At 66.0% G+C, this 55033-nt stretch carries 58 protein-coding genes (2 of these 58 running past the window's edge); 24 read left to right on the top strand and 34 right to left on the bottom strand.

Features of this window, described 5'->3' with window-relative positions:
• On the top strand, positions 1 to 343 hold the 3' portion of the coding sequence (locus tag VGT77_RS06485) for a glutathione S-transferase family protein (RefSeq protein ID WP_327460740.1). 323 nt of this gene lie to the left of the window's left edge; the window shows 343 of its 666 coding nt (coding positions 324-666); its start codon lies off the left edge, out of view; its stop codon occupies positions 341 to 343.
• Here the strand turns inward: VGT77_RS06485 and VGT77_RS06480 are convergent.
• Positions 340 to 2289, bottom strand: a complete 1950-nt coding sequence (locus VGT77_RS06480) for a potassium transporter Kup (protein ID WP_327460738.1) — start codon at positions 2287 to 2289, stop codon at positions 340 to 342. The genes VGT77_RS06485 and VGT77_RS06480 overlap by 4 nt on opposite strands.
• A 115-nt stretch (positions 2290 to 2404) precedes the next feature.
• Positions 2405 to 2869: an Lrp/AsnC family transcriptional regulator gene (locus VGT77_RS06475; RefSeq protein ID WP_327460736.1), complete on the bottom strand. Its 465-nt coding sequence runs from the start codon at positions 2867 to 2869 to the stop codon at positions 2405 to 2407.
• A 107-nt stretch (positions 2870 to 2976) separates the two neighbouring features.
• On the opposite strand from VGT77_RS06475, the gene ald reads away from it, so the two are divergent.
• Together ald and VGT77_RS06465 are read left to right on the top strand one after the other, a co-directional pair.
• On the top strand, positions 2977 to 4080 hold the full coding sequence (gene ald / locus VGT77_RS06470; protein WP_327460734.1) for an alanine dehydrogenase: 1104 nt from the start codon (positions 2977 to 2979) through the stop codon (positions 4078 to 4080).
• A 145-nt stretch (positions 4081 to 4225) separates the two neighbouring features.
• Complete coding sequence (locus VGT77_RS06465) at positions 4226 to 4444, top strand: DUF3072 domain-containing protein (protein WP_327460732.1); 219 nt, start codon at positions 4226 to 4228, stop codon at positions 4442 to 4444.
• A gap of 31 nt (positions 4445 to 4475) precedes the next feature.
• On the opposite strand, the gene VGT77_RS06460 is transcribed toward VGT77_RS06465, so the two are convergent.
• From VGT77_RS06460 to VGT77_RS06425, 8 genes are all read right to left on the bottom strand, one after another.
• Positions 4476 to 5159, bottom strand: a complete 684-nt coding sequence (locus VGT77_RS06460; protein WP_327460919.1) for an N-acetylmuramoyl-L-alanine amidase — start codon at positions 5157 to 5159, stop codon at positions 4476 to 4478.
• A gap of 5 nt (positions 5160 to 5164) precedes the next feature.
• Entirely contained in the window at positions 5165 to 6052 is an 888-nt protein-coding gene (locus VGT77_RS06455; protein ID WP_327460730.1) for a DMT family transporter, read from the bottom strand.
• Between the two features lie 44 nt (positions 6053 to 6096).
• Positions 6097 to 6930, bottom strand: a complete 834-nt coding sequence (locus VGT77_RS06450) for a CheR family methyltransferase (RefSeq protein ID WP_327460728.1) — start codon at positions 6928 to 6930, stop codon at positions 6097 to 6099.
• Positions 6927 to 8021: a chemotaxis-specific protein-glutamate methyltransferase CheB gene (gene cheB, locus VGT77_RS06445; RefSeq protein WP_327460726.1), complete on the bottom strand. Its 1095-nt coding sequence runs from the start codon at positions 8019 to 8021 to the stop codon at positions 6927 to 6929. Before cheB ends, VGT77_RS06450 begins: the two co-directional genes overlap by 4 nt.
• Positions 8022 to 8031: 10 nt before the next feature.
• Positions 8032 to 8397, bottom strand: coding sequence for a response regulator (locus VGT77_RS06440; RefSeq protein WP_327460724.1), 366 nt, complete (start codon positions 8395 to 8397; stop codon positions 8032 to 8034).
• An 85-nt stretch (positions 8398 to 8482) separates the two neighbouring features.
• Positions 8483 to 8917, bottom strand: a complete 435-nt coding sequence (locus VGT77_RS06435; protein WP_327460722.1) for a chemotaxis protein CheW — start codon at positions 8915 to 8917, stop codon at positions 8483 to 8485.
• Positions 8917 to 11265: a chemotaxis protein CheA gene (locus VGT77_RS06430; RefSeq protein ID WP_327460720.1), complete on the bottom strand. Its 2349-nt coding sequence runs from the start codon at positions 11263 to 11265 to the stop codon at positions 8917 to 8919. The genes VGT77_RS06435 and VGT77_RS06430 overlap by 1 nt, the downstream gene beginning before the upstream one ends.
• 55 nt (positions 11266 to 11320) lie before the next feature.
• Positions 11321 to 11965, bottom strand: coding sequence for a histidine phosphotransferase family protein (locus tag VGT77_RS06425; RefSeq protein ID WP_327460718.1), 645 nt, complete (start codon positions 11963 to 11965; stop codon positions 11321 to 11323).
• A gap of 126 nt (positions 11966 to 12091) precedes the next feature.
• Between VGT77_RS06425 and VGT77_RS06420 the strand changes: the two genes are divergently transcribed.
• Entirely contained in the window at positions 12092 to 12433 is a 342-nt protein-coding gene (locus VGT77_RS06420) for an SWIB/MDM2 domain-containing protein (RefSeq protein WP_414713359.1), read from the top strand.
• A 105-nt stretch (positions 12434 to 12538) separates the two neighbouring features.
• Here the strand turns inward: VGT77_RS06420 and VGT77_RS06415 are convergent, their stop codons facing one another.
• Entirely contained in the window at positions 12539 to 12970 is a 432-nt protein-coding gene (locus tag VGT77_RS06415) for a M67 family metallopeptidase (RefSeq protein WP_327460716.1), read from the bottom strand.
• Between VGT77_RS06415 and VGT77_RS06410 the strand changes: the two genes are divergently transcribed.
• From VGT77_RS06410 to lexA, 5 genes are all read left to right on the top strand, one after another.
• On the top strand, positions 12951 to 13907 hold the full coding sequence (locus tag VGT77_RS06410) for an RluA family pseudouridine synthase (RefSeq protein WP_327460714.1): 957 nt from the start codon (positions 12951 to 12953) through the stop codon (positions 13905 to 13907). The genes VGT77_RS06415 and VGT77_RS06410 overlap by 20 nt on opposite strands.
• A gap of 63 nt (positions 13908 to 13970) precedes the next feature.
• Complete coding sequence (gene rpoH / locus VGT77_RS06405) at positions 13971 to 14876, top strand: RNA polymerase sigma factor RpoH (protein WP_327460712.1); 906 nt, start codon at positions 13971 to 13973, stop codon at positions 14874 to 14876.
• A 141-nt stretch (positions 14877 to 15017) separates the two neighbouring features.
• Positions 15018 to 15746, top strand: coding sequence for a monofunctional biosynthetic peptidoglycan transglycosylase (gene mtgA / locus VGT77_RS06400; protein ID WP_327460710.1), 729 nt, complete (start codon positions 15018 to 15020; stop codon positions 15744 to 15746).
• A gap of 98 nt (positions 15747 to 15844) precedes the next feature.
• Positions 15845 to 16063, top strand: coding sequence for a hypothetical protein (locus VGT77_RS06395; protein WP_327460708.1), 219 nt, complete (start codon positions 15845 to 15847; stop codon positions 16061 to 16063).
• A gap of 91 nt (positions 16064 to 16154) precedes the next feature.
• On the top strand, positions 16155 to 16814 hold the full coding sequence (gene lexA / locus VGT77_RS06390; RefSeq protein WP_327460706.1) for a transcriptional repressor LexA: 660 nt from the start codon (positions 16155 to 16157) through the stop codon (positions 16812 to 16814).
• Between the two features lie 143 nt (positions 16815 to 16957).
• On the opposite strand, the gene VGT77_RS06385 is transcribed toward lexA, so the two are convergent.
• The 4 genes from VGT77_RS06385 to VGT77_RS06370 all read right to left on the bottom strand — a co-directional run bounded on the left by VGT77_RS06385 (position 16958) and on the right by VGT77_RS06370 (position 19619).
• A complete protein-coding gene (locus tag VGT77_RS06385; protein WP_327460704.1) occupies positions 16958 to 18139 on the bottom strand; it encodes a hypothetical protein in 1182 nt (393 codons plus the stop codon).
• Positions 18140 to 18223: 84 nt separating this feature from the next.
• A complete protein-coding gene (locus tag VGT77_RS06380; RefSeq protein WP_327460702.1) occupies positions 18224 to 18718 on the bottom strand; it encodes a GNAT family N-acetyltransferase in 495 nt (164 codons plus the stop codon).
• Positions 18715 to 18984 (bottom strand): YdeI/OmpD-associated family protein, encoded by a 270-nt coding sequence (locus VGT77_RS06375; protein ID WP_327460700.1) that lies wholly within the window; start codon positions 18982 to 18984, stop codon positions 18715 to 18717. The genes VGT77_RS06380 and VGT77_RS06375 overlap by 4 nt, the downstream gene beginning before the upstream one ends.
• Positions 18985 to 19298: 314 nt before the next feature.
• Positions 19299 to 19619 carry a hypothetical protein gene (locus tag VGT77_RS06370; RefSeq protein WP_327460699.1) on the bottom strand — a complete coding sequence of 107 codons (321 nt, stop codon included), beginning with the start codon at positions 19617 to 19619 and terminating at the stop codon, positions 19299 to 19301.
• Positions 19620 to 19624: 5 nt separating this feature from the next.
• On the opposite strand from VGT77_RS06370, the gene VGT77_RS06365 reads away from it, so the two are divergent.
• A complete protein-coding gene (locus tag VGT77_RS06365) occupies positions 19625 to 20164 on the top strand; it encodes a HEAT repeat domain-containing protein (RefSeq protein ID WP_327460697.1) in 540 nt (179 codons plus the stop codon).
• A gap of 30 nt (positions 20165 to 20194) precedes the next feature.
• Here the strand turns inward: VGT77_RS06365 and VGT77_RS06360 are convergent, their stop codons facing one another.
• Together VGT77_RS06360 and VGT77_RS06355 are read right to left on the bottom strand one after the other, a co-directional pair.
• Positions 20195 to 20734, bottom strand: a complete 540-nt coding sequence (locus VGT77_RS06360) for a hypothetical protein (RefSeq protein ID WP_327460695.1) — start codon at positions 20732 to 20734, stop codon at positions 20195 to 20197.
• 27 nt (positions 20735 to 20761) lie between these two features.
• Complete coding sequence (locus tag VGT77_RS06355) at positions 20762 to 22357, bottom strand: ComEC/Rec2 family competence protein (protein ID WP_327460693.1); 1596 nt, start codon at positions 22355 to 22357, stop codon at positions 20762 to 20764.
• A gap of 20 nt (positions 22358 to 22377) precedes the next feature.
• On the opposite strand from VGT77_RS06355, the gene gltX reads away from it, so the two are divergent.
• From gltX to VGT77_RS06340, 3 genes are read left to right on the top strand one after another with little or no spacing between them, the layout of a single operon-like run.
• The gene (gene gltX / locus VGT77_RS06350; protein ID WP_327460691.1) at positions 22378 to 23814 is read left to right on the top strand and encodes a glutamate--tRNA ligase; all 1437 of its coding nucleotides are present in this window, start codon (positions 22378 to 22380) and stop codon (positions 23812 to 23814) included.
• A gap of 2 nt (positions 23815 to 23816) precedes the next feature.
• Positions 23817 to 25100 (top strand): citrate synthase, encoded by a 1284-nt coding sequence (locus tag VGT77_RS06345; RefSeq protein ID WP_327460689.1) that lies wholly within the window; start codon positions 23817 to 23819, stop codon positions 25098 to 25100.
• A complete protein-coding gene (locus tag VGT77_RS06340) occupies positions 25078 to 25584 on the top strand; it encodes a DUF3833 family protein (protein WP_327460687.1) in 507 nt (168 codons plus the stop codon). The genes VGT77_RS06345 and VGT77_RS06340 overlap by 23 nt, the downstream gene beginning before the upstream one ends.
• Here the strand turns inward: VGT77_RS06340 and VGT77_RS06335 are convergent.
• A complete protein-coding gene (locus VGT77_RS06335) occupies positions 25581 to 26891 on the bottom strand; it encodes a HAMP domain-containing sensor histidine kinase (RefSeq protein WP_327460685.1) in 1311 nt (436 codons plus the stop codon). The two genes, VGT77_RS06340 and VGT77_RS06335, sit on opposite strands and share 4 nt — an antisense overlap.
• Positions 26888 to 27976 (bottom strand): DUF2336 domain-containing protein, encoded by a 1089-nt coding sequence (locus VGT77_RS06330; RefSeq protein ID WP_327460683.1) that lies wholly within the window; start codon positions 27974 to 27976, stop codon positions 26888 to 26890. Before VGT77_RS06330 ends, VGT77_RS06335 begins: the two co-directional genes overlap by 4 nt.
• Positions 27977 to 28068: 92 nt before the next feature.
• Here VGT77_RS06330 and VGT77_RS06325 point away from each other — a divergent pair, with 92 nt between their 5' ends.
• Complete coding sequence (locus VGT77_RS06325; protein WP_327460681.1) at positions 28069 to 29526, top strand: ABC transporter substrate-binding protein; 1458 nt, start codon at positions 28069 to 28071, stop codon at positions 29524 to 29526.
• Positions 29527 to 29572: 46 nt separating this feature from the next.
• Complete coding sequence (locus tag VGT77_RS06320; protein WP_327460679.1) at positions 29573 to 30013, top strand: DUF4112 domain-containing protein; 441 nt, start codon at positions 29573 to 29575, stop codon at positions 30011 to 30013.
• 123 nt (positions 30014 to 30136) lie between these two features.
• Here the strand turns inward: VGT77_RS06320 and VGT77_RS06315 are convergent, their stop codons facing one another.
• From VGT77_RS06315 to VGT77_RS06265, 11 genes are all read right to left on the bottom strand, one after another.
• On the bottom strand, positions 30137 to 30439 hold the full coding sequence (locus VGT77_RS06315) for an I78 family peptidase inhibitor (RefSeq protein ID WP_327460677.1): 303 nt from the start codon (positions 30437 to 30439) through the stop codon (positions 30137 to 30139).
• Positions 30436 to 31284, bottom strand: a complete 849-nt coding sequence (nadC, locus tag VGT77_RS06310) for a carboxylating nicotinate-nucleotide diphosphorylase (protein ID WP_327460675.1) — start codon at positions 31282 to 31284, stop codon at positions 30436 to 30438. The genes VGT77_RS06315 and nadC overlap by 4 nt, the downstream gene beginning before the upstream one ends.
• Positions 31277 to 32287, bottom strand: coding sequence for a quinolinate synthase NadA (nadA, locus tag VGT77_RS06305; RefSeq protein WP_327460673.1), 1011 nt, complete (start codon positions 32285 to 32287; stop codon positions 31277 to 31279). The genes nadC and nadA overlap by 8 nt, the downstream gene beginning before the upstream one ends.
• Before the next feature lie 52 nt (positions 32288 to 32339).
• The gene (locus VGT77_RS06300; RefSeq protein ID WP_327460671.1) at positions 32340 to 33017 is read right to left on the bottom strand and encodes a DUF4230 domain-containing protein; all 678 of its coding nucleotides are present in this window, start codon (positions 33015 to 33017) and stop codon (positions 32340 to 32342) included.
• Positions 33014 to 33868, bottom strand: coding sequence for an MBL fold metallo-hydrolase (locus VGT77_RS06295; RefSeq protein WP_327460669.1), 855 nt, complete (start codon positions 33866 to 33868; stop codon positions 33014 to 33016). Before VGT77_RS06295 ends, VGT77_RS06300 begins: the two co-directional genes overlap by 4 nt.
• 41 nt (positions 33869 to 33909) lie before the next feature.
• The gene (locus VGT77_RS06290; protein ID WP_327460667.1) at positions 33910 to 35541 is read right to left on the bottom strand and encodes a M56 family metallopeptidase; all 1632 of its coding nucleotides are present in this window, start codon (positions 35539 to 35541) and stop codon (positions 33910 to 33912) included.
• On the bottom strand, positions 35538 to 35906 hold the full coding sequence (locus VGT77_RS06285; RefSeq protein ID WP_327460665.1) for a BlaI/MecI/CopY family transcriptional regulator: 369 nt from the start codon (positions 35904 to 35906) through the stop codon (positions 35538 to 35540). The genes VGT77_RS06290 and VGT77_RS06285 overlap by 4 nt, the downstream gene beginning before the upstream one ends.
• Positions 35907 to 35980: 74 nt before the next feature.
• Positions 35981 to 37405 carry an FAD-binding oxidoreductase gene (locus VGT77_RS06280; protein WP_327460663.1) on the bottom strand — a complete coding sequence of 475 codons (1425 nt, stop codon included), beginning with the start codon at positions 37403 to 37405 and terminating at the stop codon, positions 35981 to 35983.
• 47 nt (positions 37406 to 37452) lie between these two features.
• The gene (locus VGT77_RS06275) at positions 37453 to 39129 is read right to left on the bottom strand and encodes a DEAD/DEAH box helicase (protein WP_327460661.1); all 1677 of its coding nucleotides are present in this window, start codon (positions 39127 to 39129) and stop codon (positions 37453 to 37455) included.
• 145 nt (positions 39130 to 39274) lie between these two features.
• Positions 39275 to 40681: an NAD(P)H-dependent flavin oxidoreductase gene (locus VGT77_RS06270; RefSeq protein ID WP_327460915.1), complete on the bottom strand. Its 1407-nt coding sequence runs from the start codon at positions 40679 to 40681 to the stop codon at positions 39275 to 39277.
• Positions 40682 to 40918: 237 nt separating this feature from the next.
• Entirely contained in the window at positions 40919 to 41788 is an 870-nt protein-coding gene (locus VGT77_RS06265; protein ID WP_327460659.1) for an alpha/beta hydrolase, read from the bottom strand.
• A gap of 190 nt (positions 41789 to 41978) precedes the next feature.
• Here VGT77_RS06265 and VGT77_RS06260 point away from each other — a divergent pair, with 190 nt between their 5' ends.
• From VGT77_RS06260 to VGT77_RS06230, 7 genes are all read left to right on the top strand, one after another.
• Positions 41979 to 43325 (top strand): protein adenylyltransferase SelO family protein, encoded by a 1347-nt coding sequence (locus tag VGT77_RS06260; RefSeq protein ID WP_327460657.1) that lies wholly within the window; start codon positions 41979 to 41981, stop codon positions 43323 to 43325.
• 93 nt (positions 43326 to 43418) lie between these two features.
• Positions 43419 to 44810, top strand: a complete 1392-nt coding sequence (astD, locus tag VGT77_RS06255; protein WP_327460655.1) for a succinylglutamate-semialdehyde dehydrogenase — start codon at positions 43419 to 43421, stop codon at positions 44808 to 44810.
• Positions 44811 to 44972: 162 nt separating this feature from the next.
• Entirely contained in the window at positions 44973 to 45734 is a 762-nt protein-coding gene (gene cobA, locus VGT77_RS06250) for a uroporphyrinogen-III C-methyltransferase (protein ID WP_327460653.1), read from the top strand.
• Entirely contained in the window at positions 45731 to 46027 is a 297-nt protein-coding gene (locus tag VGT77_RS06245; protein WP_327460651.1) for a DUF2849 domain-containing protein, read from the top strand. Before cobA ends, VGT77_RS06245 begins: the two co-directional genes overlap by 4 nt.
• Before the next feature lie 114 nt (positions 46028 to 46141).
• Positions 46142 to 47773: a nitrite/sulfite reductase gene (locus VGT77_RS06240; protein WP_327460649.1), complete on the top strand. Its 1632-nt coding sequence runs from the start codon at positions 46142 to 46144 to the stop codon at positions 47771 to 47773.
• Between the two features lie 98 nt (positions 47774 to 47871).
• Entirely contained in the window at positions 47872 to 48288 is a 417-nt protein-coding gene (locus tag VGT77_RS06235; RefSeq protein WP_327460647.1) for a DUF934 domain-containing protein, read from the top strand.
• The gene (locus VGT77_RS06230) at positions 48281 to 49030 is read left to right on the top strand and encodes a phosphoadenylyl-sulfate reductase (RefSeq protein ID WP_327460645.1); all 750 of its coding nucleotides are present in this window, start codon (positions 48281 to 48283) and stop codon (positions 49028 to 49030) included. The genes VGT77_RS06235 and VGT77_RS06230 overlap by 8 nt, the downstream gene beginning before the upstream one ends.
• A gap of 55 nt (positions 49031 to 49085) precedes the next feature.
• Here VGT77_RS06230 and VGT77_RS06225 read toward each other — a convergent pair whose 3' ends face one another.
• The 4 genes from VGT77_RS06225 to VGT77_RS06210 all read right to left on the bottom strand — a co-directional run bounded on the left by VGT77_RS06225 (position 49086) and on the right by VGT77_RS06210 (position 52663).
• Entirely contained in the window at positions 49086 to 49934 is an 849-nt protein-coding gene (locus tag VGT77_RS06225) for a PEPxxWA-CTERM sorting domain-containing protein (RefSeq protein WP_327460643.1), read from the bottom strand.
• A 118-nt stretch (positions 49935 to 50052) separates the two neighbouring features.
• Positions 50053 to 51111, bottom strand: a complete 1059-nt coding sequence (locus VGT77_RS06220) for an MBL fold metallo-hydrolase (RefSeq protein WP_327460641.1) — start codon at positions 51109 to 51111, stop codon at positions 50053 to 50055.
• A 153-nt stretch (positions 51112 to 51264) separates the two neighbouring features.
• A complete protein-coding gene (locus VGT77_RS06215; RefSeq protein ID WP_327460913.1) occupies positions 51265 to 51933 on the bottom strand; it encodes a DUF1013 domain-containing protein in 669 nt (222 codons plus the stop codon).
• 148 nt (positions 51934 to 52081) lie between these two features.
• Positions 52082 to 52663 carry a PadR family transcriptional regulator gene (locus VGT77_RS06210; RefSeq protein WP_327460639.1) on the bottom strand — a complete coding sequence of 194 codons (582 nt, stop codon included), beginning with the start codon at positions 52661 to 52663 and terminating at the stop codon, positions 52082 to 52084.
• Positions 52664 to 52984: 321 nt separating this feature from the next.
• On the opposite strand from VGT77_RS06210, the gene VGT77_RS06205 reads away from it, so the two are divergent.
• A complete protein-coding gene (locus VGT77_RS06205; protein ID WP_327460637.1) occupies positions 52985 to 54280 on the top strand; it encodes a replication-associated recombination protein A in 1296 nt (431 codons plus the stop codon).
• A 202-nt stretch (positions 54281 to 54482) separates the two neighbouring features.
• On the top strand, positions 54483 to 55033 hold the 5' portion of the coding sequence (locus VGT77_RS06200; protein ID WP_327460636.1) for a serine hydrolase. The gene runs 673 nt beyond the window's last position; only the first 551 of its 1224 coding nucleotides appear in the window; the start codon lies at positions 54483 to 54485; its stop codon lies beyond the right edge, outside the window.

Below are 55033 nucleotides of genomic sequence, written 5' to 3'. Positions count from 1 at the left end.
GAACGTGTTCAAGCGCTATTTTCCCGAGCATATCCCGGCCGCCATCGAGCGCTATGAACGGGAGAGCTATCGGCTCTTCGGGGTGATGGACGGGCGGCTGGCGGACGCGCCTTGGCTTGGTGGCGAGCAATATAGCATTGCCGACATCGCCTGCTGGCCCTGGGTGCGAGCCTATGAATGGCCGGGACTTACTCTCGACAACCATCCGCACCTGAAAGCCTGGGCCGAAAGGATCGGCGAACGGGAAGCGGTCAAGCGCGGCGTGCAGGTGCCGCCCCGGCCGGAGATGACGGAAGAGGCGAAGAAGGCGTTCGTCGAGAGGGCGCGGACGATCCTGGCCTAAATCTCAACCTGGCTGCCCAGTTCGACGACGCGGTTGGTCGGCAGCTTGAAGAACTCCATGGCCGACTCCGCGTTGCGGAGCATCCAGGCGAAGAGCTTCTCGCGCCAGATCGCCATGCCCGGCCGCGCCGATGGCAGCAAAGTCTGGCGCGCGAGGAAGAAGCTCGTGTCCATCATCTTGAACTCTGGACCGCAGCCGGTCAGCCGCAGCAACGCTTCGGGCACATCGGGCTCCTGCATGAAGCCGTATTTGATCACCAGTCTGTGGAAGCCATGGCCGAGCGGCTCAAGCTGGCACTGAGTCTCCTGCTCGACATACGGCACATCGGCGATCTTCACCGTCAGTAGGATCACGCGTTCGTGCAGCACCTTGTTGTGCTTAAGGTTGTGGAGCAGCGCGTGCGGCACACCATCGGGCGTCGAGGTCATGAACACGGCCGTGCCGGGAACCCTCGTCGCCGAGGTGGCGGCGGATTCGATGAAGATCGAGATCGGCATCGCCGCTTCGCGCAGCCGCTCGATCATCAGCTTGCGGCCCTTCGCCCAGGTGGTCAGCAGCGTGAAGGCGACGACGCCGACCAGCAGCGGGAACCAGCCGCCGTCGGGCACCTTGGTCAGGTTTGAGGCGAGATAGAGCAGGTCGACGGTGAAGAAGAGCGCCAGCAGTCCAATCGCGATCGCGCGGTTCCAGTTCCACAGGGAGAAGAGCACGACGGCGATCAGGCAAGCGTCGATCGTCATGGCGCCGGTCACCGCGATGCCATAGGCGGCCGCGAGGTTCGAGGAAGACTGGAAGAACAGCACCAGCAGGATCACCATCACCATCAACGCCCAGTTGATAACGGGGATGTAGATCTGGCCCGCCGTGCTGGCGCTGGTGTGGGTGATGCGCAGGCGCGGGATGAAGCCGAGCTGTATCGCCTGCTGCGTGACCGAAAAAGCGCCCGAGATCACCGCCTGGCTGGCGATGATCGTGGCGAGTGTCGCAAGGATCACCAGCGGCAGCCGGAAGGCTTCGGGCGCGAGGTAGAAGAACGGGTTCTTGATCGTCTCGGCGGCTTCGGCTGGGGAGAGCGACAGCACCATAGCCCCCTGCCCCAGATAATTGAGCATCAGCGCCGGCAACACGAAGAACATCCAGGAGACGCGGATCGGGTTGCGGCCGAAATGGCCCATATCGGCGTAGAGGGCCTCCGCGCCCGTCACGGCCAGCACCACCGAGCCGAGCGCCAGAAACGCTTTCCACTGGTCGACGATGAAGAACTGAAGCGCATACCAGGGGTTCAGCGCGGCAAGGATGCCGGGGGCTTGGACGAGATACATAATCCCGAGCGCCGCGATCGTGACGAAATAGGTCAGCATGATCGGGCCGAACAGCCGCCCCACCGCTGCCGTGCCGCGCGACTGGATCATGAACAGGAAGACGAGAATGCCAACCGCGATCGGCACGACGAACGGCGCAAAGCTGTTCTCGACCACCGTCAGCCCCTCGACCGCGGAGAGCACCGACATCGCCGGGGTGATCATCGAATCGCCATAGAAGAGCGCGGTCGCGAACACCCCCAGCAGGATGATTGGCGCGCTCCAACGCTTTCCCGGTGTCGAGCGATTGATCAGCGCGAGCAGCGCCAGGCTACCGCCCTCACCCTTATTGTCGGCCCGCATGATGACGCTGACATATTTGAGCGTCACCATCAGCATCATCGACCAGAAGACCAGGCTCAGCACGCCATAGATGTGCAGCTGGTCCGGCGCGAGCGGGTGATGGCCGGCAAAGGTTTCGCGAAACGCGTAGATCGGACTAGTGCCGATGTCGCCGAAAACGATGCCGATCGCGCCGACCGCGAGCTTCAGCAGGCCCTGATTGCCATGGCCGTGCGGATCGACCTGGGCATGCGGCTCCAACGCCCCGGAGATGGTCGCCGGGTCTGCAACCGGAGCGGTCATGCTCGCGGCAATCGAAGATGAAGCATCATCATGCGCATAACAATCGAAAGCGGTTCAAGGCCCCCAGCGAACCGCGGCGCGCGCGCCTAGCACCTCTCTGCAAGGCACGCAATCGTCAGGCTCCGAACAGCGCATCTGCCTCGGTGCGCGTCGGCACACTGCGCAGCACGAAGCTCGAACTGATCGTCGTCACGCCCGGCAAGCGGCCAAGATGCTCGCGGTGCAGGCGTTCATAATCGTCCAGGTCCTTCGCCACGATCTTCAGGCGATAATCATGAGCGCCGGAGATCAGCGCACATTCGACCACGCCGTCGATCTCCGCCACGGCGCGTTCGAACCGGGCCAGATCCTCTTCGACCTGAGTCGACAAGGTAATGTCGACCAGTGCGGTGACGTGGAAGCCGAGCTTCTTGTGCCCCAGCCGCGCGCCATAGCCGGCGATGCGGCCGGACGCTTCGAGGCTCTGGATGCGCCGGGTGCAGGCCGATTGTGACAGGCCGGCAGCTTCTGCGATGCGGTTGACGGGTGCGCGGGCGTCCTGCGCCAGAGTCTTCAGAATTGTTCGGTCGATCCGGTCCATGGCCCCATTTCTATGCGCAATGCCATGGCTACACCACTGCTCTTTGCAAGGATTTGCCTGGCCACTTCGCGCTATGAGGCGTTAGCCAAATCTCCAGGAGAGCGAAGATGCGCGTTGGCGTGCCCAAGGAAATCAAGAACCATGAATATCGCGTGGGCCTCACCCCTCCCTCCGTCGCCGAGCTGGTCGCAGCCGGGCATGAGGTGGTCGTGGAGACCAAGGCGGGCAGCGGCATCGACTTCGACGACTCCGACTATGTCGAAGCGGGCGCGCGCATCGTCGGCACGGCGGCGGAGGTCTTTGCTCAGTCCGACATGATCGTGAAGGTCAAGGAGCCGCAGGCTCAGGAGATCGCGCTGCTCGAGCCGCGCCACCTGCTCTTTACCTATCTCCACCTCGCGCCTGACCCCGACCAGGCGCATGGCCTGATCAAGTCCGGCGCGACCTGCATCGCCTATGAGACGGTGACCGCCCGCGACGGTTCCTTGCCGCTCTTGAAGCCGATGTCAGAGGTGGCCGGCCGCATGTCCGTGCAGGTCGGCGCCCACTATCTGGAAAAGGAACAGGGCGGCCGCGGCGTGCTGCTGGGCGGCGTGCCGGGCGTGTCGCCTGCCAAAGTCGCGATCCTGGGGGGCGGGGTCTCCGGCGTGAACGCGGCGCAGATGGCGGTCGGCATGCGCGCCGACGTCACCATCTATGACATCTCCAACACGCGCCTCGCCGAACTCGACATGTTCTTCGGCTCGCAGATCAAGACGGTCTATGCGTCGAAGGCGGCGATCGCCTCGGCGGTGCAGAGCGCGGCGCTGGTGATCGGCGCGGTGCTGGTGCCGGGTGCCGCGGCGCCCAAGCTCGTCACCCGCGACATGCTGAAGACGATGAAGCGCGGATCGGTGCTGGTGGACATCGCCATCGACCAGGGCGGCTGTTTCGAGACGTCGCACCCGACCACGCACGAAGACCCGGTCTATGAAGTCGACGGGGTCATCCATTATTGCGTCGCGAACATGCCGGGTGCGGTGGCGCGGACCTCCGCCTTTGCATTGAACAACGCGACCCTGCCCTTCGCGGTCAAGCTGGCGAACATGGGCGCGGAAGCGGCAATGCGCGCCGACCAGCACCTCGCCAACGGCCTCAACGTCATGGGCGGCAAGATCAAGCACCAGGCCGTCGCCGAGGCGCTGGGGCTGGAATATTCGCCCTTCGCATGAACCTGCGCGCTGCTATCTCGCTCGTCCCGAGCGAAGTCGAGGGGCGCGGCTCAGAGCCAACGCCCTTCGACGACGCGCTCCGCACTCCGCTCAGGACGAGCGAGGATGTGCGGAACAAGACCAGAACATGGCGCGTTCTCAGCGCATGACCGACCAGCACGATCCCAAGGAACAGCCCATTGGCAACGCCGACAAGGACCCGGACGATTGGGTCACCGGCGACGAGCCGATGACCGGCGCCCAAGCCTCTTATCTCAAGACGCTTTCGGAAGAGGCGCATGAGGATTTCGACGGCGGCCTTAGCAAGGCCGAGGCGTCAAAGAAGATCGATGCGCTGCAGGAGAAAACCGGGCGGGGCCAGTAAGGCATAGAAGCGCCGTCAGTGCGAGGCTTCCCTACTCATCCCCCTGCGGCTTCGGGAGCAGCAGCGCCAGCAGGATAGCGCGGCATTCGCCGTCGATGGTGCCGTCGATCAGTTCGGGGCGGAAGCGGCGCTGAAAGGCGACGGTTGCGGCGAGCGGGTCCGTCACTTCATAGCCGAAGCGTTCGAGCGCGAGCAGGAAGCCGGCGTCGCTCCAGCCCGGGTCCATCAGGTTCTTGGTCGGACGGGGCAATGCCAAGCGCAGCTTGGCCAGTCGGGCCCACGGGAAGAGTTCGCCCGGATCCTGCTTGCGCGCGGGCGCGATGTCGGAATGGCCGACGACATTGCCGCGGGTGATGCCGTAGCGCTCCTTGATGCCCTGCATAAGCTGGATCAGCGCATCGATTTGTTCGTCGGGGAATGGGCGGTAGCCGAACTCATGGCCGGGGTTTACGATCTCGATTCCGATCGAGGCGGAGTTGATGTCGGTGATGCCGCGCCAGTGCGAGCGGCCGGCATGCCAGGCGCGCTTGTCCTCAGGCACCATACGGACCACCTGCCCGTCCTCCGTCACCACATAATGGGCGGAAACCTTGGCTTCGGGATCGGCCAGTCGCGTTATGGCCGAGGCGGCATCCTGCATTCCGGTGTAATGCAGCACGACCATCGAGATCGGCGCGTCCCGCTCGTCGAAGTTCGGCGAGGGCGTGTCGATGATCTGGTTCAAGCGCGCTGCTCCCTCACCCTAGCCGATCGGATGGTGATGATCGCCACGCCGGTCAGCGCGACGATCCCGCCCAAAATCATCAGGGGCGTCAAGGGCGTCTCGAAGAACCAGGAAGCGAAAAGCACCGACAGGACCGGCGACGGCAGGGTCAGCGGCGTCACCAGCGCGACCGGATGCCGCTGCAACAGCCAGGTCATCGAGCCATGACCGATCAGGGTCGACCCGATTGCGGAAAAGGCGACCCAGCCGAAGCTGCTAAGCGGGATGGCGGGAATGGTGCGCATACCATGCGGTTCGAAGGCGAGCGCCACCGGTGCCAGCATCGCTGCGCCGACCAGGCCGATCCAGGCGTACATCGTCATCACCGGAACGCCCTTCAGGTTGCGCTGAATGAGCGAGGACACCGCCCAGATCGCGCTCCCCAGGACGGTTAGGGCAATCCCCGGCAGTTCGTGCACGACGGCGGGATCGAAGACCAGGATGGCGACGCCAGCGATGGACAGGGCAACACCCGCGATCCGGTATTTGTGGATGCGCTCGCGGAACACGATCACCGCCAGCAGCATCGAGAAGGGCACGCCTAGCTGTCCCGCGATAGCGAGCGCGCTGACATTCTCGGCCACCGCCATTGACAGGTTGATGACCAGGAAGAAGGCACCGCCCGTCAGTACGCCCAATGCGAGCAGCTCTTTCATGCGGCCGGGCACGATCCGCAGCCAAGACAGGCAAACGGCGAGCACGATTGTCTGACGGAGGAAGGCGGCCGTCATAGGCGGAATCTCGATCACCGCCATCTTAACCGCGATGATGTTCATACCCCAGAGCAGGTTCATCACCGCGGCGACGGCGAAGTCGCGGGCGCCAAGGCGTGGGGCGATGGTCATCGGCGTCGCTCTAGCCGCATGCAGCGCGGCTGCAACCCGGATGGTCAGGCGACGCGGCGCGCCTTGGCGGGACTGCGCGCGTAGAGTCCGCGGGCATCGGGCGCCGATATGAAGGCATCGGTCTGCCCGATCACCGTCTCTCCTGCTCCCAGCATCAGCAAGCCGTCTGGCGCGAGCGAGTCGGCCAGGCGGTCGAACGCTTCCCGGCGCCGGTCGGGCGAAAAATAGAGCAGCACGTTACGGCACAGGATCAGGTCGAAGCGGCCGGTCTGCGCCATCAGCAGATTGTGCCGGCGAAAGCGGAGATAGCGCGAAAGCTCCCGCTTGACCCGCCAGTCGGGCCCCACCTGGTCGAACCAGCGCAACATCGAGGTGACCGGAAGGCCGCGCTGGATCTCGAACTGGGTATAGAAGCCGGACTTGGCCTTGGCGAGCGCGGCGTCCGACACGTCGGTGGCGGTAATGTCGATTGTCCAGCCGTTCCACCGCACCGGATTGTCGGCGAAGATCATCGCCAGCGAATAAGCCTCCTGCCCCGTCGAGCAGCCGGCGCACCAGATGGAGAGACGACGCGAGGTTGCGCGGCGTTCGCGAAACTGTTCCAGCACCGTCGTGCGCAGCTGATCGAACATTTGCGCGTCACGGAAGAAGAAGGTCTCGTTGTTGAGCAGCGCCTCGACAACATCGCCGGCTAGACCGGGATCGCGACGGCTCTCGACCGCTTCGGCAAGCGCGCGGAGGTCGGCTATGCCGCGCTCCTTCATCAGCGATTTGAGCACCGTTTCTACGCGCCAAACGCGGTTCGGTCCGATCTGCTGGCCCGTGCGTTGCTCCAGCAATGCCGTCAGCGTGCGAAGCGCCGCCTTGTCCGCGCTCATGCGGCAACTCGATCGCGGCGCGAAAGCAGGTCCGCGATCTGGAATGGCGGCAGCATGGCGCTTGCAAGACCCGCGGCCGCCACGGCGCCAGGCATGCCCCAAACGACCGAAGATTCGCGATCCTGAACGAACACGTCGGCATCGACTGAAGCCATACGCTCGGCCCCCCGTAGGCCGTCGCGACCCATGCCGCTCAGCACCACGCCCACGCCTGAGGCGCCGAACACTTCGGCGACGCTGGCCAGCATCGGGTCGACCGAGGGCAGACAGCCGCTTTCCACGCGTTCGTTGGTGATGCGCACGCGCGGCATACCGCCGCCCAACTCGACGCAGAGATGTCCTTCGCCCGGAGCGACGAGCACTCGGCCACGGGCGAGAGGGACGCCGGGACGTGCGACGCTCGTCGCCCGCCCTGACATTTCCTGCACCTGGCCCGCGAAGATGGTCATGAAGGATGGAGGCAGGTGCTGCGTGATCAGGATCGGCGCTCCAAAGCTCGCTGGAAGGCCGCGGAGCAGGTCGGAAAGGGCGTGCAGCCCGCCGGTCGATGCACCAATGGCAAGACACGCGACGCGATTGTCGCTCAAGCCGCGCAGCGTCACGCTGTGGCTCTGCTCGCGCTGACGGTCGGCCGACGCGGACTCGTCCGGCGCGTGGCCGATGCGAATCAATTTTTGCGCGAGCACGTCGGAGAAGCGGGCCCCGAACGTGCCTGCGCTCGGCTTGGCGAGCGTATCGGCGGCACCCAGGGTCAAGGCGCGGATGGTCGCCTCGGCGCCCTGTTCGGCAGATGAAGAGACGATCAGCACGCGCGCGCCGCGACTAGCTAGAATCAGGTCCGGAAGCGCGCTCAGTCCGTCCTGCCCGGGCATTTCGATGTCGAGCAGAATGATGTCGACGCGTTGGCTGGCTAGGAAGACCATAGCCGCGCTGGCGCTCGGAACGGTCGCCGCGATCTCGAATTCGGGCCGGTCGCCAACCATGCGCGTGAAGACGGCTCGCGCCACGGCCGAATCGTCGACGATCAGCAGCCGGATAGGCCGTTTCGCCGGCGCACGTGCGCCTACAGCAGAATGGGCCCGGTGCGGCATCGTCGGGCGCTTAGGCGAGGCCGACGATCTGGAGCTTGCTGGCGATGGTGTCGCGGTCGAACGGCTTCATCACATATTCGTCGGCGCCGGCTTCGATCGCCGCCTTGATGTGGCCGATGCCGTTTTCGGTCGTGCAGAACACGACTTTGGGACGCTTGGGCAGCTCGGTCAGGCCAAGCGCCTTCAGGAACTCCATGCCGTTCATAACCGGCATGTTCCAGTCGAGCAGCACGACGTCGGGCGGCGAGGCTTCGCAATGGGTCAGCGCATCGCGGCCATCACCGGCTTCGGCGACTTCGAAGTCGAGCGTCTCGAGAATGTGGCGCGCGACCTTTCGGATGACCTTGGAGTCGTCGACAACGAGGCAGGTTTTCATGTTGGTTCACTCGACCTTTGTTCTGATCGACCCTGCTTAGCGGCAGAGAGTAAGGACGGAGTTAAGGGCCGACGACGGCAGGCCCTTAGGCGGCGAGCGCCTCATCTGGTCCCGCGATGATCCGCTCCGGATCGATCAGCAGCAGCGCTTCGCCGTCCAGCTCGAGCATGCCAAGAGCCACCCTCGCCCAGCCCGCCTCCAGCCGGCCGCGGATCGGCTGGGGCGGCTCGTCGATGACGCGCGCATCGTCGATCGAGCCGACCAGCAGGCCGTAATGATGCCCTTCGACGCTGACGACGACAGCACGGCCGCCCTTCTCGCCACCATCTGCGAGCTGGAGCGAGCGTTCGCAGGAAATAACCGTCAACACCTTGCTGCGCAGTGCCGCGAGGCCTGACACGTGTGGCGGCGCAAGCGGGACCGGGGCAACCTCACCCAGATCGACCACCGACTCGACCAGTGACGCGCGAATCGCGACCGGCTGGCCGGCAATCGTCGCTATCAGATACAATTTCTCCATCAGGCGCTCCGTTTCGCCAGCTGCCGCTCGATGGCGGAAAGCAGTCCGACCCGATCATAGCGATAGACGCTGTCGTCACTGGTGCCGCTCAGCTCCGCCCGCAGGCGGATGACCGGCGCGGCCACCTGTCCCGCCGGCGTATCCGCGCCAGCCAGGATGATGTCGGGCTGGGCTTGAGTCTCAACAGCCCCGAAGCCGACGCGATAGCCTGCCGTTTCCAGCAGAGGCCGCAATATCTCGCGGGACCAGCGATCCTCAGGCTCGGCGATTAGGCACAATGGCTTGGCCTCCGTCGGGCGTGTGGCGGACTCGGCCTGAGAAAAGAGCCAGAACAAGTCGATTAGTTCGACCTGCTCGCCATCTACCAGTGTCACGCCGGCGATCGGTCCTTCCGAGGCAGCCGCGTGCATCTCCGGAGACAGCTGGACGATGTCGATCACATCGTCGATGGCATAGGCCAGTTCCGAGGCGCCATCGCTCAGGCGCAGCAGCTTGACGGGCGCGTCGCCGGCCAGCAGCGTCTCGTCCGCGCCGAGCAGCGGCAGGAGGCGACCGTCGATCGCGGCGCGCAGCCGGCCTGCCGAGAAGGCGACCTGCTCGGCGGGGACGTCCTCGAGCCTCTCGACCACACCGAGGCGAATGCCGCGCCGGCGCCCGGACAGGTCTTTAAACAAAAGCGTAGAGACAAGCTCTCCCTTGTCTTCGACCGTCTCGGCCTCGATCCCGGCGAGAACATCCTCCTCCTCGGCCTGTACGCCTGCACGATCGGCGAGGCCCGCCGCGTCCAGCATCAGCATCGGCACGCCGCTGTCGGGCAGCGACATGCCCCCATAGATGCCGGTCGCCATCACGGCGGGCGAGGCTGGCTTGATCACCAGTTCCTCATGGTCGTGCACCGCCTCCACGCACAAGGCGTAGGACAGACCGGAGCCCGCGCTCACCACGACGATGGTGCGGCCCGAGGTGGTTTGGGGACAGCCGAGACCGAGCACCTGCTCCATATGGACCAGCGGCAGGGTGCGGCCGCGGATCGTCGCGAAATGGGTGTCGCCAAGCGTGTTGATGCGGATCGCGGCGCTCGACACGTGCACGATCTCCTCGATCGCCGCGCGCGGCAAGGCGAAGGACTGACCGCCAGCCGACACGGTTAGGGATGCGATGATGGTGAGTGTCAGGGGCACGCGGATGATCGTCCGCAGCCCGGCACCCGGACGGTTTTCCAGCTCGATGGACCCGCCGATCCGTTCGATATTGGACTTGACCACGTCCATGCCGACGCCACGGCCGGAAATGGCGCTCACTTGGTCGGCGGTACTGAGCCCCGGCGAGAAGATCAGCGACGCGCGCGACGACGGTGGCAGGGCATTCGCCAGCTCGGGCGTGATGACGCCGAGCGAAATGGCCTTGGCGACGACCCGCGCTTCGTCGATGCCGGCGCCGTCGTCGGCGATCTCGATGACGATCTGGTTGCCCGATTGGCGCGCGCCGATCGACAGCCGGCCGTGATCCGGCTTGCCACGCTTGCGGCGCTGATCGAGCGGCTCGATGCCGTGATCGATCGAGTTGCGGACCATGTGAGTCAGCGGATCGCGGATCAGCTCGATCATCTCGCGGTCGAGCTCGACGTCGCTACCCTCGATCTCCAGATCGACCTGCTTGCCGAGTTCGGCGCAGGTGTCGCGCACCATGCGCGGCAAGGCAGAGAAGAGCTTTTCGATCCGCTGCATGCGGGTGCGGGTGATCGAGTCCCGCATTTCGGCGACACAGTTGGACAGGCGTTCGAACGCTCCGCCCACCTCGCCTTCCACGCCGATCTCGCGCAGCCGGCGCGACAGTTCGTTGCGGGCGAGCACCATGTCCGACACGCCGCTCATAATGCGATCGAGCAGTTCCAGCGGCACGCGGATGCTGCGGGTCGGAGCACGAGGAACCGCGGCATTGACCTGGGTAGACGGGGTGCCGGTAACTGGACACATCTTATTATCGGCCGAGAGCGCCGCGATCAGCAGGGTATCGTCGCCGGCTGGCATTTCTGACCCGCTCTCCAGCGCCTCGGTCAGCTCGCCGATGCGGTCGATGATCGCGAGCACGGCGCTGACCAGCGTTCCGTCGGCAGTACGGGTGCCGGCGCGGACATCGGCGAGCGCATCTTCCGCGGCGTGGCTCAGTCGCTCGAAGCGCGGCAACTCCAGAAAACCGCAACTGCCCTTCACCGTGTGCACGAAGCGGAAAATGGCGTCCAAGCGCGCCCGGTCGCCCGGATCGGTTTCCCACGCGATGATTTCGCCGGACAATGCGTCCAGCGTTTCGCGCGTTTCGGCCAGGAATTCAGCCAGCAGATCGTCCATTGGGCCCTCGACCTAAGTGGCGAGGGCTATGGCGCCTCATCGGTTAAGAGCCGGTTTACCCGTCGTTGAGGACAGCCCCGAACATCACGAACGGATCGTCGGGGCCGGAAACCTGGATCGATCCGCGCGCTTCCCTGACCAGTTCGCTCGCCAGCCAGGCCGCCGCGGCGCGGGGCGTCACTTCATCGGCCGAGGTGCCGCCTTCGAGCGCCCGGCGCAGTTCCGGATCGAGCACCAGCCGCGGCCCTTCGGCTCGGACCACCATCTCGGTGCCGGTCGCCGTATTCTCGGCACCGATGTCCAGCCGCCCGCCCCGCACCAGCGCGTCGCCGGCGATCAGCGCCAGGTTCAGCAGCACCTTGATCGCGGGCTTGCTGAGCGTTGCCGGCTCGACCATCCAGCCGATCTCGATGCGGCCGCTCTCGCCAAACATGCCTTCGATTGCGGTGCGCGCCTCGCGTGCATCGACCTGATCGCCGAAGCCGCCGGCCGCCCCGAACGCCAGACGGAAGAATTTGAGCTTGTTGGCGGAAGCCCGGGCGCTTTCGTTCAGCAGGTCTAGGCAGCGCGCGCGCATCTCCGGATCATGCTCGTCCGCCAGCAGCTCCAGCCCGTTGTTGAGTGCGCCGACCGGACTGAGCAGGTCGTGGCACAGGCGGGAGCAGAGCAGGCTGGCGAAATCGATGGCGCTGGTCGTCATGACGCCGTCCTGTGACGAAGCGTATCGCGGCGGGCAAGTGTTTAAGGATGGGGTGACGCAACGATCCGGTGAGCCCGGCGTATTGCAGGGTCAGTAACATAGGCTAGCAGCGAAAGGGTGACGGCCATGGCACGTACGGCGGAGAAGCGGGGCAAGGACGAGACCAAGGCGGCGGTCAAGAAGGTGAAGGCGACCGGCAAGCCGGCGGGCGGCGCGCGCGGCGGTATCACAGCACCGGTCACCCCTTCACCCGAGTTGGCCGAGATCGTAGGCAAAGCCGACCTGCCGCGCAGCGAGGTCGTCAAAAAGGTCTGGGACTATATCAAGAAGAACGATCTGCAGGACGCCAAGGACCGCCGCCAGATCAATGCCGACGAGAAGCTCGGCAAGGTGCTCGGCAAGAAGAAGTCGGTCAGCATGTTCGAGATGAACAAGCATCTGAGCGGCCATCTCACGGCGAAGAAGTAGCCGGTCACCGCTCCTCACCCGTCATTGCGAGGAGCGCAGCGACGAAGCAATCCAGAGGTCCAGCGCTGCGCTGGATTGCTTCGCTGCGCTCGCAATGACGGACGATCAGCGCTCGGCAACAAGTAGTCGCACCTCTTCCAGGCCGACCGGCGTCGCGCGCCAGGCCCGAACTTCGCCTTGGGCGACGATAAGCCATAATCTGCCATCTCGCGGCGCCATGGCTGCATCGGTGCCAGAGGGCTCCGCCTGCCCGTTCGGGTGGGAATGGTAATAGCCGATGAGGGCAGGCCCGCCTGCCCTCTCCTGCCGCATCGCCTTGAACAAGGCCGACGGGTCAATCTCGAACTGCCGCACCGGGTCTTGGGCAACGTTTCGCGTTCGCATGGTGGCGCTGATCCGCTCGCCCGTCCCGAACAGCAGTCCGCAGACTTCATGCTCCGGGGCGGCGGCATGGGCCAGCAGTTCGCCCAGCACCGCGCTTGAAATTCCGACGCTCGTCACCACCTCCGCGTAACGAATGTGCCGGGGGGTTTCCATCGTTGAAGCGGTGATCGGGGCGGACGCCGAAGGCTGGCGTCTGGACCGCGCACTCGCGTCGGCGCTGCCGACATTGTCACGCGAACGGATCAAGGCTTTGATCTCGGCCGGCCAGGTCCGGCGCGGCGATGGCCAGACACCGCGCGATCCGGCCATCAAGGCTCGCGCCGGGGAGAGTTTCGCGGTCGAGGTGCCGGCGCCCCGGCCCGCGCACAACGAAGCGCAGGATCTGGGGCTGACGGTCGTCTATGAGGACGATCACTTGATCGTCATCGACAAGCCTGCCGGCATGGTCGTGCATCCGGCCGCGGGCAATCCGGACGGGACGCTGGTCAACGCCCTGCTCCACCATTGCGCGGGCAATCTGTCGGGCATCGGCGGCGTCGCCCGGCCGGGCATCGTGCACCGGATCGACAAGGACACCTCGGGGCTGCTCGTCGCGGCGAAAACGGACCGGGCGCATGAAGGTCTAGCGAAGCAGTTCGCCGCCCACACGATCGACCGGCGCTACAAGGCAATCGTCGCGGGGCTGCCGAAGAGCGGCGAAGGCACGGTCGATGCGAACCTCGCCCGGTCGGACGCAAACCGGAAGAAGGTGGCGATCGTCGGCGAAGGTCGCGGCAAGCGTGCGGTGACGCATTGGCGGCTGGAGCAGCGCCTTCGCGACTCGGCGCTGGTCGAATGCCGGCTCGAAACGGGCCGCACGCACCAGGTGCGCGTGCACATGGCGTCGATCGGCCACCCGTTGCTTGGCGACCCGGTCTATGGGCGCAGCCGGCCGGGCACGCGCGAGGTTTTGAAAACATTGGGTTTCGAACGGCAGGCCCTGCATGCGGCACGGCTCGGCTTTGTCCATCCGATCGATAGTCGAAGTTTGTCGTTTGACAGTCGAATGCCGAGTGACATGCAGGAACTGTTAAGCGCACTGGCGGTATAGGTTTGTTAAGCTTTTGCTCACCGGACAAAAGGCGGGGAGCGTCGGCAGGGAGAACAGAATATCATGGCCAATGGCAGAAACGTACCGGCGACCATTCCGGCGCTGGGCGGCGAGGCCAGCCTCAATCGCTACCTCGCCGAGATCAAGAAGTTTCCGATCCTGGCGCCCGAGCAGGAATATATGCTCGCCAAGCGCTATCAGGAGCATGGCGATCCGGAAGCGGCCGCCCAGCTGGTCACCTCGCACCTGCGCCTCGTCGCCAAGATCGCGATGGGCTATCGCGGCTATGGCCTGCCGGTCTCGGAGCTGATTTCCGAAGGCAATATCGGCCTGATGCAGGGCGTGAAGAAGTTCGAGCCGGACCGGGGCTTCCGTCTAGCCACCTATGCGATGTGGTGGATCAGGGCCTCGATCCAGGAATTCATCCTGCGGTCGTGGAGCCTCGTCAAGATGGGCACCACGGCGGCGCAGAAGAAGCTCTTCTTTAATCTCCGCCGTATGAAGAACCGCATCGACGCCTTCGAGGATGGCGACCTCAAGCCCGAGGACGTGACCAAGATCGCGACCGATCTCGGCGTCAGCGAAGACGATGTGATCTCGATGAACCGCCGCATGGCGATGGGTGGGGACACATCGCTGAACGTCACCATGCGCGAGGATTCGGAAAGTCAGTGGCAGGACATGCTGGCGGACACCGATCCGCTGCAGGACGAGCGCATCGCCGAGGAAGAGGAGAAGCAGGTCCGCCACGAGCTGCTGCTCGAGGCGATGGACGACCTGAACGATCGCGAGAAGCACATCCTGACCGAACGGCGGCTCGCTGAGGAGCCAAAGACGCTGGAGGAACTCTCCCAGGTCTATGGCGTCAGCCGCGAACGCGTCCGCCAGATCGAGGTGCGCGCGTTCGAAAAACTGCAGCGCGCGATGATGCGGCTCGCCGGAGAGAAGCGGCTGCTCGCGCTGGCGTAAGTCACACCGGCCATATTCGTCATTGCGAGCGTAGCGAAGCAATCCAGTTCGTCGGAAGGTCCTGGATTGCTTCGTCGCTTCCGCTCCTCGCAATGACGGGGCAGAGGATGACGACGGCGCAGGCTTGCGATAGCAGGTGCCATGGCAAGCGTTGCCCGCCCCCGCCCCTCCTCTCGCCCCAAGCCGAAGCGGCGCTTCCGGCCGATCCGTTTTCTGTTCCGGCTGGTGCTCGGCTTCGTCCTGCTGTCGCTCGCCTGGGTGCTGATCTACCGCTTCGTGCCGCCGCCCTTCACCTTCACGATGATGGGCGATGTGCTCGGTGGGCGCAGCGTCGAGAAGGATTGGATGAGCCTCGACCGCATCGACCCGGACATGGCACGCGCGGCAATCGCGGCGGAGGACTCCAAGTTCTGCTCGCATCGCGGCTTCGACGTCGATGCGATCGCCGCGGCGGCCTTCCGCAACGCCAGCGGCGGGAAAGTGCTGCGCGGCGGCTCGACGATCAGCCAGCAGACCGCGAAGAACGCCTTTCTCTGGCAGGGCGGCGGCTATTTCCGCAAAGGGCTGGAGGCCTGGTTCACCGTCCTGATCGAGACGATCTGGGGCAAGAGGCGGATCATGGAAGTCTATCTGAACATCGCCGAGACCGGCATCGGCACCTATGGCGCGAACGCCGGCGCCCAGCGCTATTTCAAGCATGACGCGTCACGGATGAGCCCAGTCGAGGCCGCCCGCATTGCCGCCGTCCTGCCGCTGCCGAAGAAACGCCCCGGCGCCGCCCCGACCGGCTATACCCGCCGCTACGGCAACACCATTGTCCGCCGCATGGGCGTGGTCCGGCGTGAGGGAATGGACGCCTGTTTGCAGTAGGTGCCGCCTCACCCTCTTTGATCCACATCAGCCAATCAGCGCCGGAACTCCGCCCGCGTCCGAGCGTTTGGGCTTCCGCATTGGACTGTGGGGCAATCATGGCTTGGTATCGACTCTATCACCTCGGGTCCGACGGGCAGCATGTGGCGCCCGAGGAAGTCGAGGCTCAGGACGATCTCACTGCGGTGCGCAAGGCGCGGACCGTGCCGAACGGTTTTGGCGCGGAGCTTTTCCACGGCCGGCGCAAGATCGCCGACGTGCCGCCCACCATCATGCACCGTCAGATCGGGCGGCAAGTGGGACTGTTCGGCGCCTGAGCCGCTCCCGTTCGCGGATGTTCCACTAAGCGCTTGACCGTTACGCCTGCGCGTCATAGACGTTCCGCATTCGTTCTGCGGAGGTCCTGCGATGTTGACGCGCAAGCAACATGAACTGCTCTGCTTCATCCACGATCGCTTGGCCGAAAGCGGCGTCTCCCCTTCGTTCGAGGAGATGAAGGACGCGCTCGACCTCAAATCCAAGTCGGGCGTGCACCGGCTGATCTCCGCCCTTGAGGAGCGCCAGTTCATCCGCCGCCTGCCGAACCGCGCACGCGCGCTCGAAGTGGTGAAGATGCCGGAGTTGGTCGAGCGCAAGGTGGTGCCAATTGCCAAGCCTAAGGTGCCGGTGCCCGCGGCGGCGAACGAGAATGTGCTCGAAATTCCGCTCCACGGCCGGATCGCCGCAGGTGCGCCGATCGAAGCGCTGGAAGGGCAGAACAGCCTGTCCGTGCCCGCCGCCCTGCTCGGGCCGGGCGAGCATTATGCGCTGGAGGTCGCCGGCGACTCCATGGTCGAGGCGGGCATTCTCGACGGCGACTATGCCCTGATCCGCCGCGCCGAAACCGCCCGCGACGGACAGATCGTCGTTGCTCTGGTCGACGATGCCGAGGCAACGCTCAAATATTTTCGCCGCGAGGGTGCGATGGTGCGGCTCGATCCCGCCAACCGCGCCTATGATCCGCAACGCTACACGCCCAACCGCGTCCGCGTGCAGGGGTGTCTAGCGGGCTTGTTGCGGCGGTACTGAGGCATAATTCTGAGCCAGCCCGGCCGTTCGGGCTGAGCTTGTCGAAGCCCTGTTCTTTTCTTGGTGCCAGAAGGAGCAAAAGCAGGCCTTCGATCCTTCGACGTGCTCAGGATCAGGCCGAGCGGCGTTGAGACCGAGGGGGCTTAACCTCCTCCCAGCGGCACCTCGACCAGCATCGGATCATCGGGCAGGCTGCCGTTGGGGATGCCGGTCTGGGTCAGCACCAGCAGCCGGTCCCCTCGGACGGCGGCAGTGGTGGCGCCGGCCAGGAACGGGTGCCCGGACGCGAGCACGTCCACTCGGGCCTTGCCGCCCGGCGACGGCGTGATGCGGAGGATACGAACCGGCTGAGTGCCGTTCTGCACCGCGAGCAGCTTGCCATTATGCGCGATCAGACCGTCGATGCCGACCAGGCTCGTGCCGGCGGCGCTCACCTCCTGCGACGCTCCGGTGGCCGGATCGACCGTGCGCAGCCCAGCCTGGTCCGCGACATAGAGGCGGCCGCCGCTATACGCGATGCCGTTCGGGTAGATGAGCGGCCTATCGAGCTTTACCTGCGTCACCGAGCTCCGCGTCGCGATCCAGACTCGCCCGCCTGTCGAGTCGGTCAGTGCCACGCGCCCGTCAGGCAGCACCGTGCTATCGTTGCAGAAGGCGCCTGCTGCCGGCAGGTCCAGCGCGGCGCGCTCGGCCAGGTCGGGCAGCGCCAGGCGGACCAGCCGGCCTTTCCCCGCCGCTTCGTCGCTGACGCAGGCAATCAGCTCGCGGCGCGGTGCATCGATGCGCAGGCCGACAATGCCCCAGCCCGCGGGCGGTGCGTAGAGCCGGGTCAGGCCGTTAGCGTCGACCCGGTGAATGCCCTCCTTCAACGCTCCGACATAGAGCACGCCGTCGGCCGTGGCCGCGACTCCTTCCGGCTGCTTGCCGGGGAGGCCGAGCTTGCGGCCGGGCATCGCCTGGCCATGAGGACGGCTGTTGGCCGCCAGCCGCTCCGCCACGACGGCAAAGCCCGGAACTTCCTTCAGTGGCGCGAGCACCGCTTCGCCGGCAGCATCAAAGCCCCAACCCGCATCGGCCAGTGCCGTCAGCTGGACCAGCGCCTCGGCGCTGCGCCCGTTCAGGGCATAGGCCCGCGCCATATTGTACTGCATGGCCGGCGACCAAGGCAGCATCGCCCGCATCTGCTCGACAGCGCTCAGATAGGCGGGATAGTCTTTCGCCTCCCGCGCGGCCCGCGCTTTCTGGCCGAGCGTTTGCAGCGTTTCCTGCGCCAGCGCCGCCGGAGCGAGCATCAGCGCGGCCAGAGTCATGACGGTTCGGATCATCCAAATCTCCCCAGCCCAGCATAGGCCCGCGCACACGTAAGGCGACCGCGCTCGTCGAAGGGCGGAACGCGTCCGTCGATCAGATCAGCGCGTCAGGTCGAGGTGCAGGAACTGGTTGAAGTCGGAGCGCACATAATCACCGAACGCTTCGCCATCGACGAAGCCCCGACGGCGGTAGAGCGACAACGCCGGCTCGAAGCCGGGGCCGCTCCCCGTCTCCAGGCTCAGCCAGCGATATCCGCGCCCGCGCGCGACGCCGATGATGTGCTCCAGCAGCGCCGCAGCCACGCCCTTGCGAAGATGGTCCGGGTGCGTCCGCATCGACTTCACCTCGCCCCTGAGCGCGTCCACCTGCTTCAGCGCGCCAACGCCCGCGATCGCGTCCCCCTGCCAGGCACTCCAGACGGTCACGTCCGGCGCCTGCAATCCCGACAGGTCGAGGGCAAACACATGCCCTGCCGGCGAGTTGGCGTGCATGCCGGCAAGATGCAGCGTCAGCAGCGCACGTATTGGCTCGCCAGCCAGATCGCCTTCCCGGATGTGCAGAGAGCCTGATTCCACGATCCGGGAAGCCGTCATTTTGTCCCCTTCGCCCGATGGGGACAGCCGGGCCAGCAGCATGGGCGGCGCTTGCCTTCGCCCAGGCTCTCAATCCCCCAAGCAACCCGCTTTGCCCGCGTCTCGGCCTTCTTCGGCGAGATCACCCAGCAGATCCACTCGTTTCGCGCGAGAGGCGTGATGTCCTCCCAAGTCGCAAGCGCCGCAGGCTCGGCGCTCAAAGCCGCCGCAAGGTCCTCCGGCAGCTCATGCACCACCCCGCCCGCAATCTGCCGGACATTCGCCATGCCTCATTGTCGCTGCAAGCGCCCGGGTCCGCAATGGGTGGAAACCAGACTTCTACTTATTAGGGCGGCTGCATCATTGCCTGACTCGCCGCCAAGTCACAATTGCGGCCACGATGCACGCTAACGCTAAAGTCGTGAACTTCGAAATGGTGTAGACGACCAGGGGGTCATCAGTCCCAAAAGAAGCAAATAGCCCACCAAAAAGGCTACATTCGTAAAGAGGACAAGCAGAACCATTCTAGTGGTTACGTGCGGCGATATCTCAAACTTCATCGCCCACTCTGCAGAGCGTAGCGGACATCCGCGATGGGTGGTTAGCGGTCGTTCGTGTGGTTTCGATCTTTCCAGCTCTGAACAGCGGCTACAGCCGTCCCGAGCAGGGCGTCTAAGTCGCTGATTTCGCCCTCCCACACCTCCAAAAACTCGCTGTCGTCATTGGTGTCGACTGAGGCAGCTTGAACGGAAACGGTCCCACCGGAGGGTGAGAACACCACTACTTGGAAGCACTCACTTTGAGGCTTTCCGGGGACGTGGAAGAACCGCAATGGCTTCCCTTCCCACTCCGTGAAGAGAGTTGAAGCGGTGACCTCCACCCACTTCTGGATGACGCGATCCACATCAGCATAATCGTTCATCGCGTGTGGATGCCTCGACGATAGCGTGCCGGCAACGGGTTGGTTTGCGGACGCAAGCATTTTACCGTCCCGCCATGAACGAGCGGTACGAGCCGCCGTCCGACTTCTTGAAGGCCCTTATCGATGATGAAGCGCCCCTCATCGGCGGTGAACACGCCGAAGCAAACCTGCTCCGCCTCATCGACATGACGAGAGACGAGCTTCCCGCTAACCGCGACTGGGCAACGCTCCTATTGGCTCAACAGGACATCGACAGCGCCGATGTGCGCAAGGCTCTGCTCCACGCTGCTGACGACGAAAACGAGTATGTTCGTGCCGAGGCTATCCTTGGCTTGGCTCAGCGTGACAAGACGGCGGCTTTGCCGTTTCTGCAGAGGGAGCTTGCCGGCGAGCACGTGCCGCTTCCGCTATTCGAAGCGGCGTTCATCGTCGCACATCCCTCACTTTTGGCGGACCTCCGCGCCTTTGCCGAGCCATCCGGCGACGACTTCATGGACAGTCTGGCACTTCAGGCGATTGAGGCATGTGAGCGGGCGGCGGGCTAACGTCCGCAAGGGGCGATAGTAGACATTGCACTATTGGAGATCGCGAACAGGCGTTCGTCTCCGGAACTCAGTTCGTAGCCAAAGGTGCTCGTCGCCTGCGTGTTTTGTCACTTTCACGTTAGGTGCATAGGCGAGCTGAACGGTGACCCCGCCGGTGCGACTCAACGTGAATCGATCGAGCTTCAGCCATTTCGGCTTGCAGGTCCGCGGCAGGCGGCGGTCGCTGACGACGATGTCGGCTTCGGCGCAGGCGCGGTTCATCGTTTCGATCGGGATCAGATAGGCGCTGCGGGTCGCAAGCACGCGCCAGTTGCGGCCACCCCGGCGGAGGGTGGCGAGGCAGGCGTCGGCGGTGCAGGCAGCGCCGGGCAGTGCGTCCAGGTCGGTCAGTTCCTCGTCCCGGCCGGCGGCCTCGGCCAGCATGTTGCGGACGAAGTCCTTGGCCTTGGGCCTGAGCAGGGCGTAGCTCCCCTCCTCCGTCCTGAGCGCCAGATGCCGGCCGTCCGAGGTGACCAGCAGGTCGGGCGCCGGAGTCGTGACCGCCCACACCGCGCCCGCCGCGAAGGGCAAAGCTCCGCCCCAGCGGACCCGGCTGCGCTACAGGCAGATCCACAGACCGCCGGCGACGATCAGCGCGAAGGCGGCGGCGGGCCAGGTAGGAAGCATGGCGACTGCGCCGGGTGCGTTGCCCGCCAGATGCGCGATCCAGAGCAACAGCGCGATGCTCTTGCCGGTCAACCACCAGAAAGGCGCGCCGAGCCCGGCTAGATCGAAAATCAGCGCAAGCAGCTCCAGCGGCATGACGATGAAGGTGGTGATTGGGATGGCGAAGATGTTGGCGATGGCGCCGTACAGCCCCTCTTTGTGGAAGTGGAACAGCGCGATCGGAGCCAACGCCAACTCAACCGCGAGCCCGCTCAGTAGCAGCGCGACGGTGCTGCGGCCGAGGCGGAACAGCGCGCCTTCGTCTCGCGCCGCCATGAAGGCGCGCATGCGGGGATGTTCGTGCAGCGCGACAATGGCGGTGACGGCGGCAAAGCTCAGCTGGAAGCTCGGGCCGACCAATGCTTCCGGCCAGATCAGCAGCACGATCAGCGCGCCGGCTGCGACCAGCCGCAGCGTCAGCGCCTCGCGTCCGATCGCCATACCGGCCAGCACCAGCAGCGCCGCCACGCAGGCGCGGACGGTCGGCACTTCGGCGCCGCTCAGCAGGGTGTAAGCGATGCCGATCGCGGCACCGACCCCGCCGGCGATCAGCATCAGCGGCCAGCGCAGCGCCAGCATGGGGCTCAGCGCCAAGAGCCGCAGCGTCAGCAGCATCGCGGCGCCCACCGCCGCACTGATGTGCAAGCCGCTGACGGAGAGCAGATGCGCCAACCCGGACCGCCGCATCGCTTCGGCGTCGGCTTCGCTGACGCTGCCCTGATCGCCGGTGACCAGCGCCACCGCGATGCCGTCGGATCCTCTGGGCGCCGCCGCGCGAATGTGTGCGCCGATCCGCTCCCGCAGCGAGCCGCCGCTGGGCGAAGCGGTGATCCGCTCCACGCGCCCGAGCGCCTTGCCGGTGGCGCCGAGCTGCTGGAACCAGGCGGTGCGGGCGAAGTCATAGCCACCCGGCAAGGCCGCGCCCGGAGGCGGCATCAGCCGTGCCCTGAGCCGGATGCGATCGCCCTTGGCCAGTCCCGCCGGAGCATCGCCATTTGCGATGTTCACCCGCAGCCGCTTAGGCAGATCGGGCGCGCCGAGCGGCCGCAGCAGCGCGCGCACGCTATCCTTTGCCGCGAGCTGCTGCACCCGCTCGACATCGGCCGCGAAGGTGACGACCGCCGGCCGCGTCAGCACGGGCGCAGCCACCCGCTCCGCCTTACTCCACACCAGGGCGCAGCCTGTGGCGATGGCGAGGCCTGCGACGAGCATCGCCACGCCCGTGCGGCGCGACAGCCCGACAGCCACTCCAGCAAGTGCCACGCCGAGACCGCCCGCGATCACCGCCAACCAGCCGCTTGCATTGGGCAGCACGAACCAGAGCGCGATTCCGAGCCCCAGCATCACCGGAAGCCAGAGCGGCAGCTGCTCGCGTTCGCGCTCCAGCCAAGCCTCTAGAGCGCCTGCGATCAGGGCGAGCGGCGACCCTCTTCCGTGCGGGCCGAAGGCCATGCTAGGGGCGCTCGCACCTGAGATCATGTCAGCCATAGCGTAGGGAGCATCAGCGCGTGAGCGCAAGCAGCGTCGTCACTCGTTTCGCCCCTTCGCCGACGGGCTTTCTCCATATCGGCGGTGCGCGCACGGCGCTGTTCAACCTGCTGTTCGCGCGTCACCATGGCGGCAAATTCCGGCTGCGGATCGAGGACACCGACAAGGCGCGCTCCACTCGGGAGGCGATCGACGCGATCCTGGACGGCATGACCTGGCTCGACCTGAACTGGGACGATGAGGTTGTCTATCAGTCGCAGCGCGCGGCGCGCCATGTCGAAGTTGCGGAGGCGCTGCTGGCGAACGGCCATGCCTATCGCTGCTATGCGACGCCCGAGGAGCTGGCGGAGCTGCGCGAGCAGCAGCGCGCCGCCAGGCAGCCGCTGCGCTATGACGGGCGTTGGCGGGACCGGGAGTGCGGGCCGGAGCAGGAAGGCAAGCCCTTTGCCGTCCGGCTACGGGCGCGAAGCGAAGGCGAGACCGTGATCGACGATCTCGTGCAGGGCCGCGTCGTCGTGCAGAATTGCGAGCTTGACGACATGATCCTGCTCCGTTCGGACGGCACGCCGACCTATATGCTCGCCGTCGTCGTCGACGATCACGACATGGGCGTAACGCATGTGATCCGCGGCGACGATCATCTGAACAACGCCTTCCGCCAGCTCGGCATCATCAAGGCGATGGGCTGGCCCGAGCCCGCCTATGCGCATATTCCGCTGATCCACGGATCAGACGGCGCCAAGCTGTCGAAGCGGCACGGCGCGCTCGGCGTCGATGCCTATCGCGACGAACTCGGCATGCTGCCCGAGGCGGTGAACAACTACCTGCTCCGGCTCGGCTGGGGACATGGCGATGACGAGATCATCTCGCGCGAGCAGGCGATCGAGTGGTTCGACATCGGCGGCGTGGGGCGCTCCCCGTCTCGCTTCGACCTGAAGAAGCTCGAAAACCTGAACGGCCATTATCTGCGTGAGGCCGACGATGCGCGCCTGGCGCAGTTGGTTGCACCTCGAGTCGAGCGGCTGATCAGGCGCGCGCCCGACCTCGCCCTGCTGACGCGCGCCATGCCGGAACTGAAGCCGCGCGCGAAGACGCTGGACGAGATCGCCGACGGTGCGGTCTTCCTCTTCGCGACCCGCCCGCTGGCTCTCGACGACAAGGCCGCGGCCCTGCTAAATGCCGACGCGCAAACGCTGTTGGGGCAAACCCGCGACGCGCTCGCCGCCACATCCGCGTGGTCCAGCGGGGCGATTGAGGCAGCGGTGCGGCAGGTCGCGGAGAGTGCCGGGATTGGCCTCGGAAAGGTCGCGCAGCCGCTGCGCGCCGCCCTTACCGGGCGGACCACCTCTCCGGGCATATTCGATGTGTTGGTTCTTTTGGGGCGCGAAGAGTCGCTGGCACGCCTGGCCGATGTCAGCAGACAAGAAAACGACGCGCACGCGATTGAGGAGCAGTGACGATGAGTGACATGGCAAAGCTGGCGCTCGGGGGGGCGGACACGCAGTTCCCGGTGTTGAACGGTTCGGTCGGCCCCAATGTGGTCGATATCCGCAAGCTCTACGCGCAGACCGGCGCCTTCACCTATGATCCGGGCTTCACCTCGACGGCGAGCTGCGAATCAAAGATCACCTATATCGACGGCGACGAAGGCGTCCTCCTCCATCGCGGCTACCCGATCCATCAGCTCGCCGAACAGTCGAGCTTCATGGAAGTTTGCTACCTGCTGCTGAACGGCGAACTGCCGAAGCAGGACGAGCTGTCGACCTTCACCCGCACGATCAGCCGCCACACCATGCTGCACGAGCAGCTGGCGACCTTCTACCGGGGTTTCCGGCGCGACGCCCATCCGATGGCGATCATGTGCGGCGTCGTCGGCGCGCTCAGCGCCTTTTATCACGACTCCACCGACATTACCGATCCCAAGCAGCGGATGATCGCAAGCCACCGGCTCATCGCGAAGATGCCGACGATCGCCGCGATGGCGTACAAATATTCGGTCGGCCAGCCCTTCCTCTACCCCGACAACTCGCTGTCCTACGCGGGCAATTTCCTGCGCATGACCTTTGGCGTGCCGGCCGAGCCCTATGAAGTGGTGCCGGCGGTCGAGCGCGCGATGGACCGCATCTTCATTCTCCACGCCGATCACGAGCAGAATGCCTCGACTTCGACCGTGCGCCTCGCCGGCTCGTCGGGCGCGAACCCGTTCGCCTGCATCGCGGCCGGCATCGCCTGCCTCTGGGGCCCGGCGCATGGCGGTGCCAATGAAGCGGCGCTCAACATGCTCCGTGAGATCGGCACACCCGACAAGATCCCGCACTATATCGAGCGGGCGAAGGACAAGAACGACCCGTTCCGCCTGATGGGCTTCGGCCACCGCGTCTATAAGAATTACGATCCGCGCGCGACCGTGATGCAGAAGACCGTCCGCGAAGTGTTCGAGGCGCTGAAGGTGAACGATCCGCTGTTCGAAACCGCGCTTCGGCTGGAGGAACTTGCGCTCAAGGACGATTATTTCATCGAGAAGAAGCTGTTCCCGAACGTCGACTTCTATTCGGGCGTGATCCTGTCGGCGATCGGCTTCCCGACTTCTATGTTCACTGCCCTCTTCGCGCTTGCCCGCACCGTCGGCTGGATCGCCCAGTGGAACGAGATGATCACCGATCCCGACCAGAAAATCGGCCGTCCGCGCCAGCTCTACACGGGCCCAACCCAGCGCGACTATGTTCCGATCGGCCAGCGCTAAGACTGGCCTGCTCGCAGCCGTCCTCGTGGGCGGCTGCGGCGGCCCGGCGGTTGCGCAGGGCACTGCCTTCGACCCGATCGCCTTCTTCGCCGGCCGCACTGCGGGCGAGGGCGAGCTCAAGATCCTGCTCAAGGACGCGCAGCCGCTGCGTGTACAGGGTCAGGGCCGTGTCGAGACCGATGGCACTCTGGTCCTCGACCAGCAGGTTCGCCGGGGCGAGCGCGTCCTGGAGCGTCGGCAATGGCGGATGCGGAAGGTGGGGCCGAACCGCTATCGGGGCACGCTGACCGACGCGACCGGGCCGGTGGAGATCGAGACCCGCGGCAACCTGCTAACCATACGCTATCCGATGAAGGGCAGCATGTCCGTCCACCAGTCGCTCGTCCTTGATGGCGCCGGCCGGACCGCACTCAACAGGATGACGATCAGCAAATTGGGCGTGCCCGTCGCGCGGATCATCGAGACGATCCGCAAGCTGGACTAGGCACCCGAAGGCAGCACCAGGGTGAAGCGCGCGCCCTCGCCCGGCGCGCTGTCGAGCAGGATCTCGCCGCCCATGGCCCGGGCGAGCCGGCGGGCGATATAGAGGCCAAGGCCGCTGCCGCCGTCCGACTGATCGAGGCGCGTGAATTTGTCGAAGATGCGCTTATGGTCGGCGGGAGCGATGCCCTGCCCCTGGTCGGCGATCAGGATCAATGTGCGGCTGCCTTGCACTTCGCCCCTGATCCAGATCGCGGAATCGTCGGGCGAGTGCCGTATCGCATTGCCGATCAGGTTGACGAGCACCTGCACCACCCGTCCCGCATCGCCGAGCGCGGGCAGCGTTTCTCCAAGCGCCGGGCCGTCGATGCGAATGCCACGCGCCGAGGCCCGGACCTTCAGCAGCCCGGCCGCGCGCCGCGCCAGGTCGGCCAGGTCGATCTGGTCGCGGCGCGGCCGGAAATCGTCGCGTTCGATCGCCTGCAGGTCCACCAGATCGCCGACCACGCCGAGCAGATGCCTCCCGGCACTGGCGATATCCTGCGCGTAATCGGCATAGTCGCGGCGGATCGGACCCTCGGCCTGGGCGCCGATATTCTCGGCCTGCTCGACGATGCGCGACAGCGGCTCGCGCAGAGCCTTCTCGAGCCGGGCGCCGAGCGCATCCGTCGCAGCCGCGTCCGCTGCCGGAGCCGACCCGTCCAATCGGAAGGCGCTGCCCCGATAGCCGGCGAAGCGGCCGCCGCCGTCCACCAGAGGCAGCCCCGTCAGGCGGACCCGCTCGCCTGTCGAGCGCACCACCGCATCCTGACCTTCAAAGCGCGCCCGGGCGGCGATCGCCTCGAGGATCGGCATGCCCTCGCCCGTGTCCTGGAACTGGAAATAGCGGCTGAGCGGTTGGCCCGCCCCGGCGTCCGCATCGTCACTGCCGAGCACGGTCAGGCGTAGAGCGGGGTCGGTCTCCCACAGCCAGTCGCCCCGCGCGCGCATGAAGTCGTGGACGCGCTCGCTGCCATTGTCGCCGCCGCGGCCCGGGCGTCTCGCCCAGCCCCCGACCGACAGCGCAACGCCCTCCTCGTCAGGCCGCGCCTCGACCCAGAGATCGAGATCGTCGGCGCCTTCCGCCGCAATCACGCATCGCGACACGAGGATGCCGAGCCGCTGCGCCAAACGAGCCAAGGTGGCGATCTGCGGCACCGCGATCGTCTCGCCCAAGGCCGAGCCTGCCGCTTCCTGCAGGCGCGCGAGCGGCGCTTCCGCTTCGACCAGCCGCCCCTCCCGGTCGATCCTGCCGCGCGCGAGACCGCTCACTGCGCCCGCCGTTCGCGGCCGATATCGGCGATCGCGTCGCGGAAGGCGCGGTCGAGCTGCCAGGGCCGGATCGCCTCCCGCGCCGCGTCGGCATCGAGGTCGAGGAAGTCGTTGACCCGCTCTTCGAGCTTCAGGTCACTAAGGCCATTTACCGCCGCCATCTGCAGCAGGATTGGCGCCGCTGCCTGGGTCGGCACTTCGATCGCGCGCAGTAGCACCGCCAGCGCACCGAGCGTGGGGTCTGCGGCGAGCAGGAAGGCGGGACCGAACTCCAGCCGAGCGCGCACAGCGAGCATTGCCGCGAACAGGCTGAAGCGCCCACCCTGGAACAGCTCGACGAGCAGCAAATCGTCGGCCGGCGTCGTGAGCGCCAGCCGCATTGCAACGGCGGCCAGGCTGCGGCCTTCATCATGCGCGGCCATGCGTTCGCCCACCGCCGCCGCCAGCGCCTCGTCGCGCAGTGCCGGGTTGAGCGACGAGGATCGCTCCAGATAATCACGCAAGGCGGCCGCGGCGCGCCACAGCAGCCGGTGCAGCAACTCGGCCGGCAGGTCGGCGAGAGCGAAGCGCGGCTCACCCATATCGCCGAAGCGGCGGACTTCGGCGGTCAGCAGCGCCGTCTGAAGTTCTTCCGGTGCATCGAACCGCACTGCCGCAGCTTCCCGCGGGTTGAGGTCGGCCACGCGGCGGATGGTCTGGCCGATCCGGCACTCCTCCGCCCTGGTCAGCAGCAACCCTACCAAATCCCGGTCGCGCAACACGCCGGCGCGATCGAAGATCGGGCGAAGAATGGGAATGCGCTCCACCTCCAGCACCGGCGGCGCTTCGGGGCCAAGACGAGTGACGAGTGACGCCCGCAGCTCCCGCTCCAGCTCGCGCACCAAACCGTCCAGCATCTGCGCCATGGCGGCGCGCTGGCTGTCAGTGGGGCGGACAAAATCGGGCAAAAACAAGTCGTGCAACGCCGCCGTCAGCCGCGCATCGGCCTGACGCGCGACTTGCGCGGCATCGGCGAGCAGCCGATCCGGTCCGCTGGGCGCAGCCTCGCCCCCTTCCAGCGCGCTCAAGGCCATGGTCGACCACATAAAAACCAGAGGTAAAGGACGGATTAAGTGTCTGCTTGGCGACGCGCGATATGGGCCATAGAGCGGATGTGAAAACAAGAGACGGGGGCGGAATGACGCGTTGGCTGCTTGTCCTGGTGCCGCTGCTCGCCACCGCAGCCTGCAGCCGCACGGACAGCGAAGGTCCGATCCGCGTCAGCGCCATTGGGGGCCCGCCGACGCTCGTCGATCCGAATCGGAAGGCGCCTGACGTGACGCAGCAGGCGCTGCTCACCGCGGTCGCCGAGCCGCTCGTCGCCTATGACGAGGGCGGGCAGATAGCCCCGGCGCTGGCGCAGCGCTGGATCGTCACCAGCGATGGCCTAAGCGCGATCTTCCGCTTGCGCCGCGTGTCGTGGCCCGGCGGGCGCCAGGTGACTTCACAGGAGATCGCCCGGCGGATGCGCGCCATGCTGGCGCCGGCAAGCCGCAACCCGCTCCGCTCCGCCTTCGACTCGATCCAGGAGATTAACCCGACCACGCCGGACGTGATCGAGTTTCGGTTGACCACACCAAGGCCGCCCTTGTTCGAACTGCTCGCCCAATCCGAAGCCGCCATGCTGTCGCGCCAGATGCAGGGCACCGGCCCCTTTCGCATAGACCGGCGCGAAGGTGACGTGCTCTATCTGAAGACGCGGGAAGCGGAGGGCGAAGCGGCCGAAGCGGAGACGGATACGAGGCAAGAGCTGGAGTTACGCGGCGAGCGGGCCTCCCGTGCCGTTCTCCGCTTCAATCGCGGCGACGGCGACCTGGTGCTCGGCGGCACCTACAAGGACTGGCCCCTGCTCCGCTTCGCCCAGCCGCGAAACGGGACCGTGCGCCTCGATCCGGCGGAAGGGCTGTTCGGGCTGGTCGTCCAGCGCGCGGAAGGCTTTCTCGAAGATGCCGCGAACCGGCAGGCGCTCGCCATGGCAATCGACCGCGACGCCATGCTCGCGACCATGGACGCGCCCGGTTGGGCCGGCGTGCTGACGGTGTTGCCGCAGCGCTATCGCTCGGCGGCGAACCCGGCCTTTCCGAGCTGGGCCGCGTTCGACATTGCCGGACGGGTCGAGGAAGCGCGTCGACGGGTGCGCGCCTGGCGGCAGGGAAAGGAAGGTCCTGTCACTGTCCGGCTCAGCCTGCCCGACGGGCCCGGCAGCAATCTGCTGTTCGGCCGCCTCGCCGCCGACTGGCGCAGGATCGGCGTGGAGACGCTCCGCACCAGCCCGACCGAGGCGGACTTGCGCCTGTTGGACCAGGTCGCACCGGCCGGCAGTGCGCTCTGGTATCTGACGCAGGTCGCCTGCCCGTCGCGTCAGGCCTGTGCCCAGGAGGCGGTGGTGGCGCTGGATGGAGCGCGCAAGTCGCTGTCGCTGATCGAGCGCGGGACGCAGTTGGCGACCGCCGACCGCGCCATCGCCGATGCCGGCTTCTGGGTTCCGCTCGCCCGGCCGCTCCGCTGGTCGCTGGTCAGCCCGCGCCTGAACCTGTTCCGCGAGAATCCACGCGCGTTGCACCCGCTGACCCGGCTGCGGGGCGAACGCCGCTAGGCAAAGCGACCACGGCTTCCCATCTTGATTCGGGAAGGAGATGTGCATGGCCGGTCGCTTTCGTGAAGCCGAGCGGATCGCGCGGAGCCTGCCGCTTGCTCCCGATGCAGAAGGCGTGCGGCGGCGCGTCGAAGCTGTCGAGGGGGTGCTCGAACGGCTCTTCACCCTGCCCGGCACCAATCGTCAGGTCGGGCTCGACGTGATCCTGGACTTCATTCCCGGCGTCGGCAGCATCGCTGCCGGCGGGCTCGGCGCATGGATGCTCTGGGAAGCGCGCAACCTCGGCATGTCCAAATGGCAGATGACGCGGATGGGCGCGAATATCGGCATCGACACGCTGCTGGGCATGATCCCGTTTGTCGGCGCGATCCCCGACTTCTTCTTCCGCTCGAACACGCGCAACCTGCGCATCATCAAACGGCACCTCGAGCGCCACCACCCCGAGACGGTGACGCTGGACGGGCAGACTCGAAATAGACTGCCATGAGCCGTTCCCCGGCGAAGGCCGGGGCCCAGTTCAGACCCTTGAATGCGTGGTGGTCGTGCCACTGTCGCTGGTGGGCCCCGGCCTTCGCCGGGGAACAGCTGGCGTAGAGTCAGTCAGAAAAACCTAGCCGCAGCGGGCGCTGAGGATCTTGCCTGCAGCGTCCACTTCGATGTTCAGCCGCTCGACGACATAGTCCATCGACACCATCTGCCCCGGCCGGATGATGCGCACCGAAGTCGCACCGGACGAATCCCGCGCGCGCGCGGTCATCGTCTCGTCAAGCGTCTTGCCGATCAGGAACTTCAGGTCCGATGCGTCGCAGCCTTCCATAGCAGGCGGTGTAGCAAGCGCCGGGCGCGCCGTCTTGGTCTTCTCGGCAAAACTCGGAGCCCCGAGCAGGGCGACAACCAACAGCAGCTTGATCATAGGCTTGCAAAATCCAATCCGATATCGGCGGCCGGGGCGGACTGGGTGATCCGGCCGACCGAGATGAAATTCACGCCGGTCTCGGCGATGGCGCGGATGGTGTCCAGCCGCACGCCGCCCGAGGCTTCTGTCGGTACCCGGCCCGCGACCAGGTCCACCGCTTCGCGCAACACCGGCGGCCCCATATTGTCGAGCAGCAGCCGGGTCGCGCCCGCCGCAACGGCCGGCTCGATCTGATCGATACGGTCCACCTCGACGATGATCTCGGCAATGCCGGCGTCTCGCGCCCTCCGCACTGCCTGGCCGACGCCGCCGGCGACCGCGACATGATTGTCCTTGATCATCGCCGCGTCCCAAAGCCCCATGCGATGATTGGCGGCTCCGCCCATGCGCGTCCCATATTTTTCCAGCACGCGAAGACCCGGCATCGTTTTGCGCGTGTCGAGCAGGGTCGCGCCGGTTCCTTCGATCGCATCGACATAGGCGCGGGTCAGCGTTGCGATGCCGGACAAGTGCTGCACCGTGTTCAGCGCCGACCGCTCCGCCGTCAGCATCGCGCGTGCTTTCCCGCGCAGCCGCAACAGATCGGTGCCGCCTTTGACAAGCTGCCCGTCCTCCACCAGCATCTCGATCTCGACATCGGGATCGAGCGCCCGGAAGAACGCCGCCGCGATCGGGAGCCCCGCGACGACGATCGGATCGCGGCTGTCCATCACACCCTCGAACCGCGCGTCCGCCGGGATGACCGCCTCGGAGGTGATGTCCCTGCCCGGCCCCAGATCCTCCGCCAGCGTGGCCTGTACGAACGCCGCCAGATCGAAGCCGTCGAGCCGGAACTCACTCACCGGTGACGCGCACCGGCCCGAGATCGCCCATGCCGACGGTGCCGCTCGCCATCGCGAGCATGCGGTCGAGGCTGGTCTTGGCCTTCAGGCGCAGTTCCTCGTCGAGCTCGATCCGCGGCTCCAGGTCGCGCAGCGCGATGTAGAGCTTCTCCATCGTGTTGAGCGCCATATAGGGGCAGATGTTGCAGTTGCAGTTCCCGTCCGCCCCCGGTGCGCCGATGAAGGTCTTATCCGGCACCGCCTTCTGCATCTGATGGATGATGTGCGGTTCGGTCGCGACGATCACGGTCTGCGCATCCGACTCCTTGGCGACCTGCAGGATGGCGCTGGTCGAGCCAACGAAATCGGCATGGTCGAGCAGGTGCGGCGGGCATTCGGGGTGGGCCAGGATCGGCGCGTCGGGATGCTGCGCCTTCAGCTTCAGCAGCTCGGTCTCGGAAAACGCCTCATGCACGATGCACACGCCGGGCCAGAGCAGCATGTCGCGGCCGGTCTTGCGCGCGAGATAGCCGCCCAGATTCCGGTCGGGGCCGAAGATGATCTTCTGCTCCTTCGGGATCTGCATCAGGATCTTCTCGGCCGACGAGGAGGTGACGATCACGTCCGACAGCGCCTTCACGGCCGCCGAGCAGTTGATGTAGGTGAGCGCGATATGGTCCGGATGCTCGGCGCGGAAGGCGGCGAAGCGCTCCGGCGGGCAGCTATCCTCCAGGCTGCAGCCGGCATCCATGTCGGGCAGCACGACGATCTTGTCCGGCGACAAGATCTTCGCCGTCTCGGCCATGAAACGCACGCCGCAAAAGGCGATCACGTCCGCGTCCGTCTCCTGCGCCTTGCGGCTGAGCTCAAGCGAGTCGCCGACAAAGTCCGCCAAATCCTGCAGCTCGGGCTTTTGGTAATAATGGGCGAGGATGACCGCGTTGCGTTCCTTGCGCAGCCGGTCGATTTCGGCCCGCAGATCGAGCCCGGTGAGCGACCCGCCAAATCCGTTACGTGCGTCCATGACAACTCCTGAGGTCCGAACGGAGATAGGTGCGCGGCCGTTCCACCGCCAGTCAGCGCCGGTCCAGCACTTCGCTCAATGGCGTCGAGCGGTCCATCTGTTCATCGGAGCGCCGTTCGTCGGCGAAGCGGACCTGAACGCGGGCATCGAGCCCCGCCGCGCGCATCGGCAACGCGAAGTTGCGCTCGACGGCCCGGCGGGTGGCGTCGCGGGCGATGCGCATCGGCACCGGTCCCCGCGCCTGCCGCAGCAGTTCGGCCTGTGCCGCGCGGCGATTGGCGGCGTCGAGCCGGTCCTCGGCATTGGTAAAGTGCATCAGCAGCCCGCCGCCGTCGAACTCGCGCACCGCATTCATATCGACAGTGGGCCCGACCAGCTCCACCGGCGGCAAGGTGACGGTCAGCAGCTTGGCCTCAGCATCCCAGCCAATGTCCTTCGGCTGCAGCTTGGCGAGGTCCACCTCGTAGCGAACGGTGCCGGGCATGATCAAAGTCTTGCGCGCCTTCAACCCGAGCCGCGTCTGCTCCGACGTCACCACGGCGACATAGCTGGCGACGAAGGCGGAGAGCCGGTTCTGCTCCTGCATGCCTGTGAGCGTCGCGGCGGCGATGCTGGTCGGGTCAAGCGCGAACCGGCTGCTGAGATAAGTGCGCAACCCGAAGAAGCCGGCGAGCAGGATCAGCAGCGCAACAGCCGCGCCGATCAGGCCGCTGCGCAGGCTGCTGGTCACGCCAGCCTCCAGCTGTCGCCTTCCTGCAGTGCCATCCCCCGATCCCGCAGTTCGATCAGATGAGCGAGGACCGACCGTCCAGCCGCGCCATGCAGCCGCGGATCGAGGCCGACATACATGCGCTCCACCATGGCCGGAATGACACGGACCCCCTCGCCGAGCAGCCGGAGGATCTGGCCCTCGCGCTGCTTGCGGTGCCCGGCCAGACCGCGCACGAGCCGCTGCGGGTTCTCCACGGGCTCGCCATGCGCGGGATAATAGATACGGTCCTCGCGCTGCATCAGCCGGTCGAGGCTTGCCATATAGGCGGCCATGTCGCCATCGGGCGGCGAGACGACGCTCGTCGACCAGCCCATCACATGATCGCCGGTGAACAGCGCGCCACTCTCACCCAGCGCGAAGCAGAGATGGTTGGAGGTATGTCCTGGCGTCGCCACCGCCTCCAGCGTCCAGCCGGGGGCGCTGACCTGCTCGCCATCCGCCAGCACCCGGTCGGGCGCATAGGTCTCGTCAAATGCTGCGTCGGCACGCGGCCCGCTGTCGCTCAGCACCAGCGGCGCGCAGCCGATGACCGGCGCGCCCGTCGCCTTTTTCAGGGCGGCGGCGGCGGGGCTGTGATCGCGGTGCGTGTGAGTGCACAGGATCGCGGCCACCCGATCCCCCGCTACGGCTTCGATCAACGCCGAAACATGGTCCGCGTCGTCAGGGCCGGGATCGATCACCGCGACCTCGCCGCGTCCCACGATATAGGTCTGGGTGCCGGTATAGGTGAACGGGCTGGGGTTGCCGGCCAGCACCCGCCTGACCAGCGGCTCCAGCTCGACAGCGCGTCCGACAGGCGGCGTTTCCATGAGCGGGAGCGATGAAGCCGCCCCCGTCCCTTGGCAAGCGGTTAGTTGCTCTCGCGCAACCGCTCGATCTGCCTATCGATCGATTCCAGCGCCTGCTCGCGCGCATAGATCGGCATGTGCCGCGCATCCATCGAAGCGATGCTGGCGCGAGCGCTCTGCAGGCCGGCGAGCATCGACTTCCGCATCTCGGCACGCTGGGCCGGCGACCAGGCCTGGCACTGCACCACCTGCTTTTTGCCGTCATGGACGAGTTCGACGGATACATTGTGCGTGCCCCGGCTGCACATCTGGCGGGCGGCGAGAACATGGGCGCGAACACTATCGGAGGAGCTGCGGGCGTACGCGGCGGCACGCACGGCTTCCCTGCGCCCCCGTTCGGCCTCGCGGCGGCCTTCCTCTGCTTCGCGCATCGCTTCGCGCCGGGCTTCGGCCGCTTCTAGCAGAGCTTCGCGGCGCGCACTGGCGGCTTCACGCTGGGCCTCGAGCGCATCGCGCCGCGCCTCTTCGACAGCCTCGCGCACTTCGCGGCTGATTTCCTCACCGTCCACCATCGGTGGCATCGGCGGGACCGGAGGCACCGGGACAATGGAAGGCGGCGGGGGCAACGGGTGCGGATGACCGGTCATTGCCAGCTTCACCGGCGACGGCGCGGTGGGCACAGCCGCGACAGCCCGAGGCGCCACGGGCGGAACCGGCGCGATCGCGGGCACCACCGGCGCCAGCACGTCGCGCACCTGTTCCTCGACCTGCTTGGACGTCTCGGCGGCGATCCCGTTCGACGCGGTCAGCATCAGCCCGCCACCGACCAAGGCAGCCGCCACGATGCTGCCGGCCCGAGAGCGCGCACGGCTCGAGCGATAGGTCTTCATCATCTTCAATCTCCTCTTGAGGTCATCCCCGGCCCCAAGAGCGCAAGCGGCCACCGGAAGGCGGTCGCAGGCGGATTTCAGCAGCGCCGACCCATAGGCATGGCGTTCGTCCGGCGTGGCGCGCGCCAGAACCATCGCGTCGCAGGCAAGCTCCTGGTCCTGGCGAAAGGCACGGTGCGCGAAATAGGCGATCGGATTCCACCAGTGCAGCGCCAGCATCACGAGCGCCAGGAAGTTGGCGGACATGTCGCAGCGGCGGTGGTGCTGGACCTCATGCTCGATGGCGAGGCGCAGCTCGTCGCGGCCATAGCGGCGGCGATAATCCTCCGGCAGCACGATCGTCTTCAGGAAGATGCCGGCCGCGAAGGGACCCGGCGCGGCCGGGCTCGCGCACACCTCGACGCCATCGCGATCGAAGCGTGGCAACTGTGTCGCGTCTTCCAGCGCGGTGCGAACGAAGCGGCGATAGCTGAGGATGTGCCAGGCAAGGAACGCCAGGCCGCCCACAACCCAAAGACCTGCCATCAGCATGGGCCAACTGACCAGCGGCGCGCTGACCCGGTCGGCCGGCGCGGGGTCGGCCATTAGCAGGAACTCGATGTCGAGGGGCGACGGCAGCATGTGCAGCGGCGCCGGCGTCACTTCCTCAGGCAGCGGCGGCAGCAGCATGCGCAGGCCGGGCAGCAGCCACAGGCCATAGGCAATATGGGGGCCAAAATGGCGGGCCACCGGCACGCGTATGGCCAGCACCACCAACATCAGGATGGTTGAAGCGATAAGCGTCTCGACGGCCCAGCTGATCATGGCTTCAGCTCCCTGAGCAAGGCTTCCAGCTCTTCGATATCTTCAGGCGACAAGGCGCGGCGTTCGGCCAGCTGCGCGATCAGCGGAGTCACGCGACCGCCGAACAGCCGGTCGACCAATTTCTCCGATTCGCGACCGACATAGGAGTCGCGCTCGATCGCCGGGCGATAGAGGAACCGCCTGCCCTCGGACTCATGCGTGATCGCGCCCTTGGCCAACAGGCGGGACAGCAGCGTCTTGACGGTGTGCACGCTCCAGCCCCGCTTCGGACCGGCGCGCTCGGCGACCTCCGCGGCGGTCAAGGGCTGCTCTTCCCAGAGCACCTCCATCACCGCATGCTCGGCCTCGCTGATCCTTTCGGCCATTCCCACACCCTTTGCGTCTTGTTACGACTACAGGTGTCATCGTTTAGCTGAACGACGGGTGAATTGAAAGCTGGTTACGGATCTGACGGCAGTCGCAGCACCTTGCCCGGGTTCATGATGTTCAGCGGATCGAGCGCTCTCTTGATCGTGCGCAACAGGTCCGTCGCGATTGGGCTCCGATACGCCTCCGCCGCGTCCCGGCGCAGAACGCCCAGCCCATGTTCCGCGGAGATCGACCCGCCATGTGCGATGACGAGATCATGCACTAACCGATTCACAGCCTCGGTGAGCTCGCTGGCCGACCGGCCGGGCGGCGGAGCGACGTTGAAGTGGAGATTGCCGTCCCCTGCATGACCGAAAATGACGGGCGTGCATCCCGGAAAGTGCCGAGCGAGCGCCGCCACCGTTTCTTCGATGAAGGTTGGGATACGGCTGATCGGCACAGAGACGTCGTGCTTGATATTGCCGCCGTGAATTGACTGGGCCTCGGAGATCGTCTCGCGCAGAGTCCAGAGCGACCGGCCCTGTTCGAGGGTATGCGCGATCACCGCATCGGGAACGCCGCCACGCCCCAGACCTTCGAGCAGCGACTGGTTCATCCGCTCGGCCGCATCCGCCTGCCCCGACGCGCTCGATATCTCGACCAGCGCATACCAGGGGTGCATGGCACCGAACGGACGCCGGGTGCCTGGGATGTGCCGGAGCACCAGCTCCAGCGCCTCTGCAGCGATCAGTTCGAAGGCGGTGAGGCTCGGCCCTGCCGCGCGCTGGGCGTCACTCAGCAGCTTCAGACCCGCCTCTGGCGATTGCAGGGCGGCGAAGGCGACAGCCCGGCCCGCGGGCTGCGGAAACAGCTTCATCACCGCCGCGGTGATCACGCCCAGAGTGCCCTCCGAGCCGATGAAGAGCTGCTTCAGGTCATAGCCGCTATTGTCCTTGCGCAGACCGCGCAGCCCATCCCAGATCTCGCCTGCGGCCGTCACCACCTCCAGACCCAGGCACAGATCCCGGGCATTGCCATAGCGCAACACGGCGGTGCCCCCTGCATTGGTCGCGAGATTGCCGCCGATCGTGCAGCTTCCCTCCGCCGCCAGGCTTAAAGGAAACAGGCGGTCCGCCGCGGCAGCCGCTTGCTGGACCTCAAACAGTTTGACGCCCGCTTCGACCGTGGTCGTGTTGTTGACCGGATCGACCGCACGCACCGACCTGAGCCGCGCAAGCGACAGCAGCACCGCGTCACCGCTCGCATCGGGAACGGACCCGCCGGTGAGACCGGTATTGCCGCCTTGGGGAACAACCGGAACCCGCCGCGCCGCGCACCAGCGGACCACCGCTGCGACATCCGCCGTGCTGTCCGGCTGTATCACTGCGCGCGCCTTGCCGTGCCATTGGCCGCGCCAGTCGCTGAGGAAGGGCTGCATGTCTTGCGGGTCGGTCAGCATCCGGCCCGCAAAGCAGCTGCGCAGTTGCTCGATCTCGATACCCGTGTCGGCAGTCACGCCTGACGGTGTAACGAACCTCCCCGGCGCAAGCACGGGAAATCCGGTCAGCGCCCCCTGCCCGGCCGCTTTGGTGCGCCCGTTCGGTAAGGTCGCGGCTGGTGAGTCCGGCGCGGGCCCTCGCGCGCAGGTCCGCCCTGCAGCGCCTGGAGCGCGATGTTGCTTTCCGGATCGCCCTTGTCGGCGCTGCGCGACCAGGCCGCGGCGAAGCGCTGCGCGACATTTCCGGCGACCTCGAAGTGGGTCTCGTTCGGCTGGATGCGGATCGCGCCCACTTCGGCCTTGGTGATGTGGCCTCGGCGGCACAGCAATGGCAGAATCCAGCGCGGATCGGCATTGTGGCGGCGGCCGACATCGATCCGGAACCAGGCGCTGCCCTCAAAACCGCCGCGCTGCTCGCGGCCCCGCTCCTGCGGCGCCTGTCCGACCAACTCTTCCGGCTCGGGCAGTGACGCGCGATGTGCTCGGACAAGGGCCGCGGCGAGGTCTTCCGGACTCCTCTCGGCGAGCAGACGAGCGGCGATCTCCCGATCCTCCTCGTCGATTTCGGCGGGCTGGAGCAGAGCTTCGAGCAGCCTTTCGCGATCCTGCGCTCTGATCTGTTCGGGAGTCGGCGGATCGATCCACTGCGCCTGGATGCGCGCGCCCTTCAGCATCATCTCGACACGACGGCGGCGCTGGAAAGGTACGACCAGCACGGCGGTGCCTTTCTTGCCCGCGCGCCCAGTGCGGCCGGAACGGTGCTGCAGAGTCTCGGCATCGCGCGGCAGCTCGACATGGATGACGAGGCTCAACGACGGGAGGTCGATGCCCCGCGCGGCGACATCGGTCGCGACGCAGACCCGCGCCCGCCGGTCGCGCAACGCCTGCAGTGCGGCGTTTCGCTCATTCTGGCTATGTTCGCCGGACAGGGCGACGGCGCCGAAGCCGCGCTCGACCAAAGTCGCGTGCAGATGCCGCACATTCTCGCGCGTCGCACAGAACAGCATCGCCGTATCCGCTTCGTGCAGCCGCAGCAGGTTCACGACGGCATGCTCGATGTCCGGCGGCGCGACGGCGAGCGCCTGATAGCTGATGTCGCCATGGCCGCGATCCTCGCCCACAGTGGAGATGCGCAGCGCGTCGCGCTGGTAACGCTTGGCGAGCGCCACGATCGGCTTGGGCATGGTCGCCGAAAAAAGCAGGGTTCGCCGGTCCTGCGGCGACGCGTCGAGAATCTGCTCCAAATCCTCGCGAAAGCCCATGTCGAGCATCTCGTCCGCCTCGTCGAGCACCGCCACGCGCAGAGCGGACAAATCGAGTGCTCCACGTTCGAGATGGTCGCGCAGCCGGCCCGGCGTGCCGACCACGATATGCGCGCCGTGACTCAGCGCCCGTCGCTCCTTCGAAGGGTCCATGCCGCCGACACAGGTGGCGACCCGCCCGCCGGCCTTACCGTACAGCCAGACCAATTCGCGGCTGACCTGCAGCGCCAGTTCGCGCGTCGGCGCGATGACCAGCACCAGCGGCCCGCCGGCGCGCGGCAACGCCGCGCCCTCGAGCAGTTGCTCGGCCATGGCGAGACCGAAGGCGACCGTCTTGCCCGAGCCGGTCTGGGCGGAGACGATCAGGTCGCGGCCATGCGCCTGTTCTTCGAGGACGGCCGCCTGAACGGCCGTGGGCGCATCATAACCGCGCGCGACGAGAGCCTCGGCAAGAGGCTGGGGGAGATCGGTGAAAGACATGAAGCGCCTTAGATGGGGTGGCAAAGCACAAGAGCAATTCCCCTCCAGCCCTTGCTGGAGGGGTTAGGGGTGGTTCTCTTATCTTCGTGTGAAGCCAGAAGGGGCCACCCCCAGCCCCTCCACGAAGGCGTGGAGGGGAGCAACATCAATCGCCCGTCAAGATTCGGTCGACCAGCTGCTTCACCGTCGGCACGAACCCGTTCGAGTAGAACGGGTCCTTCTTGAAGTTGTAGGCATTGTGGCCGGCGAACATCAGGTTCTGCTCGACTGGCCCGCCATGCGCAATGTCCTGCAGCGTCTTCTGAATGCAGAAACTGCGCGGATCGGCGAGCCGGCCCGTGGAGTTGGTCTCGTTATCCGCCCAGGAAGAGAAAGCGCATTGACTGAGGCAGCCCATGCAGTCTGCCTGATCCTTGCGGATGATCGCCTTTTCCGCCGGCGTTACGAAGATCAGCGTGTTGTCGGGCGTCTTCAGCGCTTCGGTGAAGCCCAGGCCAAACCATTCGCGGGCGCGCAGCAGGTCGCCGCGCGTCACCCAGAAGTTCTTGCCCTTCACGCCGACGTCGAGCTGGTGAGTATGATCACCGGCCATCTCGCCGGCGAAAGCGATCTGCCGCTCCGAGCGCGCGACCAGTTCGCGCAGGAACGGGTTCAGCACCGCCGAGGAATAGAAGCCGGTCGGCGAGAAGCGGTGGAGCAGCACGTCGCCCGGTTCCAGCGTCATCAGCGCCTGCTTCCAGCCTTCGGGGATCGGACTTTCCTTGGTGAGCAGCGGCCGCGTGCCGAATTGGAATGCGATCGAACCGAGCTCCGGATTGTCGATCCAATGGTTCCAGTCGCGCAGATACCACACGCCGCCGGCCATCACGATCGGCACATCGTCCGAAATGCCGCCGGTCCGCATCGTCTCGCGCAGCGCCTTGACGCGCGGATAGGGGTCCTGCGGCTGCAGCGGGTCCTCGGCATTGGATAGGCCGTTATGGCCGCCCGCGAGCCAGGGGTCTTCATAGACCACCGCCGCCAGCCATTCCGCCGCCTTGGAATAAGCCCGCTTCCACAGCGCACTGAATGCCCGCGCAGAGCTGATGATCGGCAGGTAGTTGACGCCATAGGAGGCGGTGATCTCGGAGAGCTTGTACGGCATGCCGGCGCCGCAGGTGACGCCCGCGACCAGACCGCGCGTCCGTTCCAGCACGCCGTGCAAGATGCGCTGGGCGCCGCCCATTTCCCACAGCACGTTGATGTTGATCGCGCCCTTACCGCCGGCGAGATCGTAGGCGCGCTTCACCTGCTCGACCGCACCGGCGATAGCGAACTCGATCAGTTCCTCGTGGCGTTCGCGGCGGGTGCGGCTCTGATAGACCTGAGGCACGATCTTGCCGGTTGGATCATAGCTGTCGGCGTTGACGGCCGAGACGGTACCGATGCCGCCCGCCGCCGCCCAGGCGCCGGAGCTTTGGTGATTGGTGGCGGAGACGCCCTTGCCGCCCTCGATGATCGGCCAGACCTCGCGTCCGGCATAGAGGATCGGCTTCAGGCCCTTGAAACCCATGGTCGCAGCGTTCATCGGCGCGCCTATAGCAGCGGTTTTTCCGGGCGCGCAAAGAAACTTGGGCGGCCCGCGCTGCTCCACAAACGCCTGGAGCCGCGGGCTGCTCCCCAACGCCCTGTTTCATTTTGATACGAACGGAGGAACTTCAGTCATTCAAGTAGGTTAGGTGCGGCATACCGGGCCGAAGCGAGCTTCGCCCGCCGGGAGACCCACCCCCTTTCTCCCGGCGGGCTCTTTTCAGCTTCGTGCGGCCAGGACCCTCGTCAACAACCGATCGATCGCCGCCGCCGCTTCCGGCTCGTCAAGGGTCGGCGCATGGCCGACGCGCGGGATGGTGACCGTCTCCGCCTGCTGCAGCTGCTGCCCCATGCGCGCGAACGTCGCCGGCGCCAGCACGTCGGACAGTTCCCCGCGCAGCACCAGTGCCGGCGTCTCCCGCAACGCCGCCAGCGCCGGCCACAGATCCGCCACCGGCTGATCCCCCGCCGTCTTCATCGGCTCGGCGATCCGCGTGTCATAATCGAGCACGATCCGACCTCCCGAGGACAGCCGGTACAGCTTTTTGGCCATGCGCAGCCAATCCTCGATCCCGTAATCCGGATAAGCCGGGCGCTGAGTTTCTGAGAGCGCCCGCGCCGCATGCAGCCAGGTGGGCCAGTTGGCGCTCCGCCCGACATAGGCGCGAATGCGCTCGATGCCGGCCGGGTTCAGCTCCGGGCCGACGTCGTTCAGCACCACGCCCCGGATCCGCTCCCGCTCCCCTTCGGCCATCAACATGGTGACGAGTCCGCCCAAAGACGTGCCGATCGCGACGAAGCCGGTCAGCCCCAGCTCGCGGATCAGCGCCTGCACATCGAGCACATAGATGAGCGGCGTGTACGAGGTCGGATTCTTACTGTAGGCGCTTTCGCCGCGCCCTCGGAACTCGACTGCGATCACCCGCCAGTCGGGTGCGAGCCGCTCCGCCAGCCCTTCGAAGTCCCGCGCGTTGCGGGTCAGACCAGGCAGGCACAGGACCGGCGGCCGCCCGTCCGCGCCGCCCGCATAGTCACGATAATGGAGGCGCAGGCCGTCATTCCACCAATAGCCGTCGGTGTAATGGGCCAAGTGCACGCTCCCCTCGAACGGCGGCCATATTGCGAGATCGGCTTCCGCTGGCAACTCACTCTCTCCATAGCCGTTCGTCTCGAGTAGAGACCGAGTAGCGGCAAAGCCGCGTAGCGAGGGCTCTTATCGAGAGACCCATCGATACGCCGTCTCGGCGAGCTCGACGGCACTCGGGACGAACGGAGATACTGTGACGCCACCCATCCTAGAAATCGCGGACTTCCTCGCCGAGCCGGTCGAAGCCGCAAACTTCCCCAAGACTATCCTCCGCTTTCGCAACGATCGCGCGGCGAGCGAGATCGGGCTGAGCACCCTCTCCGACGATGACTGGCTGCGCCACTTTGGCCGGTTCGAGCCGCTGCCCGGCAACCTCCCCCAGCCGCTCGCGCTCCGCTATCACGGGCACCAGTTCCGCGTGTACAATCCGGACATCGGCGACGGCCGCGGTTTCCTCTATGCCCAGTTGCAGGACCAAGCCGGCCGGTGGCTCGACCTCGGCACCAAGGGCTCTGGCCAGACGCCCTATAGCCGCTTCGGCGATGGCCGGCTGACGCTGAAGGGCGGCGTCCGCGAAATCCTCGCAACCGAGATGCTCGAAGCGCTGGGCGTGAACACGTCGCGCACCTTCTCGCTGATCGAAACGGGCGAGGAACTGCACCGCGGCGACGAGCCCTCCCCTACCCGCTCGGCGGTGATGGTGCGGATGAGCCACGGCCATATCCGCATCGGCAGCTTCCAGCGTCTCGCCTATCTACGCCTTGAAGACGAGCTGAGGCGGCTGACCGACTATGCACTCCGCGCCTATTTCAACGCGTCAAGCGGCGATCCGGTGGAGCTGGTCCGCCGCGTTGTCGAAGGCACGTCCCGCCTCGCCGCCAGCTACATGGCGGCCGGTTTCGTGCATGGCGTGCTCAACTCCGACAACATTAACGTAACCTCCGAGAGCTTCGACTATGGCCCCTGGCGGTTCGCGCCGACCTTCGACCCGAACTTCACCGCAGCCTATTTCGATCATGCCGGCCTCTACGCCTTTGGCCGCCAGGCGGAGGCGATCCAATGGGATGTGGTCCAACTCGCCGGCGCCCTCCGAACCTTGGCAGACGTGGACGCTCTGATCGCCGAACTGGACCGCTTCCCCGAACTCTACCGCAGAGCCCTGGTGGAACGCTTCCTCTGGCGCCTCGGCGTCCAGCCCAAGGGCATCGACGAGGATCTTCGCCTCGTCGCCGCAATTGAGCAGGGGCTGATCGCAAGCCAGTTGCCGATCGACCATTTCTTCTTCGACTGGGCCGGCGGCAGTCTGCGCGGCGACGATGCGCCCTATCGTGACGAAGCGTTCGCCGATTTCCGCACTCGCGTCTCCGGATATCGCGCCGCCCGCACGCTCGACCATCCTTACTGGCAGGGCGAACCTTGCTCGATGCACATCGAGGAAGTCGAAGCGATCTGGGCGCCCATCGCAGAGCGCGACGACTGGTCGGCGCTTTACGCAAAAGTGGAGCGAATCAGGGGAATGGGTGAGGCGCTGGCTTCCTGATCGTCGTCATTGCGAGCGCAGCGAAGCAATCCAGCCTCGAACTATGCGACTCCTGGATTGCTTCGTCGTTCCGCTCCTCGCAAAGACGGGAGTATGACCGACCTCATCTCCCATGAACCGGCTACCGGCCGGGAACTCTGGCGCGCTCCGATCGGCGACGCGGACATCGAAGTCGCCGCCGCCCGCGCCGCCTTTCCCGACTGGGCGCGCCGTTCGCTCGACGAGCGCATCGCGATCCTCCGCCGATTCGCCGAGCTCGCCAAGGAACGCCGCGCCGACTTCGCCGACCTGATCGCCCGCGAAACCGGCAAGCCACTCTGGGAGGCGGGCACGGAGGTCGACACCGTCGTCAACAAGGTCGATATCTCGATCCGCGCGCTCGATGAACGCACCGGCACGCGCGAACTCGGCGCCGGCGCCGCGCTGCGCCACAAGCCGCACGGGGTGCTGACGGTGCTAGGACCCTATAATTTTCCGGCGCATCTCGCCAACGGTCACATGGTCCCGGCCCTGCTCGCGGGCAACGTGGTGGTGTTCAAGCCGTCAGAAAAGACGCCCGCTAGCGGCGAAATGCTGATCCGTCTCTACCATGAAGCCGGCGTGCCGGAAGGAGCGGCGCGGCTGCTCATCGGCGGACCCGAACAGGGCCGCGCCCTGTCGGCACATTCCGACATAGACGGACTGCTCTTCACCGGCTCCGCCCGCACCGGCCTCGCGCTCAACCGGCAGTTCGCCGAGACCCCTGAAAAGATCCTGGCGCTCGAGATGGGCGGCAACAATCCGCTGATAGTATGGGACGCTGACGATCTCGAGGCGGCCGCCGCGATCATTGCCCAGTCCGCCTATCTGAGTGCCGGTCAGCGCTGCACGGCGGCACGGCGGCTTATCGTGCGCGATGGCGCTCACATTGCACTCATCAACAAGCTGAACAAGTTGACCGATCGGTTGATCGTCGGTGCGCCGCATGACGAGCCGCAGCCGTTCCTCGGCCCCGTAATCGACAATGATGCTGCCGATGCGCTCACCGAAGCCTTTTTGTCGCTCGTGGAACGCGGCGGGGAGGTGATCCGCCCGCTCGAACGATTGGAGCCGGACCTGCCCTTCGTGTCGCCTGCCCTGATCGACGTCACCGATGTGCGCGAGCGCCCGGACGCCGAACTGTTCGGCCCCGTGCTGCAGCTGATCCGCGTGCCCGATTTTGACGCGGCGATCGCTGAAGCCAACGCGACCCGTTACGGCCTGTCGGCTTCGCTGGTCGGCGGCGATCAGGCTTTGTTCGAGCGTTTCTGGACTGGAGCTCGAGCCGGCATCGTCAACTGGAACAAGCCGACCAACGGCGCTTCCTCCGCCGCGCCCTTCGGCGGCGTGGGCCTGTCCGGTAACCACCGGCCCAGCGCCTATTATGCGGCCGATTATGTCGCCTATCCGGTCGTGAGCACGACGGCGGAGAAGGCAGAGGCGGCGATCACAGTTGGCTTGCGCTGAGTTCGCTCGTCCCGAGCTTAGTCGAGGGGCGCATGTACAGCCTTAAAGCAGCGCCTCTCGACTTCGCTCGGGACGAGCGATTGAGTTCGGCATAGCAATCCTAAACCCGCCCCAAGCATCCCTGCTTTGTGACAGCGCCGTCACAGGCCCATCTGCACTCCCATGAGTATGGGACATGTCTATCTCGTCGGCGCCGGGCCCGGCGATCCGGAGCTGTTGACCCTGAAAGCGGCGCGGCTGCTGCGCGATGCGGACCTGATCGTTCATGACGGCCTGGTCGATCCGCGCATCCTGGAGTTGAGCAAAGCGCCGCGCATTTCTGTCGCCAAGCAGCGCAGCCGTCACACCCTTGCCCAGCATGCGATCAACCTGCTGCTGGTCGAGGAAGCGTTGGCAGGAAACAAGGTCGTGCGGCTGAAGGGCGGCGATCCCTTCATCTTCGGCCGAGGCGGTGAGGAAGCCGAAGCCTGCCGCAAGGCCGGCGTGCCGGTCGAAGTCGTGCCCGGCGTCAGCGCCGCGCTTGGCTGCGCCGCGGAGGCGATGCTGCCCCTCACCCATCGTGAAGTATCGAGCGCGGTCAGCTTCGTCGCCGGCCAGTGCAAAGGCCTGACCGACCAGGACTGGTCCGGCCTCGCCGGCAAGGGCCGCACGCTGGTCATCTATATGGGCGTGGCGACCGGTGCCGACATCGCCGAAAAGCTGATCGCCGACGGCGTTTCGCCCGACATGCCGGTCGCGGTGCTGCAGGACGGCACCCGCCCCGGCTCGCGCGCGCTCCGCTCGCTGCTTGCCGACCTCGGCGGAATCATCGAGCGAGAGCGGGTCAAGAGCCCAGCCATCATCGTCGTCGGCGAAGTGGTGGAGCGGTCCGACGCTCAGGACGTGCTGCAACGCTTCGCCGCTCATGCGGAGAAGCTGGCATGAAGATCCTGACCGGAAACGATCTCACCACCGGAGCCGTGACCTGGTGGGCCGGCAGCTATTGGTCGCTGCACGTGGAAGACGCAGTGGACGTGGGCGAGAGTGGCGAAGCGATCCTGACCCGCGAGGAAGGCGCCCGCCGTGTCAACAACCCCTACATCATCGAGGCGGTGGCGACGCCGGACGGCCCCCGCCCCGCGCACATCAAGGACCGCATCCGTGCGCTTGGCCCCACGGTCCGTCCTGACCTGACCCTCAAACCCGCCGACCCGAATGCGGGGAGTTGGGTGATATGAGCGGCACGCTTGTCCGTCATCGCGAGGAGCGCAGCGACGAAGCAATCCAGCAGAGCTCGCAGTCTGCACTGGATTGCTTCGCTTCGCTCGCAATGACGAAGCTGAGAGAAGACCATGTATAGATACGACCAATATGACCAGGCGATCGTCGATGCCCGCGTCGACGAGTTCCGCGACCAGGTTCGCCGCCGCATCGCCGGCGACTTGACCGAGGACCAGTTCAAGCCGCTGCGGCTGAAGAATGGGCTCTATCTCCAGCTCCACGCCTATATGCTGCGCGTCGCCATTCCCTATGGCACGCTCGACAGCCGGCAAATGCGCATGCTCGGCCACATCGCGCGCAAGTACGACCGCGGCTATGGCCATTTCACGACGCGGCAGAACATCCAATATAATTGGATCAAGCTCGAAGAAGCGCCGGACATCCTCGCCGATCTTGCTACCGTCGAGATGCACGCGATCCAGACGTCGGGCGAAAGCTTCCGCAATGTGTCGTCGGACCAATATGCCGGCGCGACCGCCGACGAGGTCGCCGATCCGCGCCCCTGGGCCGAGTTGATCCGCCAGGCGACGACGTTCCATCCGGAGTTCAGCTACTTCCCGCGCAAGTTCAAGATTGCGGTGACAGCCTCGGACGAGGACCGCGCGGCCATCAGGCTGCACGATATCGGCCTCAAGCTGGTCCGGAACGAAGCGGGCGAGCTTGGCTTTGAAGTCTATATCGGCGGCGGCATGGGGCGGACGCCTTTCGTCGCCCCACTGATCCGGCCGTTCCTGCCGGCCGACCATCTGATGAGCTACATCGAGGCGGCGGTCCGCGTCTGGAACCGCTGGGCGCGGCGCGACAACATCCACAAGCAGCGCATCAAGATCCTCGTTCACGATCTCGGCCAGGAGGAGTTCACCCGCCAGGTCGAGGAGGAATGGCAGGAGCTGCTGAAGGTCGGCGTCGACGTGCCCCGCGTCGAGTTCGATCGCATCGCCGCCTATTTCGCACCGCCTCCATTCGAGAAAATAGGGACAGTCCCTATTTTAGATCGAAGTGATCCGGACTTCGCCGTCTGGCTCGATCAGAATGTCAAGCCGCACAAGGCGCCGGGTCATGCGATCGTCAACATCTCGCTGAAGCCGATCGGCGGCATTCCGGGCGACGCCTCGGCCGACCAAATTGACCTGATGGCCGACCTTGCCGAGCGCTACAGCTTCAACGAGCTGCGGGTCACTCATGCCCAGAACATCGTGCTGCCGCATGTCCGTAAGGCCGATCTCTACGCCGTTTGGCAGGCGCTGGATGCGGCTGGGTTGGCCAATGCCAATCTCGACCTGATCAGCGACATCATCGCCTGTCCGGGCCTTGATTATTGCAGCCTTGCCAACGCCCGCTCGATCCCTGTCGCGCAGAAGATCGCCCAGCGTTTCGCCAACCGCGAGCGCGAACTCGGCGAGCTGAAGCTCAAGATCAGCGGCTGCATCAATGCCTGCGGCCACCACCATGCCGGCCATATCGGCATCCTCGGCGTCGATCGAAAAGGCACCGAGAATTACCAGCTCCTGCTCGGCGGATCGGGCGCGGAGGATGCGAGCCTCGGTAAGATTACCGGACCCGGCTTCAACGAGGACGGCGTCGTCGACGCGATCGAGCGCGTCACCGACCGCTATGTCGCGCTCCGCGAGCCCGGGGAGCGCTTCCTCGATACCTATCGCCGCGTCGGGTTCGACCCGTTCAAGGAGGCCATCTATGGCTAGCCTCAAATGGAAACCGTTCGCTTCGAGCGAAGTCGAGAAGCGCGCATCCGCAACCCCAATGTTTCTCGACTTCGGTCGAAACGAACGGAGTATGTTGCATGCTTAGATTCCGCGACGACGAAGCGCTTGAGGAACCCGCTGTCACGCTCGACGCCTTCCTCACCCAGGAAGACGCACATGCCGTGCGCGTCGAGGCGGGCGAGGATGTGCGCAAGCTGATCCCGCATTTCGGCCGGCTGAAGCTGGTCGAGATCGCTTTCCCGCGCTTCCGCGATGGCCGCGGCTATTCGGCCGCCCGCATCCTGCGCGAGAATGGTTATCAGGGCGAGCTGCGCGCCGAGGGCGATGTTCTCGTCGACCAGATCCTGTTCATGCGCCGCTGCGGCTTCGACAGCTTTGCACCGCACCAGCCGCTCGACCCGCAACTCGTCGAGGAAGCGCTGAACCGGTTCCCCTATTTTTACCAGACCGCCGCCGACCGGGCCGTGCCGGTGTGGAAGCTTCGCCATGGCTAATGCGGCGCGCCGCCTCGACTTGATCGACACCGCGCCAGCCTTCACCGAGGCGGATGCGGAGCGGCTGAACGCGCGTTTCGCAGGCGTCGGCACGGCCGAGATGCTGCGGGAACTGCTCACCACCGAACTCAAGGGCCGGGTTGCCGTGGTCTCCTCCTTCGGGGCGGAGTCGGCGGTGCTGCTCCACCTGATCGCCGAGATCGACCAGGACATCCCGCTCATCTTCCTGAACACGCAGAAGATCTTCGGCGAAACTCTAGCGTATCGGGATGAACTCTCCGAGCGGCTCGGCTACACCGATCTGCGCGTGTTCCGGCCCGACCCCTACGACCTTGCTGCCCGCGACCAGACCGGGCTGCGCTGGTCCTATGATCCGGACGGCTGCTGCGACCTGCGCAAGGTGCGCCCGCTCCGCCGCGCCCTCGCGCCGTTCGATGCCTGGATTTCTGGCCGCAAGGGATTTCAGGGCAAGACGCGCACCGCGCTGCCCCGGTTTGAAATCGACGAGGGCCGGTTGAAGCTCAACCCGCTCGCGGACTGGGGCAAGGACCGGCTCGACGCCTATTTCGCCGAGCACAGGCTTCCCCGCCATCCGCTGGAGGCCCAGGGCTACCCGTCGATCGGCTGCTCGCCCTGCACCAGCAAGGTGAAGCCCGGCGAAGACCCGCGCGCCGGCCGCTGGCGCGGCTGGGACAAGACGGAGTGCGGCATCCACACCCCCGGCGACGATCCCGTCTTCTGACACGAAAAAGGGCCCCGGATCGCTCCGGAGCCCCCTTCTTTCATTCGCGTTCAGATCAGGCGTACACGACCTTGGTCGAACGACGACGCGCCGCCGCGCCGACAAAGCCGAAGCCGCCGATCATCATCGCCCAGGTCGCCGGCTCCGGCACCGCTTCGAAGTTCAGGACGAAGTTGTTGCCGTTCGGCGAGCGGACGCTGACATTGTCGATGAAGCCGACGAAGTTGGCGCCGAAGCCGCTGCCCGCGCCGAAGCTCAGGCCGGTCACATAGGCGTTGGACGAGAAGAACGACTGCCAGTTGCCGATCGTGCGGTTCACCTGCGCGCCATTCTCCGTGTAGACGCCGGTGTTCGGACCACTGCGGATGTTCAGGTAGAAGAGCGAGTCGGCACCCGCATTCTGCCAGCCGGCTGCCGGGGCAACGCCCGAGACACCGCCATTATACACGCCTTCCCAGATCATTTCCGAACGGACGCCGTTGTCGATGATGTGGACCCGAACGGCGGGCGTATTGTGGGCGCCGCCGCCATTGCTCGGCGTGGCAACCTGCCAGTCGAAGGTCAGGCTGGTCAGGGTGCTGAAGTTGAACAGGTTCTGCGACGCGGCCGGCACGCCATAATAGGGATCGGTCACGCCATAGATGTTGCCGACCACGTAGCGCGAGCGGTCGCCGTGGATTTCGAGCGAGCCGTTGCCGTTGCGCGGAGCGGCCCTCGATACGAACGCCGAGCCGGTACCGTTGCCGCGCTCACCGAGATCGTCATAGGCCAGGATCTTGCCATTCGGTCCCTGCACCGGGAGGGTATAGACGCCTTCGCGGATCACGACTTCGGTATCCGCGGCCTGAACGGTGGACGCAGCAAGAACGGCGGCAGAAGCCGCCAGCAGATATTGGATCTTCATGTAACCCCCTGAGGAAAAGAACGAATCGATACGCTTATGTTTTTGTGGGCGAGCCCGGCAGAATGGTTAACAAGGTTGTAAATGCTTGCAAGCTGAAACAACCGGCAAATCTGTTACATTACGAAACAGCTTCCCACCACCAGGCGCCATTGCGGTCCTCCACCCGCGCTCGGCCGCGGCGTTCCAGCCAGCGGAGGTGAGCGAGCGTCTCGCCAGTCGCCATGCCGAGCAATTTGTCATCGATCGCGCGGGCGAACATCACGCCGAAACAATCAACCGCCCGCCGCGGCGCCTCGCTGAGCCGCTCCTCCAGCCGCTCCAACTGCTTGATATGCCCGTCGATCAGCGCGTCGAGCCGCGCATGCAGCCCGGTAAAGGGCGATCCGTGCGCCGGCAGCACGAGCAGGTCGCCCGGCAGATCTGCTCGCAAGCGGGCCAGGCTGTCCAGCCATTCGCCCAGCGGATCGCCTTCCGGCTCCAGCATGGTCAGCGATACGTTCGAACTGATCCGCGGCAGCACCTGGTCGCCCGCGATCATCACCCGGCGGCTATCGTCGACCAGGCAGAGATGCTCCGGGCTATGGCCGTTGGCGATCACCGCCCGCCATGGGCCGATGCGGTCGCCCGCCTGCACCCGCACATAGCCATCGGGCAGCCGGTGCACTGCCCGCGCGAAATTACCCCAGCCCTTCGCCGCCGAGGCCGCAACCTGCTCGTCCGACCAGCCGGCGCCGCGCCACATCGCCACCACTTCGGCAGGCGGCGCGTCGCGCGCATCCGCGACCAGCAACCGCGCCGTAAGATATTCGCCCCGCGTCATCCACAGGCGCACGCCGAACTTCGACGTCAGCCATCCGGCCAGGCCGAGATGATCCGGGTGCATATGGGTGACGATGACGCGCGTGACCTCGCGGCCCTCCAGCACCGTCCGCCAGGCGTCCTTGCAGGCATCGAGCGGCAGCCCGGTGTCGACGATGGCGACACCGCCGTCTTCCTCAACGAGCCAGACATTGATGTGCTTGAGCGGACCCGGCACCGGCAGCCGCACCCAATGCACGCCTGGCGCGACTTCAATCGTCTCGCCCGCCTCCGGCACGCGATCGCCGAACGGGTAGTTCAGGCCCTTGTGGCTGGTCGGCGCCGCGTGATGGTCGGTAGGTACGAGGTCAGCCTTCATCGATCCGTTCGTCCCGAGTAGCCGTCGAGTTGGAGCGTAGCTCCATATCGAGACGGCGTATCGAGGGATCCCTCGATACGGGACCTCGATACGCGCTTTCAGCGCTACTCGGCCCCACTCGGGACGAACGGCGGATGAAAGCAGATGTTGAGACTATGCCCGCTTGAACGGGTCGGCGAAGGCCGGATGGTCCGGAGCCTGCAGCTCGCCCTCGGCCGCGGCATCCGCCTCGCGCGCAGCCCGCTCGCGCTGGGCGCGCAGTTCCTCGATCAGCGCCTCGCGGTCGCCTTCGAAGCGGGTGTCGGTCGGTGCTTCCAGGCCGGCCGCCTTGGCAGCCTTGGCCACCGCCGCATCCAACTCGCGCTGCGTGGTCAGGCCCAAAGTCACGGGGTCCTTCGGCTGGATGTTCGAGATGTTCCAATGGCTGCGGTCGCGGATCGCCGCGATCGTGGTGCGCGTGGTGCCGATCAGCTTCGAAATCGCGCCGTCCGACACTTCGGGATGATTGCGGATGATCCAAGCGATGCCGTCCGGCTTGTCCTGCCGCTTGGAGACGGGCGTGTAGCGCGGCCCCTTGGTGCGGCGGATCTGCTCCGGGCCTTTCGAAATCACGAGCGGGTAGTTCGGGTCCTTCTGGCCCTTCTCGATCTCCTCCATGCTCAGTTCATGCGCGCGAACCGGATCGCGGCCGGTCAGCTTGGTCGCGGCGGTGTCGTCCGCGATCGCCTGCACTTCCAACACATGGAGGCCGCAGAAATCGGCGATCTGCTGAAAGGACAGCGACGTATTGTCGACCAGCCAGGAAGCGGTCGCGTGCGGCATGAGCGGATAGGCCTGGGCCAAGGGAAAACCTCCGGAAATAAATAGGGCCGCCCCTCACGGAGCGGCCGAGCCTTGTCCGTCGATGTAGTCCGGGCCGCTGATGGTGGCAAGCCAAAGCTCCTCTCCCCGTGAGGAGAGGAACTGCAGCCTAAAGTCGCTCGATCTTGCGCGCCGCTTCGTCGATGATGTCGGCGAAGCCGTGCAGCGTCTCGTCGGTGATGTCGCCGCGCATCGCGCGGTGCGAGATGGCGGTGAACAGATTGGCCATGGCCCGCTTGACCGGCGCGCGATCGACCCGGCCCCGCTCCTCGCCGAGCGCGTCGAGCCGCGCGATCAGATCGGCGACTTCCCGCTCGCGCTCTGCGAGGTGCGCGCGGCCGGCATCCGTCGCGGCATATTGGCGCCGCGAGCCCTCCGACACCGCTTCGATCTGCCCCATCTCGTCGAGCATGGTCAGCGTCGGATAGACCACGCCCGCGCTCGGCGCATAGGCGCCACCGGTGCGCTCCTCGATGTCGCGGATAAGGTCATAGCCGTGGCGGGGCTGGTCGGCGATCAGCTTCAAGAGCAGCAGCCGCAACTCGTCGCCATCGAACATGCGCCGCCGCCGCCCGCCGCCGCGCTGTCCGGCCGCCTCGCCCATGTCCCAGTGAAATTCGAACGGTCCACGCTTCCAGGAACCCATTCTGGGCCCACAGCCATGATTGCGACCGCCATAATAGAAGAACATCGCGCCTGCTCCTGAACGACTCGAATGCGTTCAAGATATATCTTGCTCCCCTCTTTAACAAGAAGGAGCTGAACCTAGGCTCAAGGCCGGGGTGACGGCTTGTCGTTGAGCAATCTGTCCCATCTCTCGTCACCCCGGACTTGATCCGGGGTCCAGCTTCTTTCTTCTGTCCTACACGCCGCCAAATGTGCCAGCGTCCGCCCATGTACTCCAAGCACCAGGCGCGAACCGATAAGCGGCATACATCCCGCACAACCTGCACATTCTGCACACCCAACGCCACGTTACCTTTGTTACCTTTGTGCATGTTGTGCGGAAGCAATGGCTGACCTGTTCGCCCCCGATCCCGCCGAGTCCGCTCCCCTCGCTGACCGGCTCCGTCCTCAGCGGCTGGAGGAGGTGATCGGCCAGGACCATCTGACCGGCCCCGAAGGCGCGATCGGGCGGATGGTGGCGGCGGGCCGGCTCTCCTCGATGATCCTATGGGGGCCGCCCGGCACGGGTAAGACGACGATCGCCCGGCTGCTCGCCGACGCCGTTGGCCTGCGGTTCGAGGCGATCTCCGCCGTCTTCTCGGGCGTCGCCGACCTGCGCAAGGTCTTCGCCGCCGCGCGCGACCATGCCGCCGCCGGCCACAGGACCCTCTTGTTCGTTGACGAGATTCACCGCTTCAACCGCGCCCAGCAGGACGGCTTCCTGCCCTATGTCGAAGACGGCACCGTCACATTGGTCGGCGCGACCACCGAAAACCCGAGCTTCGAACTGAACGCGGCTTTGCTCAGCCGCGCGCACGTACTGATCCTGCACCGGCTGGACGCGCGCGCGCTCGGTGCCCTGCTGGACCGCGCTGAGGCACTGGAGGGCCGCTCCCTTCCCCTCACCGCCGAAGCGCGCGAGGCACTGGTCGCCAGCGCCGACGGCGATGGCCGCTTCCTGCTCAACAAGGCCGAGACGCTGTTCTCGGTCCAGCTGGACGCACCGCTCGATCCGGCCGCTTTGTCCGCGCTGCTACACCGCCGCGTCGCTGTCTATGACAAGGACCGTGACGGGCACTACAACCTCATCTCCGCCCTGCATAAATCGATTCGCGGCTCCGACCCGCAGGCGGCGCTATACTATCTCGCGCGCATGCTGACGGCGGGCGAGGAGCCGCTTTTCCTGCTCCGCCGCCTGACGCGCGCCGCGGTCGAGGATATCGGCCTCGCCGATCCGAACGCTCTCACCCAGTGCATCGCCGCCAAGGACACTTATGATTTCCTCGGCTCGCCCGAAGGCGAACTCGCCATTGCCCAGGCCTGCCTCTATCTCGCGACCGCCCCGAAATCGAACGCGGTCTATGCGGCGCAGAAGGCGGCGTGGAAGAGCGCCCGCGAGACCGGCTCGCTGCAGCCGCCGATGAACATCCTCAACACGCCCACCAAACTGATGAAGCAGCTCGGCTACGGCAGAGGCTATAGCTATGATCACGACACCGATGAGGGTTTCTCGGGCGACAATTACTGGCCCGACGGATTAGAGCCGCAGACATTCTATCAGCCCACCGACCGCGGCTTCGAGAAGCGGGTTTCGGAACGGCTGGCTCATTGGGAGGAGTTGCGGCGTGCGAAACGTGAATAGGAGGGTCCGTTCGTTTCGAGCGAAGTCGAGAAACGCGCATTCACCCGCGCCGAAACCGCTTTTCGACTTCGCTCGAAGCGAACGGAAGTGGGTTGCTCTGATAAGTACGATCGCACTCGCCACTCCCACCGAAGCCGCCGAACCCACAACCTACCAGCGCGCCCTCGCCGCCGGCTACAAGGCGGCATTCCTCTGTTCCGGCATGTTCAACGCCGGCCGCACGCGCGAGCAGATCGAGGCGCTGGAGCTGACCGGCATCTATCCAGACTATCAACCGCTGATGGCGACACTCCCGGCCCAAGTGAATGGGCGGCAGGTCAGTGTGAGCTTCGATGCCGAACTGCCGCCGCGAGTCTCCTATTGGCGACCAGGTCTCGGCTGCTCCACCCTACCCATCGGCGCTGCTCCGCCCGCCGAGGGCAGCGCCCCCGCTCCTCCGCACGGGGCCGAGCCTCGCCCATGGCCGATGGGCGACGCCGGCATTCGCCCGAAGCCCAGTTCAGCCCTGACCGCTCACGTCTCGGCGGCTTTCTCCGGCAGCTATGGCGACAAGGCGCGCACGGTCGGCGTGGTCATCGTGCACGACGGGCGCGTCGTGGCCGAGCGTTATGCCGAGGGCTTTGGACCGTTCACCTCCAACCGCACCTGGTCGGTGGCCAAGAGCATCACCGGCACGCTCGCCGGTATCGCCGTGCACAAAGACCTGCTCCGCGCCGATGCGCTGGCGCCGATTCCAGAGTGGCGCACACCCGG

This window comes from Sphingomonas sp., from assembly GCF_035944535.1.
Taxonomy (GTDB): Bacteria; Pseudomonadota; Alphaproteobacteria; order Sphingomonadales; family Sphingomonadaceae; genus Sphingomonas_B.
Note: the sequence above shows the minus strand (reverse complement) of the source record. Positions and strands in the feature narration are given on the sequence as shown.

Excerpts from the sequence above, each read along its gene's own strand:
- VGT77_RS06245 (WP_327460651.1), top strand. The coding sequence starts at position 45,731 with ATGAAGATCCTGACCGGAAACGATCTCACCACCGGAGCCGTGACCTGG.
- VGT77_RS06285 (WP_327460665.1), bottom strand. The coding sequence starts at position 35,906 with ATGGCCGAAAGGATCAGCGAGGCCGAGCATGCGGTGATGGAGGTGCTC.
- VGT77_RS06340 (WP_327460687.1), top strand. The coding sequence starts at position 25,078 with ATGTTCCGATCGGCCAGCGCTAAGACTGGCCTGCTCGCAGCCGTCCTC.
- VGT77_RS06420 (WP_414713359.1), top strand. The coding sequence starts at position 12,092 with ATGGCACGTACGGCGGAGAAGCGGGGCAAGGACGAGACCAAGGCGGCG.
- VGT77_RS06415 (WP_327460716.1), bottom strand. The coding sequence starts at position 12,970 with ATGGAAACCCCCCGGCACATTCGTTACGCGGAGGTGGTGACGAGCGTC.
- astD (WP_327460655.1), top strand. The coding sequence starts at position 43,419 with ATGACCGACCTCATCTCCCATGAACCGGCTACCGGCCGGGAACTCTGG.
- VGT77_RS06455 (WP_327460730.1), bottom strand. The coding sequence starts at position 6,052 with ATGACCATCGCCCCACGCCTTGGCGCCCGCGACTTCGCCGTCGCCGCG.
- VGT77_RS06410 (WP_327460714.1), top strand. The coding sequence starts at position 12,951 with ATGTGCCGGGGGGTTTCCATCGTTGAAGCGGTGATCGGGGCGGACGCC.
- VGT77_RS06475 (WP_327460736.1), bottom strand. The coding sequence starts at position 2,869 with ATGGACCGGATCGACCGAACAATTCTGAAGACTCTGGCGCAGGACGCC.
- VGT77_RS06230 (WP_327460645.1), top strand. The coding sequence starts at position 48,281 with ATGGCTAATGCGGCGCGCCGCCTCGACTTGATCGACACCGCGCCAGCC.
- VGT77_RS06225 (WP_327460643.1), bottom strand. The coding sequence starts at position 49,934 with ATGAAGATCCAATATCTGCTGGCGGCTTCTGCCGCCGTTCTTGCTGCG.
- VGT77_RS06270 (WP_327460915.1), bottom strand. The coding sequence starts at position 40,681 with ATGGGTTTCAAGGGCCTGAAGCCGATCCTCTATGCCGGACGCGAGGTC.
- cheB (WP_327460726.1), bottom strand. The coding sequence starts at position 8,021 with ATGCCGCACCGGGCCCATTCTGCTGTAGGCGCACGTGCGCCGGCGAAA.
- VGT77_RS06235 (WP_327460647.1), top strand. The coding sequence starts at position 47,872 with ATGCTTAGATTCCGCGACGACGAAGCGCTTGAGGAACCCGCTGTCACG.
- VGT77_RS06440 (WP_327460724.1), bottom strand. The coding sequence starts at position 8,397 with ATGAAAACCTGCCTCGTTGTCGACGACTCCAAGGTCATCCGAAAGGTC.
- VGT77_RS06380 (WP_327460702.1), bottom strand. The coding sequence starts at position 18,718 with ATGACGGCTTCCCGGATCGTGGAATCAGGCTCTCTGCACATCCGGGAA.
- VGT77_RS06430 (WP_327460720.1), bottom strand. The coding sequence starts at position 11,265 with ATGGACGATCTGCTGGCTGAATTCCTGGCCGAAACGCGCGAAACGCTG.
- VGT77_RS06385 (WP_327460704.1), bottom strand. The coding sequence starts at position 18,139 with ATGATCCGAACCGTCATGACTCTGGCCGCGCTGATGCTCGCTCCGGCG.
- VGT77_RS06330 (WP_327460683.1), bottom strand. The coding sequence starts at position 27,976 with ATGTGGTCGACCATGGCCTTGAGCGCGCTGGAAGGGGGCGAGGCTGCG.
- lexA (WP_327460706.1), top strand. The coding sequence starts at position 16,155 with ATGTTGACGCGCAAGCAACATGAACTGCTCTGCTTCATCCACGATCGC.
- rpoH (WP_327460712.1), top strand. The coding sequence starts at position 13,971 with ATGGCCAATGGCAGAAACGTACCGGCGACCATTCCGGCGCTGGGCGGC.
- VGT77_RS06480 (WP_327460738.1), bottom strand. The coding sequence starts at position 2,289 with ATGACCGCTCCGGTTGCAGACCCGGCGACCATCTCCGGGGCGTTGGAG.
- VGT77_RS06370 (WP_327460699.1), bottom strand. The coding sequence starts at position 19,619 with ATGAACGATTATGCTGATGTGGATCGCGTCATCCAGAAGTGGGTGGAG.
- VGT77_RS06295 (WP_327460669.1), bottom strand. The coding sequence starts at position 33,868 with ATGGAAACGCCGCCTGTCGGACGCGCTGTCGAGCTGGAGCCGCTGGTC.
- VGT77_RS06315 (WP_327460677.1), bottom strand. The coding sequence starts at position 30,439 with ATGATCAAGCTGCTGTTGGTTGTCGCCCTGCTCGGGGCTCCGAGTTTT.
- VGT77_RS06395 (WP_327460708.1), top strand. The coding sequence starts at position 15,845 with ATGGCTTGGTATCGACTCTATCACCTCGGGTCCGACGGGCAGCATGTG.
- VGT77_RS06205 (WP_327460637.1), top strand. The coding sequence starts at position 52,985 with ATGGCTGACCTGTTCGCCCCCGATCCCGCCGAGTCCGCTCCCCTCGCT.
- VGT77_RS06320 (WP_327460679.1), top strand. The coding sequence starts at position 29,573 with ATGGCCGGTCGCTTTCGTGAAGCCGAGCGGATCGCGCGGAGCCTGCCG.
- VGT77_RS06275 (WP_327460661.1), bottom strand. The coding sequence starts at position 39,129 with ATGTCTTTCACCGATCTCCCCCAGCCTCTTGCCGAGGCTCTCGTCGCG.
- VGT77_RS06425 (WP_327460718.1), bottom strand. The coding sequence starts at position 11,965 with ATGACGACCAGCGCCATCGATTTCGCCAGCCTGCTCTGCTCCCGCCTG.
- VGT77_RS06210 (WP_327460639.1), bottom strand. The coding sequence starts at position 52,663 with ATGTTCTTCTATTATGGCGGTCGCAATCATGGCTGTGGGCCCAGAATG.
- nadA (WP_327460673.1), bottom strand. The coding sequence starts at position 32,287 with ATGGACGCACGTAACGGATTTGGCGGGTCGCTCACCGGGCTCGATCTG.
- ald (WP_327460734.1), top strand. The coding sequence starts at position 2,977 with ATGCGCGTTGGCGTGCCCAAGGAAATCAAGAACCATGAATATCGCGTG.
- VGT77_RS06220 (WP_327460641.1), bottom strand. The coding sequence starts at position 51,111 with ATGAAGGCTGACCTCGTACCTACCGACCATCACGCGGCGCCGACCAGC.
- VGT77_RS06215 (WP_327460913.1), bottom strand. The coding sequence starts at position 51,933 with ATGCCGCACGCGACCGCTTCCTGGCTGGTCGACAATACGTCGCTGTCC.
- VGT77_RS06465 (WP_327460732.1), top strand. The coding sequence starts at position 4,226 with ATGACCGACCAGCACGATCCCAAGGAACAGCCCATTGGCAACGCCGAC.
- cobA (WP_327460653.1), top strand. The coding sequence starts at position 44,973 with ATGAGTATGGGACATGTCTATCTCGTCGGCGCCGGGCCCGGCGATCCG.
- VGT77_RS06355 (WP_327460693.1), bottom strand. The coding sequence starts at position 22,357 with ATGGCTGACATGATCTCAGGTGCGAGCGCCCCTAGCATGGCCTTCGGC.
- VGT77_RS06345 (WP_327460689.1), top strand. The coding sequence starts at position 23,817 with ATGAGTGACATGGCAAAGCTGGCGCTCGGGGGGGCGGACACGCAGTTC.
- VGT77_RS06290 (WP_327460667.1), bottom strand. The coding sequence starts at position 35,541 with ATGATCAGCTGGGCCGTCGAGACGCTTATCGCTTCAACCATCCTGATG.
- VGT77_RS06450 (WP_327460728.1), bottom strand. The coding sequence starts at position 6,930 with ATGAGCGCGGACAAGGCGGCGCTTCGCACGCTGACGGCATTGCTGGAG.
- VGT77_RS06435 (WP_327460722.1), bottom strand. The coding sequence starts at position 8,917 with ATGGAGAAATTGTATCTGATAGCGACGATTGCCGGCCAGCCGGTCGCG.
- mtgA (WP_327460710.1), top strand. The coding sequence starts at position 15,018 with ATGGCAAGCGTTGCCCGCCCCCGCCCCTCCTCTCGCCCCAAGCCGAAG.
- VGT77_RS06375 (WP_327460700.1), bottom strand. The coding sequence starts at position 18,984 with ATGGCGAATGTCCGGCAGATTGCGGGCGGGGTGGTGCATGAGCTGCCG.
- VGT77_RS06325 (WP_327460681.1), top strand. The coding sequence starts at position 28,069 with ATGACGCGTTGGCTGCTTGTCCTGGTGCCGCTGCTCGCCACCGCAGCC.
- VGT77_RS06240 (WP_327460649.1), top strand. The coding sequence starts at position 46,142 with ATGTATAGATACGACCAATATGACCAGGCGATCGTCGATGCCCGCGTC.